58 protein-coding genes, 3 tRNA genes, 1 pseudogene and 2 riboswitches (2 of these 64 cut by a window edge) are annotated in these 56871 nt (G+C 49.0%); of the genes and pseudogenes, 52 read left to right on the top strand and 10 right to left on the bottom strand.

Annotated elements, in window-relative coordinates:
• The 6 genes from JZI27_RS03025 to JZI27_RS03050 all read left to right on the top strand — a co-directional run.
• Nucleotides 1-326, top strand: the final stretch of a protein-coding gene (locus JZI27_RS03025) for an efflux RND transporter permease subunit (protein ID WP_057133997.1). 2734 nt of this gene lie to the left of the window's left edge; only the last 326 of its 3060 coding nucleotides appear in the window; its start codon lies off the left edge, out of view; its stop codon occupies nt 324-326.
• A gap of 144 nt (nt 327-470) precedes the next feature.
• Complete coding sequence (locus JZI27_RS03030) at nt 471-1259, top strand: SDR family oxidoreductase (RefSeq protein WP_057134011.1); 789 nt, start codon at nt 471-473, stop codon at nt 1257-1259.
• A 33-nt stretch (nt 1260-1292) separates the two neighbouring features.
• Nucleotides 1293-1784 carry a YajQ family cyclic di-GMP-binding protein gene (locus tag JZI27_RS03035; protein WP_122908259.1) on the top strand — a complete coding sequence of 164 codons (492 nt, stop codon included), beginning with the start codon at nt 1293-1295 and terminating at the stop codon, nt 1782-1784.
• A gap of 91 nt (nt 1785-1875) precedes the next feature.
• Nucleotides 1876-2349, top strand: a complete 474-nt coding sequence (locus JZI27_RS03040) for a hypothetical protein (protein WP_122908258.1) — start codon at nt 1876-1878, stop codon at nt 2347-2349.
• A 117-nt stretch (nt 2350-2466) separates the two neighbouring features.
• Entirely contained in the window at nt 2467-4125 is a 1659-nt protein-coding gene (locus tag JZI27_RS03045; protein WP_280206752.1) for an AMP-binding protein, read from the top strand.
• Between the two features lie 72 nt (nt 4126-4197).
• Nucleotides 4198-4704 (top strand): GNAT family N-acetyltransferase, encoded by a 507-nt coding sequence (locus JZI27_RS03050; protein WP_057133989.1) that lies wholly within the window; start codon nt 4198-4200, stop codon nt 4702-4704.
• A gap of 73 nt (nt 4705-4777) precedes the next feature.
• Here the strand turns inward: JZI27_RS03050 and leuD are convergent, their stop codons facing one another.
• Entirely contained in the window at nt 4778-5362 is a 585-nt protein-coding gene (gene leuD / locus JZI27_RS03055) for a 3-isopropylmalate dehydratase small subunit (protein WP_057133987.1), read from the bottom strand.
• The gene (gene leuC / locus JZI27_RS03060; protein WP_057134010.1) at nt 5359-6789 is read right to left on the bottom strand and encodes a 3-isopropylmalate dehydratase large subunit; all 1431 of its coding nucleotides are present in this window, start codon (nt 6787-6789) and stop codon (nt 5359-5361) included. The genes leuD and leuC overlap by 4 nt, the downstream gene beginning before the upstream one ends.
• Nucleotides 6790-6906: 117 nt before the next feature.
• Here leuC and JZI27_RS03065 point away from each other — a divergent pair, with 117 nt between their 5' ends.
• The 6 genes from JZI27_RS03065 to JZI27_RS03090 all read left to right on the top strand — a co-directional run bounded on the left by JZI27_RS03065 (nt 6907) and on the right by JZI27_RS03090 (nt 12303).
• Nucleotides 6907-7794 carry a LysR family transcriptional regulator gene (locus JZI27_RS03065; protein ID WP_057133984.1) on the top strand — a complete coding sequence of 296 codons (888 nt, stop codon included), beginning with the start codon at nt 6907-6909 and terminating at the stop codon, nt 7792-7794.
• Between the two features lie 82 nt (nt 7795-7876).
• Complete coding sequence (locus JZI27_RS03070; protein ID WP_057133983.1) at nt 7877-8224, top strand: thioredoxin family protein; 348 nt, start codon at nt 7877-7879, stop codon at nt 8222-8224.
• Nucleotides 8225-8253: 29 nt separating this feature from the next.
• A complete protein-coding gene (locus tag JZI27_RS03075) occupies nt 8254-9174 on the top strand; it encodes an RluA family pseudouridine synthase (RefSeq protein ID WP_280206753.1) in 921 nt (306 codons plus the stop codon).
• A gap of 47 nt (nt 9175-9221) precedes the next feature.
• Nucleotides 9222-10346: a YheC/YheD family endospore coat-associated protein gene (locus JZI27_RS03080; RefSeq protein ID WP_251242830.1), complete on the top strand. Its 1125-nt coding sequence runs from the start codon at nt 9222-9224 to the stop codon at nt 10344-10346.
• 244 nt (nt 10347-10590) lie between these two features.
• A complete protein-coding gene (locus JZI27_RS03085; protein ID WP_280206754.1) occupies nt 10591-11634 on the top strand; it encodes an Ldh family oxidoreductase in 1044 nt (347 codons plus the stop codon).
• A 219-nt stretch (nt 11635-11853) separates the two neighbouring features.
• Nucleotides 11854-12303, top strand: a complete 450-nt coding sequence (locus tag JZI27_RS03090; RefSeq protein ID WP_057134008.1) for a hypothetical protein — start codon at nt 11854-11856, stop codon at nt 12301-12303.
• Between the two features lie 57 nt (nt 12304-12360).
• Here JZI27_RS03090 and JZI27_RS03095 read toward each other — a convergent pair whose 3' ends face one another.
• A complete protein-coding gene (locus JZI27_RS03095; protein ID WP_057133977.1) occupies nt 12361-13812 on the bottom strand; it encodes an amidase family protein in 1452 nt (483 codons plus the stop codon).
• A gap of 190 nt (nt 13813-14002) precedes the next feature.
• On the opposite strand from JZI27_RS03095, the gene JZI27_RS03100 reads away from it, so the two are divergent.
• Nucleotides 14003-15517, top strand: coding sequence for a serine hydrolase domain-containing protein (locus JZI27_RS03100; RefSeq protein ID WP_280206755.1), 1515 nt, complete (start codon nt 14003-14005; stop codon nt 15515-15517).
• Nucleotides 15518-15553: 36 nt separating this feature from the next.
• Here the strand turns inward: JZI27_RS03100 and trhO are convergent, their stop codons facing one another.
• Complete coding sequence (gene trhO, locus JZI27_RS03105; protein ID WP_057133973.1) at nt 15554-16498, bottom strand: oxygen-dependent tRNA uridine(34) hydroxylase TrhO; 945 nt, start codon at nt 16496-16498, stop codon at nt 15554-15556.
• A gap of 224 nt (nt 16499-16722) precedes the next feature.
• On the opposite strand from trhO, the gene dut reads away from it, so the two are divergent.
• The 7 genes from dut to JZI27_RS03140 all read left to right on the top strand — a co-directional run bounded on the left by dut (nt 16723) and on the right by JZI27_RS03140 (nt 23857).
• Nucleotides 16723-17259: a dUTP diphosphatase gene (gene dut / locus JZI27_RS03110; RefSeq protein ID WP_057134006.1), complete on the top strand. Its 537-nt coding sequence runs from the start codon at nt 16723-16725 to the stop codon at nt 17257-17259.
• A 165-nt stretch (nt 17260-17424) separates the two neighbouring features.
• Nucleotides 17425-17793 carry a cytochrome-c oxidase gene (locus tag JZI27_RS03115; RefSeq protein ID WP_057133971.1) on the top strand — a complete coding sequence of 123 codons (369 nt, stop codon included), beginning with the start codon at nt 17425-17427 and terminating at the stop codon, nt 17791-17793.
• A gap of 204 nt (nt 17794-17997) precedes the next feature.
• Nucleotides 17998-19053 (top strand): sulfate ABC transporter substrate-binding protein, encoded by a 1056-nt coding sequence (locus tag JZI27_RS03120; RefSeq protein WP_280206756.1) that lies wholly within the window; start codon nt 17998-18000, stop codon nt 19051-19053.
• 27 nt (nt 19054-19080) lie between these two features.
• Nucleotides 19081-19920: a sulfate ABC transporter permease subunit CysT gene (gene cysT / locus JZI27_RS03125; protein WP_280206757.1), complete on the top strand. Its 840-nt coding sequence runs from the start codon at nt 19081-19083 to the stop codon at nt 19918-19920.
• A gap of 12 nt (nt 19921-19932) precedes the next feature.
• A complete protein-coding gene (gene cysW, locus JZI27_RS03130; RefSeq protein WP_057133966.1) occupies nt 19933-20766 on the top strand; it encodes a sulfate ABC transporter permease subunit CysW in 834 nt (277 codons plus the stop codon).
• 26 nt (nt 20767-20792) lie between these two features.
• Nucleotides 20793-21905, top strand: a complete 1113-nt coding sequence (locus tag JZI27_RS03135) for a sulfate/molybdate ABC transporter ATP-binding protein (RefSeq protein WP_057133964.1) — start codon at nt 20793-20795, stop codon at nt 21903-21905.
• 338 nt (nt 21906-22243) lie between these two features.
• On the top strand, nt 22244-23857 hold the full coding sequence (locus tag JZI27_RS03140) for an ABC-F family ATP-binding cassette domain-containing protein (RefSeq protein WP_057134004.1): 1614 nt from the start codon (nt 22244-22246) through the stop codon (nt 23855-23857).
• 63 nt (nt 23858-23920) lie between these two features.
• On the opposite strand, the gene JZI27_RS03145 is transcribed toward JZI27_RS03140, so the two are convergent.
• Nucleotides 23921-24100 (bottom strand): hypothetical protein, encoded by a 180-nt coding sequence (locus JZI27_RS03145; protein WP_057133962.1) that lies wholly within the window; start codon nt 24098-24100, stop codon nt 23921-23923.
• Nucleotides 24101-24242: 142 nt separating this feature from the next.
• Between JZI27_RS03145 and JZI27_RS03150 the strand changes: the two genes are divergently transcribed.
• The 17 genes from JZI27_RS03150 (at nt 24243) to JZI27_RS03230 (ending at nt 40229) form a co-directional block, all read left to right on the top strand.
• Nucleotides 24243-25499 carry a M20 family metallo-hydrolase gene (locus tag JZI27_RS03150; RefSeq protein ID WP_280206758.1) on the top strand — a complete coding sequence of 419 codons (1257 nt, stop codon included), beginning with the start codon at nt 24243-24245 and terminating at the stop codon, nt 25497-25499.
• Between the two features lie 68 nt (nt 25500-25567).
• Nucleotides 25568-25715, top strand: a riboswitch (FMN riboswitch).
• A gap of 137 nt (nt 25716-25852) precedes the next feature.
• Nucleotides 25853-26003, top strand: a riboswitch (FMN riboswitch).
• A gap of 128 nt (nt 26004-26131) precedes the next feature.
• Nucleotides 26132-27244: a bifunctional diaminohydroxyphosphoribosylaminopyrimidine deaminase/5-amino-6-(5-phosphoribosylamino)uracil reductase RibD gene (gene ribD / locus JZI27_RS03155; protein ID WP_280206759.1), complete on the top strand. Its 1113-nt coding sequence runs from the start codon at nt 26132-26134 to the stop codon at nt 27242-27244.
• A gap of 1 nt (nt 27245) precedes the next feature.
• Nucleotides 27246-27920 (top strand): riboflavin synthase, encoded by a 675-nt coding sequence (locus JZI27_RS03160; RefSeq protein WP_122908245.1) that lies wholly within the window; start codon nt 27246-27248, stop codon nt 27918-27920.
• 18 nt (nt 27921-27938) lie between these two features.
• The gene (locus JZI27_RS03165; protein WP_057133955.1) at nt 27939-29132 is read left to right on the top strand and encodes a bifunctional 3,4-dihydroxy-2-butanone-4-phosphate synthase/GTP cyclohydrolase II; all 1194 of its coding nucleotides are present in this window, start codon (nt 27939-27941) and stop codon (nt 29130-29132) included.
• Nucleotides 29133-29152: 20 nt separating this feature from the next.
• Complete coding sequence (gene ribH, locus JZI27_RS03170; protein ID WP_280206760.1) at nt 29153-29614, top strand: 6,7-dimethyl-8-ribityllumazine synthase; 462 nt, start codon at nt 29153-29155, stop codon at nt 29612-29614.
• Between the two features lie 172 nt (nt 29615-29786).
• On the top strand, nt 29787-30644 hold the full coding sequence (locus JZI27_RS03175) for a carbon-nitrogen hydrolase family protein (protein ID WP_057133951.1): 858 nt from the start codon (nt 29787-29789) through the stop codon (nt 30642-30644).
• A gap of 24 nt (nt 30645-30668) precedes the next feature.
• Nucleotides 30669-31346 carry a GNAT family N-acetyltransferase gene (locus tag JZI27_RS03180; protein WP_057134002.1) on the top strand — a complete coding sequence of 226 codons (678 nt, stop codon included), beginning with the start codon at nt 30669-30671 and terminating at the stop codon, nt 31344-31346.
• 15 nt (nt 31347-31361) lie between these two features.
• Nucleotides 31362-32033, top strand: coding sequence for a GNAT family acetyltransferase (locus tag JZI27_RS03185; RefSeq protein WP_057133949.1), 672 nt, complete (start codon nt 31362-31364; stop codon nt 32031-32033).
• A 98-nt stretch (nt 32034-32131) separates the two neighbouring features.
• A complete protein-coding gene (locus JZI27_RS03190) occupies nt 32132-32374 on the top strand; it encodes a hypothetical protein (protein ID WP_251242820.1) in 243 nt (80 codons plus the stop codon).
• A 162-nt stretch (nt 32375-32536) separates the two neighbouring features.
• Complete coding sequence (locus tag JZI27_RS03195) at nt 32537-33406, top strand: energy-coupling factor transporter ATPase (protein WP_251242819.1); 870 nt, start codon at nt 32537-32539, stop codon at nt 33404-33406.
• The gene (locus tag JZI27_RS03200) at nt 33403-34263 is read left to right on the top strand and encodes an energy-coupling factor transporter ATPase (RefSeq protein WP_251242818.1); all 861 of its coding nucleotides are present in this window, start codon (nt 33403-33405) and stop codon (nt 34261-34263) included. The genes JZI27_RS03195 and JZI27_RS03200 overlap by 4 nt, the downstream gene beginning before the upstream one ends.
• A gap of 12 nt (nt 34264-34275) precedes the next feature.
• Nucleotides 34276-35112 (top strand): energy-coupling factor transporter transmembrane component T family protein, encoded by an 837-nt coding sequence (locus tag JZI27_RS03205; protein ID WP_057134073.1) that lies wholly within the window; start codon nt 34276-34278, stop codon nt 35110-35112.
• Between the two features lie 64 nt (nt 35113-35176).
• Nucleotides 35177-35728 (top strand): ECF transporter S component, encoded by a 552-nt coding sequence (locus JZI27_RS03210; protein WP_057134074.1) that lies wholly within the window; start codon nt 35177-35179, stop codon nt 35726-35728.
• A gap of 10 nt (nt 35729-35738) precedes the next feature.
• Nucleotides 35739-36698 carry a P1 family peptidase gene (locus JZI27_RS03215; RefSeq protein ID WP_251242817.1) on the top strand — a complete coding sequence of 320 codons (960 nt, stop codon included), beginning with the start codon at nt 35739-35741 and terminating at the stop codon, nt 36696-36698.
• Nucleotides 36699-36745: 47 nt separating this feature from the next.
• Nucleotides 36746-37963, top strand: coding sequence for a M20 family metallopeptidase (locus JZI27_RS03220; protein WP_057134081.1), 1218 nt, complete (start codon nt 36746-36748; stop codon nt 37961-37963).
• 147 nt (nt 37964-38110) lie between these two features.
• Entirely contained in the window at nt 38111-39889 is a 1779-nt protein-coding gene (locus JZI27_RS03225) for a M3 family oligoendopeptidase (protein ID WP_280206761.1), read from the top strand.
• A 148-nt stretch (nt 39890-40037) separates the two neighbouring features.
• On the top strand, nt 40038-40229 hold the full coding sequence (locus tag JZI27_RS03230) for a hypothetical protein (protein ID WP_122908542.1): 192 nt from the start codon (nt 40038-40040) through the stop codon (nt 40227-40229).
• 75 nt (nt 40230-40304) lie between these two features.
• On the opposite strand, the gene JZI27_RS03235 is transcribed toward JZI27_RS03230, so the two are convergent.
• The gene (locus tag JZI27_RS03235; protein WP_280206762.1) at nt 40305-41204 is read right to left on the bottom strand and encodes a C40 family peptidase; all 900 of its coding nucleotides are present in this window, start codon (nt 41202-41204) and stop codon (nt 40305-40307) included.
• A 187-nt stretch (nt 41205-41391) separates the two neighbouring features.
• On the opposite strand from JZI27_RS03235, the gene JZI27_RS03240 reads away from it, so the two are divergent.
• The 5 genes and pseudogenes from JZI27_RS03240 (at nt 41392) to JZI27_RS03260 (ending at nt 43463) form a co-directional block, all read left to right on the top strand.
• Nucleotides 41392-41468 (top strand) — tRNA-Asp (locus JZI27_RS03240).
• Nucleotides 41469-41494: 26 nt separating this feature from the next.
• Nucleotides 41495-41570, top strand: a tRNA-Thr gene (locus JZI27_RS03245).
• Between the two features lie 5 nt (nt 41571-41575).
• A tRNA-Leu gene (locus JZI27_RS03250) sits at nt 41576-41662 on the top strand.
• 291 nt (nt 41663-41953) lie between these two features.
• Nucleotides 41954-42736: pseudogene (locus JZI27_RS03255) on the top strand (NAD(P)/FAD-dependent oxidoreductase); the annotation flags it as partial.
• A gap of 100 nt (nt 42737-42836) precedes the next feature.
• The gene (locus JZI27_RS03260) at nt 42837-43463 is read left to right on the top strand and encodes a DsbA family oxidoreductase (protein ID WP_057134078.1); all 627 of its coding nucleotides are present in this window, start codon (nt 42837-42839) and stop codon (nt 43461-43463) included.
• 69 nt (nt 43464-43532) lie between these two features.
• Here the strand turns inward: JZI27_RS03260 and JZI27_RS03265 are convergent, their stop codons facing one another.
• Complete coding sequence (locus tag JZI27_RS03265) at nt 43533-43850, bottom strand: hypothetical protein (RefSeq protein WP_245996641.1); 318 nt, start codon at nt 43848-43850, stop codon at nt 43533-43535.
• Complete coding sequence (locus JZI27_RS03270) at nt 43805-43990, bottom strand: Rieske 2Fe-2S domain-containing protein (protein WP_280206763.1); 186 nt, start codon at nt 43988-43990, stop codon at nt 43805-43807. Before JZI27_RS03270 ends, JZI27_RS03265 begins: the two co-directional genes overlap by 46 nt.
• A 104-nt stretch (nt 43991-44094) precedes the next feature.
• Here JZI27_RS03270 and JZI27_RS03275 point away from each other — a divergent pair, with 104 nt between their 5' ends.
• The 7 genes from JZI27_RS03275 to JZI27_RS03305 all read left to right on the top strand — a co-directional run bounded on the left by JZI27_RS03275 (nt 44095) and on the right by JZI27_RS03305 (nt 50658).
• A complete protein-coding gene (locus tag JZI27_RS03275) occupies nt 44095-44631 on the top strand; it encodes a hypothetical protein (RefSeq protein ID WP_057134082.1) in 537 nt (178 codons plus the stop codon).
• Between the two features lie 79 nt (nt 44632-44710).
• Entirely contained in the window at nt 44711-45337 is a 627-nt protein-coding gene (locus JZI27_RS03280) for a fumarylacetoacetate hydrolase family protein (RefSeq protein WP_057134079.1), read from the top strand.
• A gap of 258 nt (nt 45338-45595) precedes the next feature.
• Nucleotides 45596-46210: a VanW family protein gene (locus JZI27_RS03285; RefSeq protein WP_057134080.1), complete on the top strand. Its 615-nt coding sequence runs from the start codon at nt 45596-45598 to the stop codon at nt 46208-46210.
• A 372-nt stretch (nt 46211-46582) separates the two neighbouring features.
• Nucleotides 46583-47485: a C40 family peptidase gene (locus tag JZI27_RS03290; protein ID WP_057133859.1), complete on the top strand. Its 903-nt coding sequence runs from the start codon at nt 46583-46585 to the stop codon at nt 47483-47485.
• Nucleotides 47486-47715: 230 nt separating this feature from the next.
• On the top strand, nt 47716-49299 hold the full coding sequence (locus JZI27_RS03295; protein ID WP_122908230.1) for an acetate--CoA ligase: 1584 nt from the start codon (nt 47716-47718) through the stop codon (nt 49297-49299).
• A gap of 152 nt (nt 49300-49451) precedes the next feature.
• Nucleotides 49452-49697: a YuzF family protein gene (locus JZI27_RS03300; protein ID WP_122908541.1), complete on the top strand. Its 246-nt coding sequence runs from the start codon at nt 49452-49454 to the stop codon at nt 49695-49697.
• A gap of 67 nt (nt 49698-49764) precedes the next feature.
• Nucleotides 49765-50658: a manganese catalase family protein gene (locus JZI27_RS03305; protein ID WP_122908229.1), complete on the top strand. Its 894-nt coding sequence runs from the start codon at nt 49765-49767 to the stop codon at nt 50656-50658.
• A gap of 135 nt (nt 50659-50793) precedes the next feature.
• On the opposite strand, the gene xerS is transcribed toward JZI27_RS03305, so the two are convergent.
• Entirely contained in the window at nt 50794-51906 is a 1113-nt protein-coding gene (gene xerS, locus JZI27_RS03310; RefSeq protein ID WP_122908228.1) for a tyrosine recombinase XerS, read from the bottom strand.
• Between the two features lie 371 nt (nt 51907-52277).
• On the opposite strand from xerS, the gene JZI27_RS03315 reads away from it, so the two are divergent.
• Together JZI27_RS03315 and JZI27_RS03320 are read left to right on the top strand one after the other, a co-directional pair.
• On the top strand, nt 52278-53471 hold the full coding sequence (locus JZI27_RS03315; protein WP_122908227.1) for a glycine C-acetyltransferase: 1194 nt from the start codon (nt 52278-52280) through the stop codon (nt 53469-53471).
• Nucleotides 53468-54430, top strand: a complete 963-nt coding sequence (locus JZI27_RS03320) for an L-threonine 3-dehydrogenase (RefSeq protein WP_280206764.1) — start codon at nt 53468-53470, stop codon at nt 54428-54430. The genes JZI27_RS03315 and JZI27_RS03320 overlap by 4 nt, the downstream gene beginning before the upstream one ends.
• A gap of 136 nt (nt 54431-54566) precedes the next feature.
• Here JZI27_RS03320 and JZI27_RS03325 read toward each other — a convergent pair whose 3' ends face one another.
• A complete protein-coding gene (locus JZI27_RS03325; RefSeq protein WP_280206765.1) occupies nt 54567-56168 on the bottom strand; it encodes an S-layer homology domain-containing protein in 1602 nt (533 codons plus the stop codon).
• 158 nt (nt 56169-56326) lie between these two features.
• Between JZI27_RS03325 and JZI27_RS03330 the strand changes: the two genes are divergently transcribed.
• A protein-coding gene (locus JZI27_RS03330; RefSeq protein WP_280206766.1) for a YpdA family putative bacillithiol disulfide reductase crosses the window boundary here: on the top strand, nt 56327-56871 show its 5' portion. The gene runs 433 nt beyond the window's last position; only the first 545 of its 978 coding nucleotides appear in the window; it begins with the start codon at nt 56327-56329; its stop codon lies off the right edge, out of view.

Raw genomic sequence — 56871 nt, forward strand, 5'->3', positions numbered from 1 at the left:
TTGATAGAATCAATTTGCTGCGTGAGCGTGGGATGAGTCTGTCAGAAGCGATTGTACAGGGAACCAAGGAGCGGGTTCGTCCGGTCATCATGACGAAACTGACGGCTATTCTCGGCATGCTGCCCATGGCTCTTGCGATGGCGGAAGGCTCCGACCTTGAAGCGCCACTCGCCACAGCGGTCATCTCAGGACTTGTGTTCCATACGATGGTAACTCTCATTCTCGTTCCGGTGTTGTACTCCTTGTTTGAAGGTGCCAAGGAAAAGCGAATCGCGCGAAGAGAAGCGAAAAGGGCAGCAAAAAAAGCAATCGTAGAGCCCGTTTAGGATCGTAATCGAAAAAAACAAAGTAAAAGGGGAGGGGAAGTGTGCGTGCACCTCCTCTTTTGCTTTTCGTTCATCTGAAAGTTCTGTAGAATAAAAGGTAAGAAGAATACATAATGATATTTTCAAATCGAGAGGGGTATGAAAATGGATTTGCAATTACAGGGAAGAACAGCAATCGTACTCGCTTCAAGTAAAGGATTGGGCAAAGCGACAGCAGTGTGCTTGGCTCATGAAGGCGCTAACGTGACCATCTGCGGCCGCGATGAAGCAGCACTGTCAAAAGTAAAAGCAGAGATCTTGCAAGCGACAGGAAGAGAGCCTCTGGCTGTAGTAGCCGATGTGACCCAAGCAGCAGATATTTCGCGCATCGTAGAGGAAACCGTTGCGCGTTTTGGCGGCGTTGACATTTTGATCAACAATTCCGGCGGACCGACGCCAGGCAGGTTTGATCAGCTTGAGGATGAGCATTGGATCAAAGCGTTTGAATTGAATCTGCTCAGCTACGTTCGCGCGATCCGCGCCGTCCTGCCCCATATGCGTGCCAAACAATTCGGACGGATTATCAATTTCACCTCGTCCTCCATCAAACAGCCTTTGGAAAATCTGATCCTTTCCAATACCTTCCGCACGGGTGTCGTGGGACTCGCAAAGACCTTATCCACAGAGCTTGGCCCGGATGGCATTTTGATCAATACGATCGGACCGGGAAGGATTGCGACAGACCGCGTGGCCCAACTGGATCAAAATCAAGCAGAGCGTACCAACATGACGATGGAAGAAGTGCGTATCCAGGAAGAGTCCTTTATTCCACTTGGCCGATATGGACAACCGGATGAATTTGCGCGGATGGTTACCTTCCTCGCCTCCCCTGCCAATAGCTACGTTACGGGACAGGCATTGCTGGTGGACGGAGGTCTGGTCAAAGCCATATAAGCTCAACAAATGAAATCGTAAAGGGGTCTTTACATGAGCAAAGAAAGTTCTTTTGACATTGTCTCCAAGGTAGATTTGTCGGAAGTGACCAACGCGATTCATACTGCGGTCAAGGAAATCGAAAACCGTTTTGATTTCAAGGGCAGCAAGAGCAGCATTTCATTGGATAAGGAAGAGCTCGTGCTCGTTTCGGATGATGAGTTTAAGTTGGGCCAGGTCAAGGATATTTTGATCAGCAAGCTGGTGAAGCGGGATGTCCCGATCAAGAACCTGGATTACGGAAAGATCGAGCCTGCAGCGGGTGGAACCGTACGGCAGCGCGTCAAGCTCGTGCAAGGGATCGATAAGGAAAATGCGAAAAAAATCACGAATATCATCAAGGATGCAGGTTTGAAAGTGAAGACACAGATCCAGGATGATCAAGTGCGCGTGACGGGAAAAAGCAAGGATGAGCTGCAGATGATCATTGCAGCGATCCGCAAATCAGACCTGCCTTTGGATGTGCAATTTATCAACTATCGGTAAAGACTAGAAAAGTTTTGCTTCTAATAGATCTTCTTTTCGCGTATGCATGTACAAATAAGTGACAAGCACTAGCGAAAGGGAGAGGCGAGCCATGAAGGTCTTTATTATCAGTATGCGTAATCTCATTTTGGGTGGAATCGTTTTCCTGATTGTTCTGGTGGCAGGGATCATGCTGTTGGTGAAGGATCCATTGAACGTCTCTGACTCCTACAGACCAGGTGGAGAAAGTGTTCCAGCCTCAACCGTACCGGTGAACAAGCCAGTCGGTTCAGAAAAGCCTTCGTTGAATTTGGACATCGCAGTAGATGGCACGACAGCGGAAGTTTCCTTGTTGACGCAGAACTTCCAGTTTGTGGATGAGAACGGGGACATGAGTCAAACTCCTGTTTTCGGAGAAGGTCACGCACATCTCTATCTCAATGGAGAGGCAAAAGGAATGATCTATCAACCCGAGTTTCTCTTGAAAAAGCTGCCCAAGGGCGAGCATGAACTGCGCGTGGAACTGAATTACAGCAACCATCTGCCGTACAAGGTGGAAGCCGTACAAAATTTCGTAGTGAAGTAAGGAAAAAGCGTTCCGATCGGGGGACGCTTTTTCTTTTTTTATTCGGGAAGGAATATATTAGGAGATACAGAAGTGTTATTTTGTGAACATTCAGTCTAATGATGCGGAGGTGGCGCGATGCTGCGCACGATCACCATTGGAGATCTGCTAGATGAGACAACAGAAAAATACGGGCAAAAGGAAGCGCTGGTCTATCAGGAAAGAGGGCTGCGCTATACGTATCAGGAATTTCAGGAAATCTGCAATCAAGTGGCAAAAGGATTCATGTCTCTCGGTATTCAAAAAGGAGAGAATATGGCGATTTGGGCGACCAATGTACCAGAGTGGGTCATTACCCAGTTTGCTTCCGCGAAAATGGGAGGAGTGCTGGTCACGGTAAATACCAGCTATCGAACCCACGAGCTGGAATACCTTTTGCGCCAGTCGGAATCCACCACGCTTTTGCTAATGGGTTCTTTTCGTGATGCCAATTATGTAGATATGGTTCGTGAGATCTGCCCGGAGCTCGAACATAGTGAGCCAGGCAAGCTTGAGTCAGCGCGTCTGCCACATTTGAAAAATGTCATTTATCTAGGAGAAGATCGTCAACCTGGTATGTTTACCTGGAGAGATCTGTTGGATCGAGCTGCTCTTCTGGATGAGCAGGAGCGTATAAAGAGACAGCGATCCCTCGATCCGGATGATGTGATTAATATGCAATATACATCAGGTACAACAGGCTTTCCAAAAGGCGTCATGCTTTCCCATTCCAATATCGTCAATAATGCGATCAAGGTCGCTGAATGCCAACGTCTCGGTGCGGAAGACAGAGTATGTATTCCCGTTCCTTTTTTCCACTGCTTTGGCTGTGTGATGGGGACTTTGGCTTGTGTAGCGACTGGTGCCACGATGGTGCCGGTAATCGCCTTCGAACCGGGTCTGGTGCTTTCTGTCGTGGAAAACGAGCACTGCACCGCTCTGTATGGCGTACCTACGATGTTCATTGCCGAACTGAATCATCCCAGTTTTGAGCAGCGTAATCTGAGTTCGTTGCGCACAGGGATCATGGCTGGCTCGCCTTGCCCGATCGAGGTGATGAAAAACGTAGTCGAAAAGATGGGGATTCGAGATATCACGATCGCCTACGGGCAGACGGAGTCTTCACCAGTCATTACCCAGACTAGACCGGAGGATTCAATCGAACGAAGAGTGGCGACGGTGGGGAGAGTTCACGACGGGGTAGAGGCAAAAGTGGTCGATCCTGTGACAGGCGAAACGCTGCCTGCAAATGTCCAGGGAGAATTATGCACCCGTGGCTATTTGGTGATGAAAGGCTATTACAATATGCCAGAACAGACGAAGATGGTCATCGACGCTGAGGGCTGGCTGCATACAGGCGATTTGGCGACCATCGATGAGGAGGGCTACTATCGGATCACGGGAAGACTAAAGGATATGATCATTCGCGGAGGGGAGAATATTTATCCCCGTGAGGTCGAAGAGTACCTCTATGCACATCCGAAAATTTTGGATGTGCAGGTCGTAGGAGTACCCGACAGCAAGTATGGAGAGCAGGTTCTTGCTTGCATTCGCGTCAAGCCGGGAGAAGACTTGAAGGTTGAAGAGGTGAAGGAGTTCTGTGACGGAAGAATCGCCCGGTTCAAGGTTCCTCACTATATTCAGTTTGTTGAAGAGTATCCGATGACAGCGTCAGGGAAAATACAGAAGTTCAAGCTACGGGAACAAGCGATGCAAGCCATTGGGTTAGAAACTAAGGGACAAAATGATACCGCATAAGTCTGATTCTCTTTACAATCAGGCCCTCGTCCACTATGATGGTGGGAAATGTAGGGAGAGGGGCAGCTTAGAATGGAAATACGCCTACTGGTACCGAACGATGCTCAAGCGTTGGCGGCCATAAGACTAGAAGCTTTGGAGCAGGAGCCGGAGGCGTTTGGCGCCAGCTTAGAGGAAGAAAAAAAGAAGAGCCTGGAGGATTGGCAAGCAAGATTAGCCTTGTCCAATCAAGGAGAGAGCGGCTATTTTGGCGCTTTTGAAGAAGGGGAAATCGTCGGGCTCATCGGCTATTTTCGCCATAAGGGTGCGAAGGTACGGCACAAGGCAGTCATCGTTTCGATGTATGTGAAGCAAGCACACAGGGGCACAGGTGTAGCGCGAGAGCTCATGCAGGCGACCCTGGCGCATTTGCAGGCTTTTGGGGATATCGATCAAGTGCAGCTTGCCGTCGTTACTTCGAATCAGGCAGCAGTCCGTTTTTACGAAAAAATGGGTTTTCAGCCATTCGGTCAAGAGAAAAGGGCATTGAAGATCGGAGATAAATACGTAGACGAGACCCATATGTATTTGCTTTTTTAGCATCTACATAAAAAGCGAAGGCATGAAAGCTAGTAGCTCCATGCCTTCGCCTTTTCACGTAGCTTCGGCCTGATTAGCGGCGAGCTTCGTAAGCAGCAATTTTATCTTCGTATTGAAGGGTAATGCCGATGTCATCCAAGCCGTTGAGCAAGCAGTAGCGGCGATAGGAATCTACCTCGAACGGGTAGGAGAGACCATCGTTGTCTTTGACTACCTGTTCCTGCAGATCAATAGTCAGCTGATAGTTCTTCTGTCCTTGAGCGCGTTTGAACAGTTCGTCGACTTGTTCTTCGCTCAGCTTGATTGGCAGAATGCCGTTTTTGAAGCAGTTGTTGTAGAAAATGTCAGCAAAAGATGGAGCGATGACTACACGGAAGCCGTAGTCAAGCAGGGCCCAAGGAGCATGCTCACGAGAAGAGCCGCATCCGAAGTTGTTGCGGGCGAGCAGGACCGTAGAATCCTTGTACTCAGGTGTGTTCAAAATGAACGAATCAATCGTGCTGCCATCTACTTCAAATCTCCATTCGTAGAACAGAAACTGTCCAAATCCGCTGCGTTCAATGCGCTTCAAAAACTGTTTGGGGATGATGGCGTCCGTATCTACGTTTACACGATCAAGTGGGGCAGCCACTCCTGTATGGATGACAAATGGGTTCATTGGAATACCTCCTTGCTAGCGTTCTCGCTTTTCCATTCACGCACATCTACGAAGTGTCCAGCGATCGCTGCGGCTGCTGCCATCTCTGGGCTTACCAGGTGTGTACGTCCACCGCGTCCTTGACGACCTTCGAAGTTACGGTTGGAAGTGGAAGCACAACGCTCGCCTTCACTCAGGATGTCTGGGTTCATCGCGAGGCACATGGAGCATCCAGATTCGCGCCAGTCGAAGCCAGCTTCTTGGAAAATCAGATGCAATCCTTCTTGCTCAGCAATTTGCTTAACCAGTTGGGAGCCAGGCACGACCATCGCATGTACGGAAGGGGAGACCTTGCGTCCTTTTGCCACCTCAGCAGCTTTGCGCAGGTCTTCGATACGGCCGTTGGTACAAGAGCCGATGAAGACACGGTCGATCTTGATTTCGCTCATTGGCGTTCCTGGAGTCAGACCCATGTAGGCGAGTGCATCCTGAGCCGCTTTGCGTTGGTTGGCTGTTTCGAAAGATTCTGGTGCTGGAACGGTTTTGGTGATGTCCGTACCCATTCCAGGGCTTGTTCCCCAGGTTACTTGTGGCGCAATCGTCGTAGCATCGATTTCGCATACGGTATCGTACTGCGCACCTTCGTCTGTAACCAGCTGCTTCCACGCTTCTACTGCTGCCAGGAAGTCTTCGCCTTGAGGAGCAAAGCGCTTGCCTTTCAAATAATCAAATGTCGTTTGGTCAGGTGCGATCAAACCAGCGCGTGCGCCACCTTCAATGGTCATGTTGCAAACCGTCATGCGCTCTTCCATGGTCAGCTTGCGAATTGCAGCTCCGGTATACTCGATGACATAGCCCGTTGCGAAGTCGGTTCCGTATTTTGCGATGATCGCCAAAATTAAGTCTTTTGCGCTAACACCGAATGGCAAATCACCATTTACGCGAACTTCCATTGTTTTTGGTTTCGATTGTTGCAGACATTGAGTAGCCAGTACGTGCTCAACTTCACTGGTACCAATACCAAAAGCAAGTGCACCGAAAGCGCCGTGAGTAGAGGTGTGGCTGTCTCCACAAACAATCGTTTTACCAGGAGAAGTCAAGCCCAGCTCAGGTCCGATAACGTGAACGATCCCTTGATCCGGGCTGTTCAGGTCAGCGAGTGTGATTCCGAATTCTTCACAGTTCTGGGTGAGGGTCTCCATTTGCTGACGGGAGATTGGATCTTTGACATTAAAGCGGTCAGCAGTCGGAACGTTATGATCCATGGTCGCGAAAGTCAGGTCTGGGCGGCGAACTTTGCGTCCAGCCAGACGGAGTCCTTCAAACGCTTGTGGTGAGGTTACTTCGTGCACCAGGTGCAGGTCGATATACAGCAGGCTCGGTTTCCCTGCTTCTTCGTGGATGACGTGGTTGTCCCAAATCTTTTCAAACATCGTGCGGGGTTTCATCATTCTTTTTCCTCCTTCGTGCGAAAAACTCTTATCAAGGTTGTATCATGGCAATGAAAATAGATCAAAGATATAATAATTATGAGAAGGATAGTTTTTGCCTATCGGGAGGTTTTTATGGAGTTACGACAAGTCCGTTATGTGCTGGCAGTTGCGGAAGAACGCAGTTTTTCCCGCGCAGCGAATCGATTACATCTAGCCCAGCCATCACTCAGCCAACAGATTGCCAAGCTGGAAAAGCTCTTGGGTGTTACGTTATTTCACCGCTTGCCCCAGCATGTTGAGCTGACAGATGCGGGGCAACGCTTTGTACAAGTTGCCCAAACCCTTGTGGACATGTCGGACGGTTTGGAACGCGAGATGCGCTCGTATGCAGTAGGAGAGAGCGGCAAGCTGATGGTAGGGAGTCTGCCAATCACCGGAGCTTATGTATTGCCTCATGTCATTTCTGCATTTACAAAGCGCTTTCCAGGAGTCGAGCTTCAACTGGTGGAGGATACCTCTAGCCACTTGGAACAACTGCTGGTGAGAGGCAAAATAGATGTCAGCTTACTGACAATGCCGATCGGAGACCTATCCATTGAGACAATCCCTGCGATCAACGAGGAAATTTTTCTTGCCGTACCGCCTCAGCATCCGTTGGCCGAACGCGAGGAAATCGATCTGGCAGAGTTGTCGGATCAACCCTTCATTCTGTTGAAGGAAGGTCAAGGCTTCCGGACGATTTCCTTGCGCTTGTGCGAACTGGCTGGTTTTCGCCCTCGCATCGTGTTTGAAAGCAGCAATATCCAGACGGTACAATCACTTGTATCCGCTGGCATGGGATTTTCCTTTGCTCCGAAAATGATTACTCTTGCACCAGGGTCCATTGAGCCGCCGGTTTATGTGCGATTGACCTCCAAGCCAAGTCGCACCCTGGTTGTGGCGTATCGCAAGGATCGACCGTTGTCAAAGCCTGCAGAGGCTTTTGTCCAGATTCTCGTAGATCAGGGCGGACAAATCTAAAACCTTTAAGTGCACACACAAAGCGACAAAAGAAATGGCCTGTGATACACTATTGCCAAATCATTCAAGGGAGGAAACGGAAATGAGAGAAATCAAGACAGAAGCAGAGTTTGAGCAAGCTACAAATGGCCAAAAGCCTGTAATCGTAAAGTTTTACACTGACTGGTGCCCGGATTGCCACCGGATTGATCCCTTCATGCCAGAAGTCGAGAAAGCATATGCAGATAAATTGGACATGGTCGCCATTAATCGCGACACCTTGCCAGAGCTGTCTCAAAAGCTGGATGTATTCGGAATTCCTAGCTTTATCGCCTTCCACGAAGGCAAGGAGCTCATCCGCTTCGTCAGCAAACTGGGCAAAAGCCGTGAAGAGATCGAGCATTTCCTCGACCGTGCCATTCAAGTAAGCCAGGGATTGGCACAAGAGTAACGTCGATTCAGCAAGGGGACTTGAGAAAAATGCTTGATATGCATAAAGAAGGAGAATGGCTGATAGCGCATTTGCGTGAAGCAGACACAGCCATGCCATTAGGGAACCTGCTGCGGGAAGAATGGAAACTGCCTCGCAAGCAGGTCCATCTTTTGTTTCAGCATAAAGAGGTATGGCTGGACGGAACACCTGTCGCCCAGCATGTGCGCGGTGAAGTGGGCCAGGAGCTTAGAATGCGTCTATGCCAGCAGGAGCCATATGGTGTAGAGCCTGCTGTTTTTGCGCTTGATGTTCTGTACGAGGACGATCATTTGTTGATCGTAAACAAACCCGCAGGTGTATTGCTTCATCCGACTGAGCCCGAGCATCGCGGCACCCTGGATCATTGGGTGGCTGGCCATTTCGCTCGCACGGGAGTTTTCAGCAAAGTGCGCCACGTACACAGACTGGACCAGGAAACATCGGGAGTTGTGCTGTACGCCAAACACGCGTGGGCAGCTGCATTGCTAGACGAGCTGCTGCGAGAACGTCAGATCAAGCGCACCTATCAGGCCTTTGTTCAGGGACGTGTGAAAGCTGATCGAGGGAAGATAGACGAGCCGATCGGCAGGGATCGCAATCATGCCACGCGCAGGAGGGTCACACCAAATGGCGACAAGGCGGTAACACACTATCAGGTCATGAAGCGCTATCAAGATGTCACTCTGCTTCAATGCTCCCTGGAGACCGGACGTACGCATCAAATTCGCGTTCATATGAGTCACATCGGTCATCCGCTCTTGGGAGATACCTTGTACGGTGGAAAAGTCGGTCTTATAAACCGGCAAGCGTTGCATGCCGCACAGCTTCAGTTTCGCCATCCGTTTGGCGGGCAAGTCGTTCGGGTACAGGCACCGTTGCCTGTTGAGCTGCAGGCTTTGCAAAACGCCTTGAGAGAAGTGCCAAAATAGGTGTAGGTGAATAAACTGCCAGGAAGGAAACGAGGGAGGATGGTCGGATGAAACGACCCACAATCGGAATTCTAACCTGGCGGGAAGGTAAAAAGTTCGCGGAACCAGCCTACTTTCGCAAGCTGTTGAAAGCGGGGCGAGAATTGGGTTGTCGCGTCTTTTTATTTTCACCGAAAGATGTGAAGGCACATGAAAAACAGGTGAAAGGTTACGTGCTAAACGAGCAAGGTAAATGGCATGGCCAACTCTTTGATCGCCCAGATGCAGTCTTTGACCGCTACCGGTATACGCCGACGCAAGCCTTCAAGGATTACGTTGCTTTTCGGAGCAAAAGCTCCTTCTTGTATGTAAACAACAGACTAGCGAACAAATGGCGGGTTCATGATGTGTTGGTTCGGGACAGCCGCATGCATCGCTGGTTGCCAGAGACCTGGCTGTACACGAGAAGTAAACTCGCAACGATGCTGGAGCGTCACAAGATTTTGTACGTGAAGCCTATTAATGGCACGGGTGGGCGAAATATTTTACGCGTAGAAAAGATTGGCGGCGGTTATCGTTTACTCGGGCGGGATAAGCAACGCTTGAAAGTTTCGGCCATGCTAACCCAGCTCTCGGCTGTACAAAACTGGGTAGACAAATGGACGAAGGGGCAAAAATATATCGTCCAGCAAGGTCTTCACCTCGATCTCATTCCCAAGCGAACCATCGATATGCGCCTTTTAATTCAAAAGGATGGACATGGAGAATGGAGTATCACCGGTCACGGAATACGAATCGGTGGGGAACGCAGTGCAACCTCCAATTTGCACGGGGGTGGGAAAGCAGTACCAGCAGCAACGTTCCTGCGTCCCCATTTCGGTGAAGACGACACTGCGCGTATCGTGAGAGATTGCGAGGCGCTCGCGCAGCAGACAGCCGAATCCCTGGAAGCCCATTTTGGTCGGATGGTTGAATTCGGTCTCGATATCGGGATTGACGTGTCGGGGCGAGCCTGGCTGATTGAAGTGAACCCAAAGCCTGGGAGGGAAATTTTTTCGCAAATGGGCGATAAGGAGAGGTACCAGAAAGCGATACGCCGTCCTCTCGAATACGCCTTGTTTTTAGCGAGAACAAACGGGCAAAGTCAGTTAAGGATTCATCCGATACAAGCTAGGAATAAAGCAAATGGTTGATTGGGAACCGGACCTCTAACAGGTCTGGTTCTTTTTGCTGTGAATAACGATCATGATGATTTTGTCTTATAAGACAATGAAGCATCATATGGGGGCACCATTGCGTCACTCCTGCTTAAAATACCAGTGGAAGCAGCAGCGGTCATGGAATGTCGCAACATTCACCCGTGGGTGAGGAAAGGGAGGGCAAGAGTTGCTTTTGGCAGGGTCTCACTCTCAATGTAGGAGATAAAGGAGAGAACACATGGATATACAGGCGACGAAGCTATTGCTATTTTCTATCTCATGTTTGACGAAGATCGGGGTACCAAAGGATGAAGCCGACCTGATATCGAAAACCATGCTGAATGCGGACGCGCGTGGGATTCACAGTCACGGATTTATGCGGCTTCCCGTCTATGTGAGAAGGATACAAAAGGGCTTGGTGCGCAGTGAAGCTTTGATCACGACCCTTCGTGATGAAAAGGCTATTGCATTAATGGACGGGAATGGATCTATGGGACAGATCGTAGGGAAGAAAGCGATGGAGCTGGCGATGGAAAAAGCCAAAAAATACGGAGTGGGCATGGTATCCGTCCAAAACAGCAATCATTTTGGAATTGCTGCAGGGTACGCAATGATGGCTAGCATGCAAGGAATGATAGGGATTGTGATGAGCAACACCACGCCTTTGATGCCACCTACGGGCGGGGCAGAAAAAGTGCTAGGCAATAATCCACTGGCAATAGCTGCGCCAACCGATGGGAGATTTCCTCTTCTTCTCGATATGGCACTCAGTAATGTCGCATTTGGAAAAATCGTTTACGCCAAAACAATGGGAGAATCGATTCCAGAAGGATGGGGTGCAGACCGGGAAGGTAAGCCCACTAGGGACCCAGCCGCTGTCGTAGAAGGGGGCTTCGTTTTACCTTTGGGTGGACCAAAAGGCTTTGGATTGGCTCTTATGATCGAACTCCTGACAGGCGTATTGTCGGGTGGAGTGTTCTCGAAAATGATTCCCTCTTTCTATGACTTTTCGCAAAAGCAGGAAATCGCGCATTTCATGATAGCCATCCAAATCTCGTCATTCATGGAAGTGCAGCGTTTCAGAGAGCAGGCATCGACTCTCGGTGCCTACGTGAAGAGTGCTGTTCGTGCGAGCGGTGTGGAGGAGCTGTATCTGCCTGGAGAGATTGAATTTCTCCAAGAAGAAGAAAGAATGAAAAACGGAATCGTGATCAGTGAGCATGTGCTGGCAGAGCTTAATCAACTTGCGGACTCTCTCGGTGTACCAGCTCTATATGAATAATTCGATTTTTCTACAAAACCCTCCAAGATTTGCTAACGTTTTTTACAGAGTGGCAGGGGAATGTCAATGTTGGTCGAATATCATGATGAATCGAGTAACGGAAAGGATCCGTCTGCATTGTGCGACGGTTTTTTTCTTCTGTTTACACGTATATCTGCGCTCTGCGATGGTTAAACCCCGGCCACTTTTGGCGAGAATGGAAACAAAGGAGTGATAACCGTGGAGCAATTGCTTCAATTGGTGAAAGATTACTGGCCTGTTGCGTTGTGCATCATCCTTGTCATTTTGGCAGCGCAATGGCTCGTCAAAGGATTAATTCGAATCCTTTCTATGTTTGTCCTGATCGGGGTCGTCCTCGTTCTCTTTTTTCAATTTTCACCCGAGCAAGTCATTCAGATGGGGCGGACAGCCGTACAAGCAACCCAAGAGATTGTGGACAAGACCATCACTCCCATTCTGGATGCAGAGCTGAAGGATGCTGATATTACGTTTCAACCGGACGGTAGCTATGAAGTGAAGACAGCCAGCATCCGCATCGTCGGGGTCAAAGGAGAGACCAAGGCAACAGTTTTCTACAAGGACGAAAAATGGGAAGTGGATATTGGGCAATTGGGCTCGTTGTTTCAAGAACGCCTCGGCAAGGCGGAAGCAGAGAAAACGACTTTATAGCGGTAGAGAAAAAACGCAGGGCGCCAAGTGGACGCTCTGCGTTTTTTACGTTGGTTCTTAATGGTTGAGCAAAGGTGGGGCGATGCGCTTGTGACTCTTTTGTTCGTAGGCATAGGCGTAGCGGATGAGAGCAGACTCCTGGAAGGCTAGACCTGTAAACATGATGCCAAATGGCTTGCCTGCCTGTGTATAGCCGGCAGGTACGGTGACGGAAGGATACCCAGCACGCGCTGCGATCGAAGCTCCTTCACTCATCGGGAAGACCAAACAGTCCAGGTTGTGCTCGTTACAGACGGCATCGATCCCTTGATGCTGAGACATCTCCAAATCATAAAGGCGAGTAGTGATATATTCCGGCTCCGTCAGCGCACCGCTTGTTTTCTCTGCTTTTTCGAAGAGAATCTGTCCATAGCGCAATGCTTGCTCCTCATGCTGCTGGTTCCAGAGCATGATGTCCTTTAACGTTCGCAATGGAAAAGATGCCGGAAGGGTTTTTAAGTACGCATTCAAGCCGGATTTGAACTCATGGATCAGAACGAGATTTTGCCAGTTGGCTTCTTCGGATGGAATCGTGATCGAATCGATGACGGTAGCCCCTGCTTCCTTCAGCACGGTGATTGCATCTTCATACAATGCCTGCTCATCTTGAGCGAATTTCGCGATGTAACGGGAGCGTACAATCCCGATCCTTGCCCCACGCAACCCGTCGAGGTCGAGACTGGACCGGTAGTCGGCTGGGACGAGACCTTTGCTTTTGCCCGTAGCGGGGTCTTGTGCGTCGATTCCAGCCATGACGCCTAGCAAAATGGCTGCATCTTCTACCGTACGAGCCATCGGACCTGCCGTATCCTGACTCGTGGCGATCGGAATGATTCCCGTGCGGCTGATCAGACCAACAGTTGGTTTGATGCCGACCAATGAATTGCGGGCGGCAGGATTCAGAATAGAGCCGGACGTTTCCGTACCTACTGCTGCCACGGCAAAGCCCGCTGCAATTGCGGCTCCCGACCCTGCACTGGAGCCACCGACATCCAAGCTTCCTGGTCCGTACGGATTGAGTACTTGTCCGCCACGGGAGCTGTATCCGTTTGGCATGTGATCCGAGATGAAATTCGCCCATTCCGTCAGATTTGTTTTACCAAGCAACACAGCTCCGGCATCTCGAAGGCGGGACACGAGAAAAGCATCTGCAGAGGCATAAGAGTCTGCCATGGCGAGTGATCCAGCCGTCGTGTGCATGCTGTCATGTGTCGCTATATTATCCTTGATCAGGATCGGAATACCATGCAGCGGGCCGCGACTTCCGGTCAAAGCGCGTTCCCGGTCCATGGCATCAGCGATATGTAGGGCATCCGGATTGATTTCGCTGATTGCGTTTATAAGCAGTCCTTGTTTGTCATTATCGGCAATCCTTTTCAAAAAAGCTTGAGTTAGCTCGCGCGATGTCGTTTTACCCTCTTCCATCGCTTGTTGCCATTCCAGAATTGTGGATTCATGGTTAAGTGTCATCTATCTCACCTATTTTCATTCAATTTGGACTTCTTCTTATCTTACTTCAATTTATGATAAATGGAAGGGGGGACCAGTGAGCTTGCGAATAATCTCCTCCCAAACTCCGTCTTAAGTCGGGGAACTGGTTCCACCTCCTGCCCGGTTAATCGCTTGGCGGATTTTGCTAAAGTGGGAAGGGGAGGTCAAGATGAGAGACTTATTTTACACAGGAATCATACATAATTGGAAGCGAGTTCTGGTAGTTTGCAGCTTGCTTGGTATCCTCTCACTGCTTATCTTTCCCCCTAAAAATGCACAGGGAGGGAAGGCGGAGCCTGGGCAGAGCAGTCAATTGCAAGCGGTAGACCACTATTTGGATGAGGCAATTCGCAAACTGGGTGTCCCAGGTGGTTCTGCGGCACTGGTGTATCAAGGAGAGCAAGTGTACTCCCGTTCATGGGGGATAACAGGAGAGAGTGAACAGACTGTCACGAACGAGACGCCTTTTCTTATCGGTTCTCTCAGCAAAACGCTTACGGCATATGGGATCATGCGACTCGTCGATGAAGGGAAAGTACGGCTCGATGTCCCCGTCCAACAATATCTTCCGTGGTTTTCTTTACCTGACGCCAAAGCAGCTTCACAGATCACGATTCATCAGGTGCTGACACAAACAAGCGGAATGAGCGAAAGCGCCGGATTGAACATAGCAGATCAAGGTGCTAGCGACCAGTTAGCCATCCAGCGTACGGTAAGAGCGCTTGCAAAAGAACCGCTTGAGGCAGCTTCAGGTAACCGGCATATTTACAGCAACGCCAATTATGCCGTGCTAGGTGCAGTGATCGAGGAAGTAAGCGGTATGACCTATGCTGAGTTTATGGAATCCTCTATCTTTTCTTCATTGGAAATGAAGCATTCAGCGGCAACGGTACGCCAGGCAGAAGCTATAGGCTGGGAGCCCGGATTTCGATCCTGGCTGGGGCTGTCTATCCCGAGCCCCATTCCGTATGACAATGGCGGTGCTCCTTATGGCTATGTGGTATCCAGCTCCTCCGATCTGGCGAAGTTCTTGATTGCAATGCAAGAACCGGGAAAGGTGATCTCAGCCGATCGGACAAAGGAAATGATTCAGCCAGCCGTATCGGTCCGTGCGAACCATTATTACGGATACGGCTGGAGAATCACACAAACGGACACGGGGGAGACTCGCATCTGGCACGCTGGATCTACGCCTGATGCTCGGTCAGAAATGGTTTGGCTGCCGGAATCAGGCTGGGGGATTGTGCTCCTGACCAATCAAAACAATCGTTTGGAGGAGGCCCGTCTGTCCATCGTGGCAACAGGCATTCAGGGTATCCTGCTCGGATCGGAGGCTACACCCATTTCGTTTCCACCGATCATGGAAAGATGGCTGGCTGTAGGGGGAGTGCTTGTATTAATGGCGATCACGGTCTGGCTATTGACTTCCTTTCGTCGCGGGATGGAGACCAAGCTGCGTAGATGGGTGTGGTTCACCCTAGGAGGCGTATTTTTCTCATTGGCTGGCCTTGTCATTCCTGTTCTGCTCTACTTGACGCAAGTGAGCTGGCACACCGTTTCCTTGTTTGTTCCCGATCTGGCTGAGATGGTATTGCTCATGGTCATCTTCTTGTCGATGAATGGGGTTCTTTCTTTAATCAAAGCAAGTACGATACCGTCAATAAAGGACATACAAAAAAGCTGACTCCCCGAAGGAATCAGCTTTTTATCTTTTCGGCGTTTACGCTTTTGCGCCAGCTGCTTGCAGTTTTGCTTTTTCTTCTGCTTCTACAAAACGATTGCGTGGATGCTCACGGCATTCGTCCGAGCAGGAGCGCTTATAGGTTTGTTCACATTCTGGGCAGCAGAAGTGCTGCTTGTTGCAGAATGGATTTGCGCAGTTGAGGTAGCGGTCTTCTACCTTGCCGCAATAGTAGCAGCGGCCAATGACAACATCTTCTTCCGTGTGATTGATCGGAATGGAGATGCGCTCGTCGAACACATAGCATTTGCCATCCCAAAGGCGTCCCTGTACTTCAGGATCTTTACCATACGTGACGATTCCGCCATGTAGCTGATAGACATTTTCAAAGCCTTGGTTCAAGAGGACACCTGTCAGCTTTTCACAACGAATACCGCCTGTGCAGTAGGTGAGGACCTTTTTATCTTTGAACTGACTCATATTTTCACGAATCCATTCCGGGAACTCGCGGGAAGAATCTACTTCAGGGCGAATCGCTCCACGGAAGTGACCCAGATCGTATTCATAGTAATTGCGCCCATCCAAAATCACGACGTCATCTTGCTGCATCATTTCGTAAAACTCTTTTGGATTCAGGTAGTGGCCAGTCTTTTGGTTCGGATCGACATCGTCTTCCAAACGCCATGTAACCAGCTCTTTTTTCGCGCGGACAAACATCTTTTTAAAGGCATGCTCATCCGACTCGTCTATTTTGAACCACATGTCAGCGAAGCGCGAGTCGCTCCGTACGTAATCCATGTAGGCTTGGGTTTGCTCGATCGTGCCGGATACCGTACCGTTGATCCCTTCCGGAGCGACGATAATGCGCCCGAGAAGTCCGTTTTCTTTGCAGAACTTGAGGTGTTCGGCCGCATACTCCTCGTAATTGTCGATTGGCGTATACTTGTAGTAAAGCAAAATGCGATATGGTTTTTGTACTTGCAAGGTACAATCCCATCCTTTCTTTATTCGATTATGTTTTGTGATGCAACGGTGATTATATCATACTGAAGCTGATAAAGCGCAGAAAAAGAAAGGGAAATGTGAGCTTTCTATGAAAAATTAGCATGGCTTCCTCGAAAAGAAGAAACGGTCTTTGCCTTGCTGGTGGTTATCTCATCCTGTACACTAAGAGACGAATGCTAGGTAAAGTAGAGGAGAGACTAAGGATGAATAACAACAGCCAGCGTCTGACCACGCACGTAAAAATTAAAAAGCTCCACGAGGATGCCGTGATTCCAAAATACGCTCGCGAGTTGGATGCGGGTTTTGATTTGGTTGCCATAGAAGATACGTTGATCGCACCTGGAGAGTCAGCTAAAATTCCAACTGGACTGGCTTTCGCATTGCCGGAAGGATACGAGCTTCAGGTTCGCCCTCGTTCCGGTATCGGCGCGAAAACGAAGCTGAGACTCTCCAATGCACCGGGCACAGTGGATGCCGGATATCGCGGAGAGGTTTGTGTCCTTATCGATAATATTCGTTTTGTGTCAAATGAGCGGGGAACAGAATGCTTCGATGCCAGTGAAAAAACAATTACAGTAGAACAAGAGGTAGACAAGCATAGCTACCTGATCAGAAAAGGCGATCGAATCGCTCAAGGCGTGATCGCGCAAGTCCCGATGGCGCTCTTTGAAGTCGTAGACGAGCTCGATGAGACAGAGCGGGGCAGCGGGGGTTTTGGCAGCAGCGGCATTCAGGGATAAGTTTTCGGCTTTAATCCAACCATGATTTACAGACAAATAACAGAAGTAAGGGTTGTTTTCACGCAACCCTTACTTTTTTTTGTTCAAGCTGATGATTGGGAAATTAGTCGTGATCCTTTGGCGCTGGAATATATATGTAACACATGGACGGAAGGAGGTGAAAAAATGGCTGCTCGTTTCATCAAGATTGCCGCTTTTTACTTCGTCATCGCCATTATTTTAGGAATTGTCATGGGAATTACCAAAGCTTTTTCGTATTCTTCCGTACACGCGCATTTGAATCTGGTGGGCTGGGTATCCCTGGCCATCATCGGACTCGTGTATTATGCCTATCCTGCTGCTGGCAAGACTGCTTTGGCAACCTGGCACTTTTGGCTGCACAATATCGGTTTGCCTGTCATGCAGGGTTCGCTGTTTCTGATGCTCTATACGCAATCGGAGGGATATGTGGTAGGTACCATCATCGGTTCATTGGTATTGGGAGTGGGTATTTTGCTGTTCGCCATCAATGTATGGCAACATGTTCGGGATTAACCGAATTCTTGGCTACCCCAAAAGGTTGAGGAATACGAAGAAGTTCTCCTTTCGAGGGAGAGCTTTTTTGTATATTCCCGACTTGATTCGTGTGCCTATTTTTGTCTAGAGCGGATCGACCTCCGCACTTCGCCTACCTCTTGGGCATAGGGTAGATGAGAATATTTGCCAGAGGAACGTTTAGAAGGAGTGAATAGAAGCCGCATGAAATCTATAAAAGACCTGAACGCTGCATTATTTCGCAAGGTAGGAGTCACGCTGCTCACTTTGAGCTTAGTCGGGTGCGCATCGTCCAGTGGATCAGGAGGAGCGTCAGGCGAGGCTGGTCCCGAACTGGATTTGCTCAACGTGTCCTACGATCCTACGCGGGAGTTTTATCAGGATGTTAACAAAATGTTCATGGAAGAGTGGAATGAAAAAACGGGCCAGTCATTGACGATCAAACAATCACATGGCGGGTCAGGCAAACAGTCGCGTTCGGTGATTGACGGGTTGGAGGCAGATGTGGTGACGCTCGCACTGGCCTACGATATTGATGCGATGGCAGAGCGAGGACTTATTGCAGCAGATTGGCAAAAGAAACTTCCAGACAACAGCTCACCCTACACTTCCACGATCGTCTTCCTCACGAGAAAAGGAAACCCCAAGCAGATCAAAGACTGGGATGACCTGATCAAACCGGGTATCGCCGTCATTACCCCCAATCCCAAGACTTCTGGAGGAGCTCGTTGGAACTACCTGGCCGCATGGGGATATGCATTGAAGAAGCATCAAGGAGATGAAGCCAAAGCAAAGGAGTTCGTCACCAGCTTGTTCAAAAATGTTCCTGTTCTGGATTCGGGCGCGCGCGGCGCGACCACGACGTTTGTCGAACGCGGAATCGGAGACGTCTTGATCGCGTGGGAAAACGAGGCGTATCTTGCTGTCAACCAGCTTGGGCAAGACAAATTTGAAATTGTCAATCCGTCTATGAGTATTTTAGCCGAACCACCTGTCACCGTAGTGGACAAAAACGTGGTTAAACACGGAACGCGTCCTGTCGCTGAAGCATATTTGCAGTTCCTCTACAGTAAGGAAGGTCAGGAAATCGCCGCCAAGCATTATTATCGACCGCGCTCGGAAGAGGTTTTGAAAGCACATACGCCAGCATTTCCAGAGATCGAAATGTTTACGATCGACGAAGTATTTGGCGGATGGACAAAAGCACAAAAGCAGCATTTTGCCGATCAGGGAGTTTTTGACCAGATCTATAAACCATAAACACATGTATACAAGAGGAGCAACTTCATGAAAAGTAAATCATCGCGAAACAGAGGATTTCTGCCAGGCTTTGGTTTGACGATGGGTTATACCGTCATCTATCTTAGCCTCCTGGTGCTCATCCCGCTGTCAGTCCTGTTCTTGAAGGCTTCTACCATGAGCTGGGGTGAGTTCGTCGGCACCATTCTCGATGATCGTGTCTTGGCTTCCATTCGGGTTAGCGTCGTTACCTCTTTTTTGGCTGCATGCATGAATGCCGTTTTTGGTGTGTTGGTTGCGTGGGTGCTGGCTAGGTACCAGTTTGTGGGGAAAAGGTTTATCGATGGCATTGTGGATCTTCCGTTCGCTCTGCCCACGGCAGTGGGGGGAATCGCCCTGACATCGATCTATGCGGAAAATGGGTGGATCGGCCAGTATGCTGCGGAGTGGGGAATCGAGATTGCTTACACACCATTGGGTATCTGGGTTGCTCTTACGTTTATTGGGCTGCCATTCGTTGTGCGTACCGTCCAACCGGTACTGCAGGATTGGGATTTGCAAATGGAGGAAGCGGCTGCGACCTTGGGAGCAACACGTTGGAATACCTTTATCCGGGTGATATTACCCCATCTCTTGCCCGCAGTAATCACAGGGTTTGCTCTCGCTTTTGCCCGTGCTCTTGGAGAGTATGGTTCCGTCGTCTTCATCTCAGGGAACATGCCGCTCAAGACAGAAATCGTGCCATTACTGATCATGACCAAGTTGGAGCAGTTCGACTACGCTGGTGCAACTGCCATCGCGACCGTGATGCTGGTGGCTTCCTTCATCATGCTGTTGATCATTAACTATTTGCAGTGGCGAATTAATAAATTCGATGCTGCACGCTAGGAGGTGTAACCGCTGAAGCACATTACAGAATCTGCCGCGATTCGTTGGCTGCTGATCAGTGTTGCTCTGCTTTTTCTTGTGCTGTTTTTGATTTTGCCCTTGATCGCGGTGTTTATGGAGGCGTTCAAGCAAGGAACGGCTGTCTTCCTTTCAGCGATTATGGAGGAAGAGACGTTTTCTGCGGTGAAGCTGACTCTGCTGGTAGCAGCTATTACCGTCCCGCTTAACGTCACCTTTGGTGTGGCTGCAGCTTGGGCGATCGCCAAATTTTCCTTTCGAGGCAAAAACGTGCTCTTGACCCTGATTGATCTGCCATTTGCCGTTTCCCCCGTGATCGCGGGTCTGATTTTTGTGTTGCTATTCGGGAGTCAGGGGATCGCATATCCTTGGTTGGAGGCAAATGACATTAAGATCATCTTTGCTGTTCCGGGGATCATCTTGGCGACTACCTTTGTGACCTTTCCGTTTGTTGCAAGAGAGCTGATCCCAATCATGGAGGCGCAAGGAAAGGATGAGGAAGAGGCAGCTGTCTCGTTGGGAGCGAGTGGCTGGAAGACATTTTTACGCGTGACGCTTCCCAATGTCAAATGGGGGTTGCTGTATGGTGTGATTCTTTGCAATGCCCGAGCGATGGGCGAATTCGGGGCTGTTTCCGTCGTATCCGGGCATATTCGCGGCATGACCAATACCTTGCCCCTGCACGTCGAAATCCTCTACAACGAATATCAATTCGCGGCTGCGTTTGCTGTCGCCACGCTACTGGCAGCACTTGCCCTTGTCACCTTGATCATCAAGAGCCTGATTGAGTGGAAAACGCAGAGAGAGTCGGGAGGAGAACACGTTTAACTAACTGGTGTGAGGAGAGAGAACGGATGAGTATAGAGGTTGTGAATATCACAAAATCCTACAAGAACTTCACGGCTCTGAAGGAAGTAAGCCTGCACATTCCGGAAGGTGAACTGGTTGCGCTCCTGGGCCCATCCGGTTCTGGAAAAACAACCTTGCTTCGCTTGATCGCCGGACTGGAACAGCCTGATACCGGGGCTATCCTGTTTCATGGCGAGGACAACACCAATCGAGATGTGCGTGAACGTCAGGTAGGCTTTGTGTTCCAACATTATGCCTTGTTTCGGCATATGACGATTTTTGACAATATCGCATTTGGCCTCTCTGTTCGCAGCCGCAAGACAAGACCGAGCAAGCAGGAGATTAAGGAAAGAGTTCATTTGCTCCTTCGCTTGGTCCAACTGGACGGCTTGGCTCATCGTTATCCGTCCCAGCTCTCGGGAGGGCAAAGACAGCGTGTGGCATTGGCTCGCGCGTTGGCGGTGGAACCCAAATTTCTCTTGTTAGATGAACCGTTTGGTGCATTGGATACCAAAGTGAGGCAGGAGTTGCGGCGTTGGCTCCGTCATTTGCATGAGAAGCTTGGCTTGACCATCTTGTTCGTCACGCACGATCAGGAGGAAGCAATGGAGCTGGCTGACCAAGTTGTGGTCATGAATGAAGGGCGGGTGGAGCAAGTCGGCTCACCAGAGGAAATTTACCACTTGCCAGCCAATCCATTCGTCTACAGTTTTCTCGGCAGGGTCAATCTGTTTCGGGGGCGGATTCGCGATGGAAAAGTAAGACTGGGCGAAGCGGAATTTGAGACAGAGTGGGAGCATAATTCGGGTGAACTGCCGGCTGTAGGCTACATGCGGCCACACGATGTAGAAATCGCTCTAGCGCCAGGCGATGGTCACTTTGTTCAAGCGAGAATTCAACATATTTCACCGTTGGGTCCAATCGTCCGTCTGGATCTGAGAAGATTGGATACGGATGAGCTGTTTGAAGCTGAGATGAGCCGTCAGCGCTTTAGCGAGCTGCAAATCGAAGAAAAAAGCACCGTCTTCGTCAAGCTGAACAACCTTTCCTTTTATGTGGAGTCTCCCGCAGCGACCACTCCCCGTCCCACGTTTTTACCTATCCAAGCCAGCTTTTGAGTCATGAATATACAAAAAACCGGCCAACTCTCATGCTGTTGACCGGTTTTTTGCCTTTCGAAATAGGAGCTATTCGCCGCGCTGCTTGGAACGTGTCTCTTCTTTGCCAACTGTTGTGGAAGATCTGGTTTGCGACGGGTTTTCCTTGTTGCCCATCTCATTTTTTACACCGTTTTGCTTGGACATCGTGCTCCCTCCTTTCTGTCATGAGGTACAATTCCCAGCTAGGATGCCCTGATCCTGTCCATTCTATAGCGAGATGGGGCATCTCTTTTTGCCAAAATCACGTTTTTCTGATAAGATAAGTGTTTGAACGATTCGAAAAGGTAGGTATAGAGATGATAAGCACTCAGAACGTGACGCTTCGCTACGGCAAACGCGCCTTGTTTGAAGATGTATCCATCAAGTTTACTCCCGGTAACTGCTATGGTTTGATCGGTGCCAATGGTGCCGGTAAGTCTACATTCGTCAAAATTCTCTCCGGAGAGATCGAGCCTACCAGTGGTCACGTCTCTGTCACACCAGGAGAGCGCATTGCTGTTCTCAAGCAGAACCACTACGAGTTCGATGAATTCGAAGTGTTGAAGACGGTCATCATGGGTCATAAAAGACTTTATGAGATCATGGAACAAAAAAATGCACTATACATGAAGGAAGACTTCTCTGAAGCTGACGGCATCCTGGCCTCGCAGCTCGAAGGGGAGTTTGAAGAATTAAATGGTTGGATGGCAGAAGCGGATGCAGCGGGATTACTGATTGGCTTGGGAATCCCAACTGATCTGCACGACAAGAAGATGGAGGACCTGGCCGGTAATGAGAAGGTACGTGTCCTTTTGGCACAGGCCTTGTTTGGCAATCCACACATCTTGCTGCTGGATGAGCCAACCAACCACCTGGACATCGAGTCGATCCGTTGGTTGGAGAACTTCCTGATGGACTATGAGAATACCGTCATCGTGGTATCCCATGACCGTCACTTCTTGAACAAGGTATGTACGCACATCGCGGATATTGACTTCGGCAAAATCCAGATGTACGTGGGGAACTATGACTTCTGGTACGAATCCAGCCAATTGGCGCTGAAGATGGTTCGCGACCAGAACAAGAAGAAAGAAGAAAAAATGAAAGAGCTGCAGGAGTTCATTGCGCGCTTCTCGGCGAATGCCTCCAAATCCAAGCAAGCGACCTCGCGTAAAAAGCTGTTGGAGAAAATCAGCTTAGAAGATATTCGTCCATCGAGCCGCAAATATCCCTTCATCAACTTCAAGCCAGAACGTGAAGCGGGCAAAAACCTGTTGGCTATTGAAGGCTTGAGCAAAACGATTGAGGGAGAGAAGCTGTTTGAAAATCTTCATCTCGCCATTAACAAAGGAGATAAAGTGGCATTCGTCGGGCCGAATGAGCTGGCAAAAACCACGTTTTTCCGTATTGTGATGGGCGAAGTCGAGGCAGATAGCGGTACGTACGAGTGGGGCGTTACGACGTCTCAAGCGTACTTCCCGAAAGACAACTCGGAATACTTCGAGACGGACCTTAATCTGGTGGATTGGCTGCGCCAGTATTCGAAGGAGCAAGACGAAACCTTTATCCGCGGCTTCCTGGGACGTATGCTGTTCTCCGGGGATGAAGCCCTGAAGAAGGCCAATGTATTGTCCGGGGGAGAAAAAGTGCGTTGCATGCTTTCCAAGATGATGCTGGCAAGTGCCAACGTGCTGATCCTGGATGAGCCGACCAACCACTTGGACTTGGAATCGATCACGGCACTCAATAACGGTCTTATCGATTTTGATGGCACCATGCTGTTCGTATCGCATGACCACCAGTTCGTGCAAACGATCGCCAACCGGATCATCGAATTTACGCCAAAAGGTGTCATTGACAAGATGATGACCTACGATGAGTATCTCGAGAGCGACGAGATCAAACGTCTTCGTGACGAGCATTACGCGTAAGTAGAAAAAAGTAGCCCTTGATTACTGCCATAAAAAGGTAGTCAAGGGCTTTTTTTGCGTGGATCACGCTTCTTCGATAAACTCCACCTTATTCAGAAAGGCTTCCTTGCTTGGGTAAATGACCCGCTCCTTGCGAGGAAAAGTAAAATAGACCACGATGTACTGCTCATCTATGTATTCGACAATCCCACGCTTTTTCGGTCCTTCTTTCATCTTCACACGCTTGTTTAGCCATTTGTCCATTCGTCAAAACCTCCCGAAACTGTCCGATTCATTATAGCAGATTCTTGGACGTGTATTCATTCGGTAAGGCGTCTTGACCGGGAAAAGGAGACTAGTTGCTGGACGAGCGGAATACGATGTCAGTAAGGAGGCGAAGTCCAAGATGAACCAGATAGACGGGGCTTTTACCATTCAGCAAGACCGGTTGAAAAGACGAATTGAGGAATTGGCCGAGGTCGGAAAACTTGGAGAAACGGGTGTATGTCGGCAGGCCTTGTCGGCAGAAGACCGGGCCGGTGTGGAACTGGTGCGCGGGTGGATGGAGGAAGCGGGATTGCAGACACGGATCGATCACTTCGGCAATCTGATCGGGCGGTTGGACGGTCGTAATCCGGATGCCCCAATCCTGATGATCGGCTCCCATATTGATTCTCAGCCATACGGAGGACGATTTGACGGAACCATTGGGGTACTCGGAGGATTGGAAGTCCTGCAAACCATGAATGAGCGGGGAATTGTGCCTGATCAGCCCATCGAGGTCGTTGCCTTTTGCGATGAGGAGGGATGTCGGTTCCAGAAAGGTTTGTTCGGTTCTCGGGGAATCCTTGGTAAGCTGGAGCCAGACGAGCTGGAGCGCACGGACAAAAACGGGATCACACGCAGGCAAGCGCTACTTGATTTTGGATGTGATCCAGATAGATTTGAGGAATCTCTCTATGCACAGGGAAGGATCGGGGCTTACTTGGAGCTGCATATTGAGCAGGGCCCGATTCTCGATTTAATGGAGGAGCCAGTAGGAATCGTCTCGGCGATCTCAGGACCGCTCTGGTGGACAGTAGAAATGACAGGATTCGCTGGCCACGCCGGTTCGGTACCGATGCTTATGAGGCAGGATGCCTTGCTTGGCGCTGCAAAAGTGATCGTAGCTCTCAACGATTTGGCCAAACTCGATCCGGCAGCACCGACGGTCGGTACTGTAGGACATCTGCAGGTGTTTCCTGATTCGCGCAACATAATCCCTGAAAAAGTGAGCTTCACCGTTGATTTGCGTGATATTGATTTGCATAGGCGAGATCAGCGGGAGCAGGAATTGCGGCAGGAAATCGAACAGATCGCAATGCAGCATGGTTTACGCTATACCATTACGGAAGATACCAATAGTAAACCTCGCTATTGCGCCCCCTGGATCAAAGACATCATTCGCGAAGAAAGCACCAAACTAAATCTTCGTGCTCCAGAACTGATGAGTGGACCTTTTCATGATGCGCTAGCCCTTTCGTATGTATGTGATTACGCGATGATTTTTGTGCGCTGCCGTGATGGGATCAGCCACAATCCGAAAGAATATGCCAGTTACGAAGATATCGCCTGCGGTACAGAGCTGTTGTACAAAACCGTGCAGCGTATGTGCGCAACCTGACGAATTCTGGGAAAAATATACAAAGCGTGACGTGTTGAAAAAGTATGTTATAATGGCAACAACTGAATACCAGCCTTCAGGGTAGGGTGTAATTCCCGACCGGCGGTAATGACGAACGCACGTCTGAGCCCGCGACTCGCCGCTTGTTGTTTGGGCGGCGACTGACTTGGTGCAATTCCAAGGCCGACGGTAAAGTCCGGATGGGAGAAGGTATTTGGATTAGTCTTTTGGAGCTGTTTTTTTGAAAAACGGCTTGAAAAAGGCTTGATTTTCGATGCCCTGAGTAGATCTTGCTCAAGGGCTTTTTATTTTTTCAGAGAGGAGGGGCAAGGGTAAAGTCTGAATTTCATAGGCACAATCTTCAGGGCAAGGTGAAATTCCTGACCGGCGGTAATGGCGCAATGCGTCTGAGCCCGCGACTCGTCATCCAAGCGTGATCGGTTTGACGACTGATCTGGTGAAATTCCAGAGCCGACGGTAAAGTCCGGATGGGAGAAGATGAGTTGTGCTTTCTCTAGTCTTCGTTTTTGAAAAACGGCTAGAGCAAGGCTTCTTTCCCTATGCCCTGATACCTGAATGGTGTCGGGGTTTTCTTATTTCTTGCGACCGTGCCTAGAAAGGGAGAGGAATGGATGAAAACAGATATTGACTATATGAGCATGGCGATCGATTTGGCGAAATCTGCAAAAGGACAAACAAGCCCCAATCCACTCGTAGGAGCGATCGTTGTCAAAAATGGAACCATTGTAGGCATGGGTGCTCATCTGAGAGCAGGAGAGCCGCATGCGGAGATCCATGCGTTGAAGATGGCAGGAAATCAAGCAGTGGGCTCGACCCTGTACGTTTCCCTGGAGCCTTGCAGCCACCATGGAAAAACGCCCCCTTGTACCGATGCGATTCTATCTTCTGGCGTTCGAAAAGTCGTAGTGGCTACGAAGGACCCCAACCCTCTGGTAGCTGGTTCTGGTGTGGATAAGCTGAAAGAGGCTGGATTGGAAGTAGTCGTTGGAATCCAGGAGCAGGAAGCGATACAGCTGAACGAAGTTTTTTTCCATTACGTACAGACCAGCCGTCCTTTTGTCACGCTGAAGACAGCCAGTACACTGGATGGAAAAATTGCGACATGTACGGGGCATAGTCGGTGGATAACGGGTGTGGCATCGCGTGAAGAGGTGCATGATCTGCGAAGAATGCACGATGCCATTCTGGTTGGCGTCGGAACGGTATTGTCGGATGATCCGGAACTGACGGCTCGACATGCTGGATCCATAGCTGGAAAACAGCCGATCCGTATCATTCTGGATCGCCAGCTACGTACACCACTGAATGCCCGTGTCACGCAGTGTGAAGATGCGAAGACCTGGATCATAACCACTTCAGCATCAAGCCAGAAGAAGACAGAAGAACTTACCGCAAAAGGGGTAACGGTGATTACGCTTGATGGAGAACTTCAGATCGATCATGTTCTAGCCGTGCTTGGGGAGAGAGGGATTACCTCCCTGCTAGTAGAGGGTGGGGCAGAAATCAACGCCGCTTTTTTGCAAGCTAAGGCAATCCAAAAAATCATCAGCTATGTATCACTCAAGCTAGTGGGCGGCAAAGCAGCGCCCTCTATATTTGGCGGCATTGGATATGCCAGCATGGACGATGCTGTCAGATTGGTGCATACCGAGATTAAACCTATAGACGAACAAGACATCCGCATAGTCGGGTACCCGCAGTGGATGGTAGGAAGGGGGCAGTAACATGTTTACAGGCTTGGTAGAGGAGATCGGAATCGTAGAATCCATCACCGGAAATCAGGAGGCATGCCGTTTGCGAATTCGTGCTCAAAAGGTGCTGGAAGGAGTCAGTATTGGCGACAGCATCTCGGTCAACGGTATTTGCCTGACAGTGACCTCCTTTTCTTTGCGTCATTTTGAAGTGGATGTCATGCCTGAAACGCTTCGCCATACCAGTTTGCGACAGCTCCAGCGCGGCCAAAAGGTCAATCTGGAACGGGCCATGAAGCTCGGTGATCGTTTTGGCGGCCATCTTGTATCTGGACACGTGGATGGTACGGGAACCATTTTGTCTCTGCAGTTGCATGCCAATGCTGTACGGTTTCGAATTGAAGCGACAGCCGAACTGCTTAGGTACATCATTCCACGCGGCTCAATATGCATCGATGGCATTAGTCTGACGGTGGTGGATGTGAATGAATCGAGCTTTTCAGTCTCCATCATCCCGCATACGTTGGCTTCGACCAGTCTTCAGGACCGCAAACCAGGAGATCGGGTGAATCTGGAGGCAGACATGATCGGGAAATACGTGGAACGACTTTTGCTTCATCCGAGGAATGAACAAAAAGCGGACAAGCCACAAATGGCAAGCCAAAGCCGGCTGAATCTGTCTTTCTTGCAGGAAAACGGATTCGCCTAAAAGGAGGGAACCAGCAAAATGTTTCATCACATAGAGGAAGTGTTGAAAGATTTGCGTCAGGGCAAAGCAGTCATCGTGGTGGATGATGAGGATCGTGAAAATGAAGGTGATTTTGTCTGCATGGCAGAGTATGCGACACCTGAGATGATCAATTTTATGGTGACGCACGGACGGGGCCTGGTTTGTGTCCCTGTGACAGAGGAACACGCGGGGAGACTTCAGCTGAAACCGATGGTCGAAACCAATACGGACAAGCAGGGAACCGCATTCACCATCTCCATCGATGAAAGGAGTACGCATACCGGAATCTCTGCCCAGGAGCGTTCCGCCACCGTCCTCGCGATGCTGGATGAGTCCAAGCATGCTGATGACTTTCGGCGACCTGGTCATATTTTTCCGTTAGTAGCCAAGCGAGGTGGTGTTCTCCGAAGAGCTGGACATACAGAAGCAGCAGTTGATTTGGCACAGCTGGCAGGAGGTGTACCTGCTGGAGTCATCTGCGAAATCATGAATGAAGATGGCTCGATGGCGCGCCTGCCGCAGCTGGAAGAGATCGCACAACGCTTTGACCTCAAACTGATCAGCATAGCGGAACTGATCCGCTATCGGATGCAGACCGAGTCGTTGATAAAAAGGGAGGTAGTCGCCAAGCTGCCTAGCGCGTACGGAGATTTTCGCATCGCTGCCTACACGAATCAACTGGATGGCAAGGAGCATGTCGCCTTGATCAAGGGTGAGATTTCACCTGATGAGCCCATCCTGGTACGCGTCCATTCCGAGTGTCTGACAGGAGATGTATTCGGCTCATTGCGTTGCGATTGTGGACCACAGCTGCATGCGGCACTGGAGCAGATCGAGGCAGAGGGACGTGGCGTGCTTTTATACATGCGACAAGAAGGACGTGGGATCGGCTTGATCAACAAGCTCCGCGCCTATACCCTGCAAGAGCAAGGCATGGATACTGTTGAAGCCAATCAAAAGCTCGGGTTCGGTGCTGATTTGCGCGAGTATGGCATCGGTGCGCAAATATTGCGCGACTTGGGTGTGAACCGCATGCGTTTATTGACGAACAACCCGAGAAAAATTCGCGGGCTGGAAGGGTATGGATTGCATGTCTTAGAGCGTGTTCCGATTCAAATGCCTGAACATCCTCATAACAAGAAATACTTGACGACCAAGCAGGAAAAACTGGGTCATCTTCTACACTATTAATCACGAGGAGTGTGCAATAAATGAGAACATTTGAAGGAAATCTGGTAGGAACAGGATTGCGAATTGGCATAGTGGCTGGAAGATTTAATGAATTGATCGTCCAAAAGCTGGTAGGTGGCGCTTTGGATGCTCTCAAACGTCACGGGATTGAAGAGAAGCAGATCGATGTCGCCTGGGTACCGGGTGCCTTTGAAATCTCCTTGATTGCCAAAAAAATGGCAGAATCCGGCCGCTACGATGCCGTGGTGACCCTGGGCGCGGTGATTCGAGGTGCTACACCTCATTTTGATTACGTCTGCAGCGAATGCGCCAAAGGGGTTGCTGCTGCCTCCATGCAAACAGGCATACCGGTCATTTTCGGGGTGCTTACGACGGACTCCATCGAACAAGCGATCGAGCGAGCAGGTACCAAAGCGGGGAACAAAGGCTGGGATGCCGCTGTATCGGCGATTGAGATGGCGAATCTTTCCAAACAATTTTAATAATCTGAGCTGGAGTAATCGGGAATGATGGTAGAGGAGCGCCTCCTCCGTGTGTGGGGGTGCGCTCCTCCTGATTTCTTCGCGGCAACAAGTGTTGAAAGGAGAGACATTATAATCTGTTTTTGATATATTAAATCTGATGTACATATAGAGGATGCAAGGAGGAGCAGACATGAAAATGCGCGTATCTGCTGTGCAGTACCATTTGCACACCATACATACTTTTGAAGAATTTGCCCATCAGGTTGAACACTACGTCAAAAACGCTGACGAGTACGATACAGAGTTTCTGCTCTTTCCTGAACTCTTCACGACACAGTTGATGTCCATTGGAGATGAACAAGGCAATGCTTTGCCTATTACTGCCTTGCCGAACTTCACCGAGCAGTACGTCGAGTTGTTTCGTTCCCTAGCTGCCAAGTACCAGATGCATTTGATCGGCGGTACCCACATCATCGAAGAAAATGGCAAGCTGTACAATACGGCCTTTTTGTTTTATCCCGACGGACGTATCGGCCAGCAGAAAAAAATCCATATCACGCCTTGGGAAGTCAAGGGCTGGAATATGGGGGCGGGAGATTCGCTGCAAATCTTTGATACTGACAAAGGGAAAGTAGCCATGATCATCTGCTATGATATCGAATTTCCGGAATGGGTGCGGATCGCGAAAGCACGGGGTGCAGATGTCATTTTTTGCCCGTCCTGCACCGACGATCGCCATGCTTTCCATCGTGTGCGCTACACCTCCCATGCACGTACGATAGAAAATCAGGTCTATGTGGTACTGACCGGTACAGTTGGTTCTCTGCCTACCGTAGACTTTATGCGTGCGAACTTTGGACAAGCCGCAATCCTGACCCCGAATGATGTTCCCTTCCCGCCACGCGGCATCTTAGCAGAAGGTGAGCTCAACCATGACATGCTCGTCACGGCGGATCTGGATATTCAACTGCTGTATGATGTGCGTGAGAAGGGTTCGGTAACCACCTGGCGCGACAGAAGAACAGATCTCTACCCCGACTGGAATTGATTCCTTTTCCACTGGAGGATGATTATGTACCGGAAAGAGTTGTATGTTTTTGACGGTGACCAGCCTCGCCATGCGGTGATCCGTAACTATAGGAAGGCTGATTTTACCGAACTGATACGCATTCAGGCAGAAAGCTTTCCGCCGCCGTTTCCATCAGAGCTGTGGTGGAATGAAGAGCAATTGACGAACCATGTGACTCTGTTTCCGGAAGGCGCGATCTGTGTCGAAGTCGAAGGAGTTCTGGCTGGCTCTATGACGGCCTTGCTCGTTGCTTTTGACCCAGCGAATCCCGATCACAAGTGGGAAGAAATCACCGACAATGGATATATCCGCAATCATCTTCCAGAAGGGGATACCCTGTATATCGTGGACATTTGTATTCGTCCGAGCTACCGCAAGCTGAGATTGGGACAATGCATGATGCAGGCGATGTACGAGCTGGTGATTGAAAAAGGGCTCCAACGCCTCTTGGGTGGAGGTCGGATGCCGGGATACGGACGCTTTGCGGATCAAATGACACCGGAAGAGTATTTGGAACGTGTGGTCAAAGGGGAAGTAAAGGACCCGGTCATCACCTTTCTGATGCGCTGTGGTCGAACGCCCGTCAAGGTCGTAGCGGACTATCTGGAGGACGAGGAATCATGCAATTACGCGACATTGATGGAATGGAAAAACCCATTTATCCAAAATACAATCCCTTAGGGAGGACAAGAAACTATGGAATACATCCGCATTCAACACATCGATAACCCATTGTTTGCCAAAATGCACCGACTGATGCAAGAGGTATTTCCACCGGAAGAGGTACTGGATTACGATCTGTGGAAAGAGCCGCTCGAAGATCCAAGCATCCGCGTGTTTGTCGCCGTGCATGAAGGCGAAGTCGTAGGAGCGACGGAGTATCGGTACTACCCGGATATGAATGTAGCGATGACGGACTTTACCATTATTGGACGCGAAGGACTGGGCGTGGGTCGTTTTCTCGCCAAGAAGCGCGAGAAGGATTTGCTGGCTTTGGCTGCCGAGAATGGCAAAAGCCTGTACGGAATGTTTGCCGAGATATACGATCCGTACCGTGTAGAAGAGCATGCGTTTGGCGGCATTAAGCCGATGGATCCGTACGTTCGTCGGGAAGTGCTATCTCACTTGGGGTATAAACGTACGAACTTCGCGTATGTACATCCTTCCTGGCAAAATGATGGCGAGGCAGTATCTGGACTTGATTTGGGCTTTATGCCGATGGATGAGAATCAGGATTTCCTGGAGGCAGACTTGATTGTCACCTTCCTCAAGCGCTATTACGCAGTACTGCCGGAAAAACCGCAAGCTTGGCTGGATATGGTAGAAGCACTGTCATCCCAGGAAAAAGTGGAGCTTTTGCCGCTCTAATCACAGGCATGGTCGAAGAGGATGAACTCCTGATGGGTTGCGCGTTGTAAATCAGCAGCCTTTCAGGAGTTTTCTTCTCTGTGTCAAAGGAGGCTCTCGTGAAATCACAAAATCTTGCCGTTATTCTGATCTACATGGCTGTTCTATTTCATTTGCTCGCAATAAGCGGTTGGGTCAAAACCGAATTGCTTCAGCCGATGCAATTGGCTACGCTTGCCTTCATGCTGACAGCCCTGTTTGTATTGCGAAAAAAGAAGCGCAAGACCAAACGTCGTCCAAGAAAGCCTCCGGCAGAAGTGGGTGTTTTGTTGGAACGTGCTGACGAGGGCAAAGACCCTTAAGATCAGATTTTTTTGCTAGCTCAGAAGGACTTTTCATTTAGGGAAAGAAGTGCTTTTGAAAGAAGCAGAAACACCGGAACTCCACAGGTAGGGATATACCTGCGGTGTTTCTGAATATAATTTACAGAATATTAAAAACATATTGTTTGAGAGGGGGAGCCCATGACCAACAATCCCATTATTCGTGTTGAAGACATTTCATTTTCCTACAAGGTAAATCAGGATCAACAAATTCCTGTCCTGAAAAATGTTTCATTAGACGTGTATCCAGGTGAGTATCTGGCGATTATCGGTCATAACGGTTCCGGAAAATCCACTTTATCCAAACACCTGAATGGCATTCTGACACCGTCGGAGGGAGGTGTCTATGTAAACGGAATCGACACGCGCGACAGAATGCGCCTGCACGAGGTGAGAAGCAAGGTCGGCATGGTCTTCCAACATCCGGACAATCAGATCGTGGCGACGATTGTAGAGGATGATGTCGCATTTGGTCTGGAAAACATCGGGGTGGCTCCACAGGAAATGAAGGAACGCATCGATGCTTCTCTAGCTGCTGTTGGGATGAGCGAATTTCGCCATCGCCCGCCACATCATTTGTCTGGCGGACAAAAACAGCGGATTGCCATCGCGGGAATATTGGCAATGAGACCGCAGTGTGTCGTATTGGATGAGGCAACGAGCATGCTTGACAGCTACGGGCGCCAGGAAATATTGACTGTCATACGCAAGCTGCATGAAGAAGGAATGACGATCGTAACCGTGACGCACCACATGTCGGAAGTTACACAGGCAGATCGGGTCGTGGTGATGGAAGCAGGTCAGATCGTATTGCAGGGAACACCCCGTGAAGTATTTTCCCATCAAGCGCGGTTGCAGGAGCTGCATTTGGACGTTCCGGATGCGAGCCGTATCGCCGCTTATGTCCATGCTCAGTGTCCGTCATTTTCGGCCGACCTGATCGAAAACGACGAGGTGGTAGAGGAAGTTAATAGACATTCCATCCCGCAAGCGGAGGCGAGTGGCACATGAACCGACCCATCGTAGAAGTATCCGATCTCTCCCATACCTATATGCAGGGAACGCCGCTCGCGCATCGGGCTTTGAATCGTGTGAGTATGCAGGCTGCACAGGGTGAGTGTATCGCCATCATCGGACACACGGGTTCTGGGAAATCCACGCTGATCCAACACTTGAACGGATTGATTCGGCCCCAGGCGGGAAAAGTGATTGTCAATGGACTGGATGTCTCAGACCCCAAGGTAGACATCAAATTGCTGCGTCGTCAAGTGGGCCTCGTCTTTCAAAATCCGGAAGATCAGTTGTTTGAAAAGCTGGTCGGCGACGATATTGCCTATGGACCATTCAAGATGGGCTTGCCACTCGCAGAAGTGAAGGAGCGCGTCGAATGGGCGATGGAGCTGGTCGGTCTGTCCTTTGAGGAGATGAAGGATCGTCCTACCTTTGCCTTGAGTGGTGGGCAAAAACGCAAAGTAGCCTTGGCTGGCATGCTGGCTCTTCGTCCGAAAGTGCTGGTTTTGGACGAACCGACAGCCGGTTTGGACCCCAGGTCTAGGCAAGAGCTGTTGCAGCGGATTCGTAGACTCAATCAGGAAGAGCGGCTGACGGTGATTTTCGTATCGCACAATATGGAGGAGGTCGCGCAGCTCGCTGAGCGGGTTTATGTGATGGCGCTCGGGCAGATTGCCTGCGAGGGGACGCCGCGCCAGATTTTTGGCAATCAGGAGATCTTGCGTGAGCACCATATCGGAACCCCTGAAGCAGTCGACATCCTGTATAAGCTGCGCGAACAAGGCTACGGGGTTGATCCGGGAGCTTTTTTACCGGGGGAAGCGGCTGCGGAAATCCTGAAGCTGATCAACCGTTAGGGAGGGAGTACGATGTCAGCGGAATTTGAGTTGTCTCGCAATATTACGATTGGTCAATATTTACCCACCGATTCAGCGGTTCATCGTCTCGATCCCCGATTCAAGCTGGCAGCCTTTGTCATCCTGATACTGGCAATCGCAATCTGCAATACGTATGTAGGAAATCTGTTTGCTCTTGTTATATGTATCTCGATGTTTGCGGTCGCCAAAATTCCTCTCCACTACGGCATCTCCGGAATCAAACCAGCCATTCCTTTTATCATCATTCTCGCAACACTGCAGCTGCTGTTCTATGGAGAGATTGCCAATGGTGGAACGGTGTACGTTCAATACGGCTTTATTACGATTTCCTCAGAAAGTATACGACTTGTGCTGGTATCGGCAATGCGCTTCGTTGAGGTCATTTTTCTGTCGAGTGTCTTGACGCTGAGTACTTCCACGACAGAACTGACACACGGCATGGAGAGGCTGCTCGGACCTTTGCAAAAAGTGAAATTTCCGGTGCATGCGTTTGCCTTGATCATTACGATTGCCATCCGTTTTGTGCCCACGTTTGCGATGGAAATGGAAAAAATGATGAAAGCACAGGCGTCTCGTGGCGCTGAATTCGGGACGGGCGAATGGTGGCGCATTATACGGAGAACCAAAGATATGCTGCCGATTATCATCCCGCTCTTTAATGTAGCGCTTGCTCGGGCAGAAGATTTGATCTTGGCGATGGAAGCGAGATGCTATACGCCAGGCGCTTCCCGTACACAATATACGCACTATAAAGCCCAAGGGAAAGACTACGTCGCACTCCTCACAAGCATCGTGATTTCTGTCATAATGCTCGCCATCCCTTGGTAGACCTTGGGAATTCTCCCTGAACGGGGATTCCAAATAGATGTGAAGAAAAGAGGAGGAGTAGGGCATGGAGAAAGGCTTGACGGTACGAAGAATCGTAATCGCGGGTGTCTTGGGGGCAATTGCCATCCTGCTGGGTGTCACGCGGCTCGGCTACATCCCGGTACCTACGGCAGCAGGAAATGCAACGATTATGCACATTCCTGCAGTCATCGGCGGCATCATGGAAGGCTGGGGCGTCGGCATGATCATTGGTCTTATTTTTGGTGTATCCTCATTTTTAAATGCCACGGTCCCATTGTTCAAAGATCCGTTGGTAGCCATTCTTCCACGCTTATTTATTGGGGTGACTGCGTATTTTACTTATGTAGGGCTAAAAAGAACCAATGAGTATTTCGCGATTGGCGCAGCGGGCTTTGTCGGTGCCATGACGAACACGCTCTTGGTTTTGGGTATGGCTGTCATTCGCGGTTACATGACATTTGGGGTCGCGGCTACTGTAGCGCTGACCAGCGGCTTGCCTGAGGCGATCGTCTCGGTAATCGTGACGCTGGCTGTCGTCGCAACCTGGAAAAATCTCGTGAAGTCTGGAAAGCAAAAATCAAAAATCTCGGGGTGAATGTGTCAACATGACGGGAACGATTGTGGATGTGCCTGGCGTAATGGTCGGCCACGCACAGGAGCAGGAGGCATTGACGGGTTGCAGTGTCATTCTAGTGGATCAACCTTCCGTATGCGGCGTAGATGTCCGGGGTTCTGCCCCGGGCACACGCGAAACAGACCTATTGGACCCGTTAAATCTCGTCAGTGTGGTTCATGGCATCTGCTTGTCAGGTGGGAGCGCTTACGGTCTGGATGCGGCATCAGGCGTGATGCAGTGGTTGGAGGAAAAAAACAGAGGACTGGATGTCGGGTTTGGAATTGTTCCGATTGTACCTGCTGCTGTGCTATTTGATTTATCCGTAGGTGATCCGCGTATTCGCCCGGATCGAAGCATGGGGTATGAGGCTTGCTGTCAGGCTAATCGGAATGCAGTGCAGCAAGGAAATGTAGGAGCGGGTACAGGAGCCACAGTTGGCAAGCTGAACGGCTTTGAACGTGCCATGAAAGGTGGTCTTGGCTCCGCTTCTTTGCGCTTGGAAAATGGTCTGGTCGTAGGAGCAATCGTTGCTGTCAATGCTGTGGGGCATGTCATCGATCCGCGTACGAGTGAAATCCTCGCCGGTCCGCGCGATGAACAAGACCAAATCCTCGACAGTGTAGAACTGATGAAGGAGCATACCGTCTCTTTGATCCCGCCTGGCACCAATACGACGATTGCGGTCGTAGCGAGCAATGCCAGATTGAGCAAAGCAGAGGTGAAAAAAGTGGCCCAGATGGCGCACGACGGTCTCGCAAGAACGATCCGTCCCATCCACACGATGCACGATGGTGATACAGTTTTTGCTCTGGCGACTGGTGATTTGCCTGCACCGGTAGATTTGGTTGGAGCCCTTTCAGCAGACGTTTTGGCTGAAGCAGTCATTTCGGCAGTCAAGCACGCTACGCAAGCCGGAGGTCTGCCAGCACATCGGGATCTGAAGCGCTAATCCTGGATCAAGCATTGCAAACAGTGTGGCGAGAGGAGAGGATGAGTGTGAAGCAGGTCATTTCTTTTGTCGACGAGCAAGAGGTGGTCCGGCTAACCCAGGAGCTCGTGCGTATCCCGAGTGTATATCGCCCGGAGCAGCCGGGAGGAAACGAGGAGCGCGTTGCCTTGTTTGTAGCTGACTATCTTCGAAATATGGGATTGCAGGTGTATTACGAGGAAGTGGTACCCGGGCGTCCCAACGTGATTGCGATCTACGATTCCGGCAAACCAGGCAAGACCCTCCTCTTTGAAGCCCACACCGATGTCGTCACAGAGGGAGATCGGGATGCCTGGAGCTACGACCCGTTTGGCGCTGAAATGTTCGGTGGACGGATTTACGGACGGGGTGCGTGTGATACAAAAGGTAATCTGGCTGCTGCGATTTGCGCCGTCAAAGCCATTCAGCGTTCCAATCAGCCTTTTGCGGGCAAAATTCTATTGTGCATTCCTTGTGATGAAGAGGGGATGATGATCGGGATCAAGGATTTTATCCGGAGAGGCTGGGCGAAGAATGTGGATGCGGCAATTATCTGCGAACCGGAAGAAAACCAGCTATGCATCACACAAAAAGGGGCCATGCGTGCGATTTTACGAACCTTTGGAAAAATGGCGCATGGTGCGATGCCACTGACTGGAATCAATCCGAATACGAGGATGGCCAGAGCGATCGTCGGTCTGGAGGAGCTGGAGCGCAAAGAAATGGCGCGACTGGGGGAACATCCGATGCTGGGCTGGCCGAGTATTACGCCAACCATTCTGCAAGCTCCCGTAAAAGGAGAGCCACAAATAAATGTGGTTCCTGACCAGTGTATGACTACTCTGGATATTCGCACTGTACCTGGACAGAATCATGACGTGCTGCACGAAGAAATGCTGGGGATCCTGCGTCAATTAGGGCAAGAGGATGAGAAATTCAGAGCGACGCTGGAGATTATCGAGGAGCGACCTTGGACATTGACGGCGATGGAGGAGGAAGTGGTACAGGCTGTGGCCAACTCCTATCGTGAAATCACAGGAAAAGAACCGATCTACAACGGAGTGCCAGGAGCCACGGACGGGACTTTTTTGCATCAGGCTGGTATCCCGATTCTGACTACTGGAGCAGGAGACAGACATATCCCTCACCATGCAGACGAATATGTGGACATCTCTCAGCTCGTAGAATCGACTCAGCTTTTCGCCCTGTCAGCCATGCATTTTTTGACTCAGCCAGTCAAAGTTTAAGATACTAGAAGACAAGAATCCTTACTCGGATGATGGGTAAGGATCTTTTTCTGTAAAAAAAGTCTAGAAAGTTTCTCTAGAAAACTTGCTCAATCCATCCAAATTTTTTTACAATAAGGTGACGGTATTAATGAAGGGGGAAAGGCAATGAATATGCGCTGGGATTTGGATGTACTTTATACATCCTTCGATTCACCTGAATGTAAACAGGATTGGGAAGAACTATGTGACAAGATAGAGGCTCTAAAGCAATGGGCTGTTGAGAATTTGCAGAATACAGATGATGCAGTTGAGAAGATGGAGCAGTACATAACACAGTTGACCGCAATTTTACAGAAAGAATACCGTCTATTCAGCTATGCTGAGCTGACGGCGAGCGTGGATGCCAAGAATGAAAAAGCATTGCAGCTTTCTGAGCGCATCCAGGATCAGGCTGTAGAAAAAGTAGAGCCAGAAGTCCTGTTTCAAAAATGGCTGGGAACACTCTCGAATCTGGATGAGCTGATCAGCCAGTCTGGCCTCTTGGAGGAGCATCGATACTTCCTGCAAGAAATTGCGGAGGAAAGCAAGTACATGCTCAGCGAGAAAGAGGAAATCATTCTCGCTAAAATGAAAAATACCGGTTCCAATGCATGGACCAAGCTGCAAGAAATGCTCACGTCCACCTTATTAGTGGATATCACCATCGATGGCGAGCAAAAACAATTGCCGCTGCCAGTCGTGCGCAACATGGCGTTTGAAAAAGATGCAGATGTCCGGAAACAAGCGTACGAGGCAGAGCTTGCTTCTTACAAAAAAATCGAGGAATCCTCGGCAGCAGCCCTGAACGGAATCAAAGGTGAGGTTATCACCATTTCCAAGCTGCGAGGATATGAGTCCGCCCTGGACAAAACGCTGAAAGACTCGCGAATGGATCAAGAGACGCTGGATGCCATGCTGACAGCAATGCGTGAAAGCCTGCCCGCATTCCAGCGTTATTTCCGCAAAAAAGCAGAGCTGCTGGGCCATCAAAGCGGACTTCCATTCTATGATTTGTTTGCTCCTGTAGGCGACGCTGACATGCGTTTTACTTACCAAGAGGCGCGTGACTTTATTGTGAAGCATTTTTCCAGCTTTAGCCAAAAGCTTTCCGATTATGCTGCAAAAGCGTTCGACAACCGCTGGATCGACGCAGAAATTCGGGAAGGCAAGCGTGGCGGAGCTTTTTGCGAGAACCTGCATGTCGTAAAAGAAAGCCGGATCATGGCTAATTTCACAGGCAGCTACAGCGACGTGAGTACGCTGGGTCATGAGCTGGGGCATGGCTATCATGGCGATTGCTTGGTGGATGAAGCATTTTTGAATAGCGATTATCCGATGCCAATTGCCGAGACGGCTTCGATATTGTGTGAAACCATTATTGCCAACGCTGCTTTGAAAGAAGCTTCTTCCGAAGAGGCATTTTCCATTCTGGAAAACGATATATCCGGCGCTGCTCAAGTCATCGTCGATATTTACAGCCGATTCCTGTTTGAATCTGAATTGTTTGCTCGTAGGGAAAACGGTTCGCTTTCCGTAAAAGAATTGAATGAAATCATGCTGCAGGCTCAAAAGGATGCCTATGGGGACGGCCTGGATCAGTCTGTGCTTCATCCGTATATGTGGGTTTGCAAACCGCACTACTACAGCGCGGATTATAACTACTACAACTTCCCGTACGCATTCGGTCTATTATTTGCAAAAGGTTTGTATGCGGAGTACTTAAAAAAGGGCGAGGCATTCGTCCAGCAGTACGATGAACTGTTGTCCGTAACAGGCAAGAAAAGCGTGGCTGACGTGGCAGCCATCATGGAAGTCGATGTGCGCTCAATTGATTTCTGGCGCAACTCGCTGTCTCTTATTGAAAAAGATATCGATACCTTTATCTCGCTGGCTGACGCCAGATAAGGGAAGCATGGTTGAAAAACGTCCGATACCGATTCGGGCGTTTTTCGCATAGCGAAAGGGAATCGAGGAGAAAGTAAGAAAAACAAGCGAGGTGATCGAAGTGAACGGATTGCAATTATTAGATCGGCTCAGAGAAACAGAAAATAAGATGATGCATTTACATAGAGCCATTGACAAAGTGAGCAATGAACCTGATTTTAAAGAATCAGTCAGTGTGCTCACAGTAGTTGTGCGCGATTACCAGCAGCAATTGGACAAAATGAAGGAAGCGCTTGGAAGTATGGAGATCCCGCTCAATCATAACAACCAACACCAGGGCCAATCCCAGCAAAGCCATTAGCCCTGCTCGCTCCAGCGAAGATAAACAAAAAGCCCACTCTCTCTTTCCGAACCGTAAGAGAGTGGGCTTATGCCTTTATTCGAAGTCTAGATAGCGCTTGACTCCGTAAAACGGATAGAGCTTGTTCATGTATTCCATTTTTCCATAGCGAACATCGTCGCCATTGGCATGTACGATCATGTCGTCGCCCAGATAAATGGCTACATGGGAAACACGACCCTTGTTCAATGCATCGTAGAAAAGGAGGTCACCTGGTTTGGCATCTTCCAAATCTACGACTTCTCCACCGAGGAATTGTTCATCTGACGTTCGAGGCAGCGTTACGCCCATTTGTGCAAAAACATAGGAGGTAAAGCCACTACAGTCAAAACCATTCGTCGTAGTGCCGCCAAGGACGTAAGGTACTTTCAGTAATGGCTGTACGATTTCTTCCAGCTCATCGAGTTTTTTGACGGAAAGGTCATCGTCCTTGGAATCGTTCGATCTGCGCTCCATTCCTTTTAGAAACTCACTGGCTACGTAAGACTCTTCCTGTTCGTAGCGGATTTTTGTCCACTCAGCTCCAGGTTCGATCAGCTCCACTCGGGAACCATAATACAGTTTTCCGACGATTTCACCTTCCAGAGAGGGCGTATTGCGAACATGTAATACATCCGCAACGACTCTGGCTTTTTTACTTTTTTTGGACTCTTCCAAAAGCTCTGGATTCTCGTTTACCTGATACGGATTTGCTGTTGTCAAATCAACAATTGGCAGGCTTGTCCCAGTCAAAGCCAGTGTTTGGCCAATAGACAATCGATCCGAATCGAGCTGATTGTGTTGCATGATTTCATAGACCGTTGTCTGATGTTCCCTCGCAATTTTACTTAATGTGTCACCTGCATTGACTACATAGGTATAGGACGAAGCGTGTGCGGCAGATGGCAACAAAGTAAAGAGGGTAAGGAAGGTGATAATTCGCGAAGTATGTCTCATCGATCAACTCCACCAATCTACTAAATTCTGCATATCTAGCTAAAATTCTATCCGATTTATTCCTGTAAATCTATGAGAAAAAAGAACGATTAATATTTTGTAAAAAACTATTGCTTTCAGAATTCGAATCATGCTATATTACAGAAGTCGCCAGCGCAATTGACGATCTGGCAACGCGAAAAAGCATGGAGCTGTGGTGAAGTTGGAGTTCACGCCGGTCTGTCACACCGGAGGTCGCGGGTTCGAGTCCCGTCAGCTCCGCCATTCTTTTTCTCAACGTAAAGCATCTTGCCGGTGTAGCTCAATTGGTAGAGCACCTGACTTGTAATCAGGGGGTTGTGGGTTCAAGTCCTATCGCCGGCACCATTTTTGCGGTCGTGGCGGAATTGGCAGACGCGCTAGATTCAGGTTCTAGTGGTGGCAACACCGTGGAGGTTCAAGTCCTCTCGACCGCACCATTCTAAAAATCATCAAGCCCTTGAAATTGTCTCTCTGACAATTCAGGGGCTTTTTTATACTATCGGAAAGGTTAAGTGCGCTAAAGCGCTAAAAAGATTAGCGGAAGATAGTATAAGTGCAACTAAGGCTCCGCCAAAAGCTTGGCCGTAGCCAAGTTTTCTAATATTGTATTTCATATAGAGATTTAGGGATATTGCTTCAATTTCAATATGGATTGCTCAAATTCTGTATTTATGGACGTTTCTATTCAATCCATTGGCTGATACACTGACTTCATCATACGTCAATACTCAAGATTTCTTACCCGCGACGGAATAAGCCCTGGTGAATTTCGGCGGATTGCGCAGGAAGAGATCAGCGCCTACCCTTCCGTGTCGTTTGTGGAGGACACGGCGGTATCGATCTCGGGAGCAGACGGACAGTTTCATATTGCGACTTCGCAAGGTAAAACGTTTGGTAGTAAAAAACTTCTCTTCGCGGTTGGAATGAAGGATCGGCCGCTAAACATCCCGGGGCTGGCGGAGGTTTATGGAAATAGTGCTTTCGTCTGTCCGTATTGCGATGGCTGGGAATTAAGAGACGAACCGCTTGTGATTATTCAAAAGGGTGCTGAGCTCATGCATTTTGCTCCGTTAATAGCAGGGTGGACGAAGAATTTTACCATTTGCACGAACGGCGCTGATGAGCTGACGGATACGCAGCGCGAAGAGCTCCAGCAGCATCAAGTGCCAATGTTTGAGTCGCCAATCAGACACATCGACTCTCAGGAAGGAATTGTGCGTCAGGTTGTTCTGGAGGACGGGAATATCATTCCGTGCAGGGGAATCTTCTTTAAACCGGAGCTGGTGACGGGATCGGACTTGCCGAGAGCCATCGGCTGCGAGATCTCAGAAGTAGGAATGGTTGTAGTAGATGCCTTCGGGAAAACGAGCGTACCCGGCGTTTATAGTGCTGGGGATTCGGCATCCCGTATGCATCAGGCTATTGCTGCCGCGTCTATGGGTGCATTTGTCGCAGCGGCCTTAAACAATACATTGAATTTGGAGGATTGGCAGAGTAAGCAACTCTCTTGAGGAGCTGGGTCGCAAAGTGCCGTTCGACCAGGAAAGAACATGCGCAACGACAATGGTTCATGTACAATGACAAGAGAGATTGCGAAGGGAGTTATGCCTCATGAATATTGACGTTTTCTCGGACTCTGTTTGTCCTTGGTGCCGAATCGGCAAGAAAAATTTGTTTGATGCTATCGAGCAGTGGACAGGGGAGCCGATTCAGGTCCATTTCCGTACCTATTTATTGTCGCCTGAATTACCCAAGGAAGGTAAACCATTTTTCGAAGCGATGGCTTCCAAGGGCAGTCCTGACATGATTATGCAAATGCTGACTCAAGTCACGCGTGCAGGTGAAGCGGTCAATATCCCGTTTCGTTTTGACAAGGTCGAGCGTATGCCCAACACCTTAGCCTCCCATCAATTCATTAAAAGTGTGTCAGAAGAAGATACGACACGCGTCGTGGATGCGATCTTCAAAGCTTACTTCGAGGATGGAAAAGACATCGGAGACGTAGAGGTGCTGCTCGGTCTGGCAGATGATTTGGGGCTAGATGTGGAGCACGTGCGTGAGGCGATTGAAAACGAACGGAAGATGGATGAGATTCAGGCTGACATCGCATTTGCAAGGGAAAACCAGATCACAGGCGTACCGTTCTTTGTCATAAACGGAAAGCTGGCTCTGTCTGGTGCTCATCCAGTAGAGAATTTCCTGAAGGCATTTAAACAAGTGACCGAGATGGAAGGCTAATGTAAATTGCAGAGGGTAGTATGCTAGCAAAAAGACCGTCTTTTATGAAAAGGACGGTCTTTCATTGTTTCAAACCTCCAGCTTGGGTTCATCATCTGTTAAAAAACGAAACCAGCGTTGACGCAAATGAATTTGCGGCGAGTCGCCCATGACATGTGCTTCCAAGCGAAGCGCTTCAGGAATCGGACGAGGATGCTGGCTTTCTACAATCGCTTGATCTTCTTTTAGAACTTTGCTGCTGTACCTGGAAAAAATGCTATCCATGAAAGGCAGTGATTTCAGAAAGGTTCGCCCTGCTAATCCGAAGATCATGGTACGATTTTGATGGATCGGGGTAAAAGTCACATAGTTGAGAATGCCTCTAGCTTCATTGTCTGTCGTGCGCATCTGCTATTTCCCTCAAACTTCCATCCGTGATAGGGGCACATGACCTGATTGCCTGAGCAAGTGCCCAAGGACAAGTCTGCACCGCTATGCGAGCAATACGCGTTTATCGTATATGTGCGTCCATCTTCACCGCGATACACGATGCATCGTTTCCGCTCCCTTCCAAATAACGAAACGGAATTTTGGTTTCCTTGTTTTTAGCCAAGTCAATCCGACCATACTGTTGAACATGGAGGTGCCAATCATGTACGTAACCGTAACGACAGTAGGGGAGAATGATCAACCGCAAGTAACTGTGATGGGAGAGGTGCTCGTTTGCCAGAATGAGGGACACTATCTATTGCCTGGCAGATATGTACATGCTTTGAAAACCGATGATTTGCCAGTTGGTATCGGATTTGCTTTGTCTGGAGCACTTCCCTCCGGATACGGATTTTATCAGGAAGATCAGGTCATTTTCTCACGCAAGGACGGATCGTCCACGCTGCAAGTTGAAGTGACTTCTACATACAAAAAACAAGAATGGGACGGATTGTTTCCTCTCGATGCTACACTCTTGTCTCGCAAGGAGATGCTGGAGAAACACGAGCATTTTTCGGCGATCCGTTACGATATAGATGATGAGAAAGCAGAGATCGGCTTCGCGTTTACCTATCCAGCAGCGCCAAACTCCGATTTGGAACAAGTGATGGAATCAGTCTGCGACACTGTGTTCGAGGTGGAAGCGCAAGGAAATCTTCAGCTCTGGAGATTGAACTCTGGACACATTCAGGAATGGTAAAACCTGTCGCATGCAAGCATGCCATGATATAGTAAAAAATGATACGGACATGGACAGAGACAGAAAAGGAGAGGATCTCATGAAACGAATTCAAAACATTTTTTGTGTCGGACGAAATTATCGATTGCATGCTGCCGAGCTGGGGAATGATGTGCCGACATCCCCGATGCTTTTTGACAAACCGACACATTCCCTCGTGGCAACGAATGGACAAGAGATCGATTTGCCTGGAAATCGCGGGGAAATTCACTACGAGGCTGAACTGGTGATTCACATCGCGCGTGGTTACGAGCCAGGTTTGACACTTGATCAAATGGTCGACAAAATCGCGTTGGGTGTGGATTTGACGCTGCGTGATGTACAATCGGTGCTAAAGAAAAATGGACATCCTTGGCTTCTGGCGAAAGGCTTCAAGAATTCCGCCATTCTCACACCCTTTCACCCGTTTCCTGGGCAACAGCTCTTGGAGAAAACCCATTTTTCCATGCTGAAAAATGAAGAACAGGTTCAGCTCGGCAATGTTCAGGACATGATTTTTGATTTGATGACGATTATTCAATTTACGACAGAGCATTTCGGTTTGGATGCTGGCGATATTATTTATACCGGAACACCTGCAGGGGTTGGACCAGTTCTGGATGGGGATCACTTTGCCCTATTCTTTGGCGAAGAAAAATGGGGAGAATTTACGGCTCGCCTTCGCTAGTAACTAAAGTTCTAGATAAACACCGGAAAAGGTAGTTTAAGATGCATCTCTTGGAATGGAAATGGGAGAACCTTTGGTTTATCCGATTGAAAATTCAAGGGGTGCATTTTTTTAACGTGAACGGGATTATAACGGTTACATCGATGTCCAAGATTTACAGATTGTGTATGATTCAGTCGCTTGTTACAGTGGTATTGGGATTATGCTGAATCGTTATGTAGCTATAGTCCTAAAATATAGAAATACGAGGGAGAAACTATGTTAAATCGATCTCGTCAATGGATATTGACTTCTATGGCAGGACTCTTGCTGACTGTGTTCAACGTACCGGTTGCAAGCGCTGCTGAACTTGAAGCCCCCCCGGCAGCAGTACCAAGCTTTGATCGGCAGGAGCTGATCGACAAACTGGACGTAAAGGATAAAGACGTCATCGGGCTCTATTACACCTCTATGGAGGGAAGTCCCGAGAATCGTGTTCATAACATCAAAAAAGCGGTTAAAAAGATCAATGGTGAGAAACTAAAGCCGGGTGAATATTTTTCCTTTAATCAGGAAGTAGGCAACTCCAATCTGGCTGAAGATGGTTGGAAGGAAGCGAATGTCATTGTGGATGGCCAGTTGACAGAGGGCTACGGCGGCGGAATATGCCAGGTGTCTTCCACTTTGTTCAATGCGGTTCAGGAAGCGCAGTTGCCTATTCAAGAGCGTCACAGTCACAGCAAGTCAGTGGGGTACGTACCCGTAGGGCAGGATGCGACGATTGCCTATGGTTTGCTTGATTTTCGATTTTCCAACCCTTTTGCTCATACGTTAAAAATCAAGGCCAAGACGTATAATGATTCTGATGTCGTGATTGCCATTCTAAAGAAATAACGGTAAGAAAAGACGTGCTAAGCGCGTCTTTTTTGTACTATCGGAAAGTTTAAGTGCGCTAAAGCGCTAAAAAGATTAGCGGAAGATAGTATAAGTGCAACTAAGGCTCCGCCAAAAGCTTGGCCGTAGCCAAGTTTTCTAATATTCAAAATGAAAGGGGATAGCCATTTTATTCCGAAATAGTTCTTTTGGTCTAAAAGACTGATATGCCATACTTTTTAGGTCGATTGCACTCTAGTTCCATCCTCCCAAATCCATTATTGGTAAATTTTACGGTCTTATCCTCCTGTTTCCTGATGCGGTAACCTGTCCATGTACCCCACTACGGGTTGCACAACAAGAGTTCCACAACATGACAAGGAGGAAAAGAAAGTGACGAAACGAGATTGGGTGATGAAATCAACAGTAGCAGTCATGCTGAGTACGTCCCTGTTAATGGGTGGTCATATTGAACAAGCGGCCGCTAATACGCAAGTAGCAGTAAGCACGGTAGACATTGCAAGTACAGCGAAAAAACTGGTAGGAAAGCCGTACAAGTATCAGGCTAACGGACCAAGTTCTTTTGGATCAGCCAATTTCGCTACCTACGTCTACAAACAGGCAGGGATCAAGATCGGTAGTACGATTTCTGCGCTGTACAAGACAGGTAGCAGTGTCAGTCAAAAAAATGTAAAGGCTGGGGACCTCGTATTCTTTTCATCGAATGGAAAAGGCAGCCCGTCCTTTATGGGAATCTACATAGGCAATGATCAGTTCGTCTACTCTTCACAAGGTGAAGGGAAGGTAGTTCTCAAGAAATTCTCCGATTATGACAAAAAATTCGTAGGTGCCCGTCGAGTTGCGGATTCTAATTCTAATGAAAAACCGAATAACTCCGAATCTTCGACCAGTTCCATTGCCGATAAAGTGATTGCAAATGGAGAAAAGTATCTGGGGACAAAGTACAAATACGGTTCCAGTAAGGATACGACCAAAACGTTCGACTGCTCGTCCTTTACACAACGCGTCTTTAAAGAGGCAGGAATCACGTTGCCGCGTGATTCCCGCCAGCAATCGACCGTAGGAAAAACCGTTTCCAAGAAAGATTTGAAAAAAGGTGATCTGATTTTCATGAAGTCTTCTGCCAAGGGTGCTTCTGATCGGATCACGCACGTGGCCATCTATGCAGGTAATGGAAAAATACTGCACACCTACGGAAGCCCAGGTGTTACCTATTCGAAATTCGACGGAACCAACTGGGAAAAACGAGTGGTGAAGATCAAGCGCGTCATCTAATCAAGGGAGACTCTCATGCATACTGCATGGGGGTCTTTTTTCTGCTTTTCTGTGACGTGCTTCTATAGCATTATGACGCAGATATGCCCATATAGTTTCGCTAGGATGGTCTGCCAATTGTTGCTATGAAGAACAAAATCAAAGCAATCATTCTAGCTGGATAAGAGGATTCTTCAGAATAGTGTCGAATATTATTTATTGTACAATTGAAAAAAATGGAGGTGTGTCGTTTGGAATTGAACATGCCAGAATATTACAACTTCGCTGCGCAAGTCGATGAATACGCATGTAGCCATCCTGACAAACGTGCGGTATGGGAACTGGATGAAAGCGGAGCCGAGCAAATTCTGAGTTATGACCAATTGCGGCGTTTTTCCAATCGGATCGCCAATGGATTGCAATCTATTGGCATCGGCCAGGGAGATAAAGTGGTTGTTCTAGTAAAGCGGGGGATTGAAGCCTACGGGATCTATCTTGCTTTATTAAAAGTGGGAGCAGTCATCATGCCAGGTTCAGAAATGCTCCGTCAAAAGGATATTGAATACCGCGTCGACCATGCACAAGCTTGCGGGGTCATTTGCTTTGAAGGAATTTTGGAAGAAGTGGAGCCTCTTCGTGAAAGTTCGGCTACATTGAAGCATTTTATTACGCTGGGTGATAGCAGAGAGGGCTGGCTTCCTCTGGATGTATTGATCGGAGGACAATCCGATGAATTTTCCTGTGCGAAGACGCGTTCAGACGAGCTTGCTTTCTTGTCGTACACTTCTGGGACGACTGGCGGGCCAAAAGGCGTGATGCATGTGAGCGGCTGGCCACTTGCACATCTATCTATCGCTGCGTCTCAATGGCTGGATGTGCGTGAGAACGATCTGGTATGGGCAACGGCGGGACCAGGCTGGGCCAAATGGATTTGGAGCCCATTCGTCTCTACATTGGGTATGGGGGCTACAGCCTTTGTGTACAAAGGACGTTTCAGCGCAGAAGCTTATTTGTCGATTTTGGAAAAGTACCCTGTATCGGTTCTATGTGCAACTCCGACTGAATATCGGATCATGGCAAAGGCAAACGATCTGGAACAGTATCGATTGCAGGCGCTTCGTTCCCCTTGCTCGGCTGGGGAGCCTTTAAACCGGGAAGTGATCGATACCTTCCGTCGCGTGTTTGGCTTGACCGTACGGGATGGCTATGGGCAAACCGAAAGTACGTTGCTCGTTGGTACGTTTGTTGGCATGGAACCCAAACCAGGGTCAATGGGTCGCCCATCTCCTGTTGTCAGAGTCGCGATTGTGGATGAAGAAGGAATGGAATTGCCTGTAGGCAAAGTAGGCGATATTGCGATTAATCGTGACATGATCGCATTGTTTCAAGGTTATTTGAACGATCCTGAGAGAACCGCCAAGGCCTACCGTGGAGAGTGGTACGTGACCGGGGATCAGGGAAGAATGGACGAGGACGGCTACATATGGTTTGAAGGACGCTCTGACGACATCATTATTTCCGGAGGCTATACCATCGGCCCATTTGAAGTCGAGGATGCGCTCGTCAAGCACCCATCTGTCGCAGAGTGTGCGGCTGTAGCCAGTCCAGATGATGATCGTGGAAGCGTAGTAAAAGCCTTCGTCATTCTGAAAAAAGGGCACTCTCCGTCGGATGAGCTGGTTGAAGAACTGAAGGAGCATGTGAAGCATTTGACTGCACCTTACAAATATCCGCGAAAAATTGAGTTTGTTGAAGAGCTGCCTAAGACGAATTCCGGAAAAATCAGAAGAGTGGAATTGCGCCAGCAAGAGAAAGAGAACTTGAACCTCTCATAAACGAGCAGGAATTAGGAAGAAGCCTTGATGCGAATCATTCGTGTCATGGCTTCTTTTACATTCACCAGTTCCCGTCTCTGTGTGTTCACCCGGCCAAGGCTCTGCGCATAAGGTAATGTGAGCATCTACAGGAAGGAGCACGAAGAGTCATGATGAGTGGATTACCGTATACAACCACACAGACTGCGTCCAATACCCCACAAATGGTAACAATCGTGGATCCCTACGTCTATCAAGCCTTGCAAAGTGTGATTTCGCGTGAGGTTGTGATTCAGACTGTTCAGGGGAACATTCGAGGAGTTGTCACCAATGTATTGCCTGATCACGTGGTCTTGGAGGCTGGCAATGCATCGTTTTTTATTCGAATTCAGCAGATCGTATGGATTATGCCCTCTTAAAGCGGTATGAAACAAACCTCCCCTGACATAGAACTATATAGGCAGAAGCGTAAGGGGAGGGAATGGAATGTTTACACGGATCAACCGACTGGCGATTGAGCTCCCGGAACCGGCGTATGGAGACGCCAATGCAGCCGCCGCCGTTCAAGAGCTATTGGGCGGTCGTTTTGGCGAGATGTCTACATTGAATAACTATCTATTTCAATCTTTCAATTTTCGCGGGAAAAGCAAACTGAAGCCGTTTTATGATTTGGTGGCCAGTATTACGGCAGAAGAAGTGGGCCATGTAGAATTGGTTTCCAACGCAATCAATCTATGTATGAAGGGAATCACACATCCGGGAGATCCGGATACGACTCCACTCAGCAACGGGTTGAACAAGCGAAACACGTATTCATTCATCGCTACGGCACAAACGGCTATGCCCGGCGACTCAATGGGGAAGTCATGGACGGGGGATTATGTATTTTCCAGTGGTAACCTTGTGCTCGACCTGTTGCACAACTTCTTTCTCGAATGTGGTGCCCGAACCCACAAAATGCGTGTGTATCAAATGACAGATCATCCGACTGCCAGAGCCATGATTGGCTATTTGCTGGTTCGCGGTGGCGTTCATATCATCGCGTATGCAAAAGCCTTGGAAATAGCAACAGGCGTCGATATGACGAAGATGCTGCCCGTACCGGATTTAAATAATGAACAGTTCGATGCCACCCATCCTTACATTGCGATGGGGTTGAATCAAAAGCTGTTTACATTTAGCTATGAGGACTATCAGGACATCGCGAAGATTTGGAAGGGACCATTGCCGGACGGAGGAACCGCTGAGGTGATCCAGGGAGTGCCAGATGGTGGATCTGTTCCTGACCTTGACGAACTCCCGGAAGAATTTGCTCCTGGGGTGTCACGCGAGGATTTCTTGCTCATCGCCAAACGCTTGCAGCAATCAGCTGGAATGTAAGCAGACAGAGGTTTTACCTAATAATAAAGATACCCGGTTGCACGAGGCAGACCGGGTATTTTTTGATTCAATAGGAAAGGATATTTTTACAACGTCATGCAGCTTTTTTCATGGGCTAGGTCAATTCACTTCCATTTATGTAGTTCGATTGACAGCTTTGCTCAGCGCGTCCTCCAAAACATGGGCGTACTGCATCGTGGTTTCAATTTTGGAGTGGCCAAGCTGAGCTTGCAGCTGATGTGGATCTGGATTGAGCCGAAGAAATTGTGTGGCAAAGCTATGGCGCAATTTATGAACGGATAGATCCGGTATTCCAAAAGCCTTGGCGTACTTTTTCACCAGTTTTTGCACGGAGCGGACCTCGATGCGATGTCCATTCGCATTTCCTGGGGAGACGGCGAGAAAGACAGCATCCTCTTGTGCAGGCGGGTTGTACTTCTCGCGAACGAGCAAGTACCTTGCGAGATAGTCTTTTCCCCAATCACTAAAGAAAGGTGCGTCCTCCTTTTTCCCTTTGCGTACAAGCTTCAACTGATTTTTCTCCATGACGAGATCAGATAGGTCTAGACTGACGATCTCTGACACGCGAAAGCCACCAGAGAGAATCATCGCGATCAGAGCGGTATCACGTTCCCGATTCTGCAGGTGATAGTTTTGTTTTTTTACAGTGTCGCAATGTGCAAGATATCCTTCATAGACATAATCGACGAACTGATAGATTTCATCATCAATTAAAATCTTGGCTCGAATCGCATGTGCACGAGCAAGAGGTGTCAATTCCGTCATTTCCAGCTCGATTTTGGCGAGCACGTTGCGAGTCAGATAAGATTCTCCGTTCTCATCTTCTGCCAGGGCAGCGAGGTAGTGAAACAATGACTTGAGGCTGGAAATTTTTCTGCTGATTGTTCGGTCGCTGTATTCCTTTCGTGAGCTGCGCGTAGGCTTCGTGAGGAGAGCTGCGCGTTCGTACAAGTGCGATTCTTGCAAGTAGAGGATGTAGCTCTCCACCGTTTCCTTTTTCAATACGTTTAGTTCAGACAACGAAACATGCTTCATTTCCGTAGCAGAGGTAAGCCCCTCCGTCATCATCCAACGGAAGAAAAAGGAAAAGTCGCGCAAATAACCGAGCAGCGTAGAGGGGGAATTCTTCTTCGTTTTTTTATGTTCAATGAACTTTTCCACGTACCAGGGATATTCATGGATCGATTGTAATAGCTTGAGGGCATCACGTTGTTTGGTAATGGACATGCATACACCACCATTCTTGAAGGTAATCGATACGAACATATATTCTATCAAACGAAACAGCGGATGGGAATACCGTTCACATATTTACCCATAAATCGGACCATTGGGTGGAAGAGATCGTCTGAATACGGTTTTACACAGTATGCACAAAGGGCATATTCATCGAAATAAAAATTTGAAAATCATGTCTTTCTCATATGGACATTCAGAGATAAAGATGATAATTTATTATCAAATATCCTTGAAATTATACGATTCATACTACATTTCAAATGTCTTTACCACGCGCACATTTGTTTTTGTGGAAGTGACTTCCACCTGGCTTGTTCGAGTGTGTGCGGGATCAGGACATACAGTCGGAGGGATTGGCGATGTCAAGCAGAACGTTGGATCAATTTTTGAGCGAAAACTTGGACGATCTGAAGAGCAAAGGGCTCTACAACGTAATTGATCCTTTGCAGAGCCCAAATGGACCCATGATTACCATCTCTGGAAAAGAACTGATCAATTTATCCTCCAACAACTATTTGGGATTGGCAACGGATCAGCGCTTGATTGATGCCGCTGTAGCAGCTGCACAGAAATACGGGGTCGGTGCTGGGGCTGTTCGCACCATTAACGGAACGCTGGAGCTGCATGTGAGGCTCGAAGAAAAAATTGCTTCCTTCAAACAGACTGAGGCTGCGATTGCCTATCAGTCCGGTTTTAACTGCAACATGGCTGCGATTTCAGCGGTGATGGACAAAGAGGACGCCATCTTGTCCGACGAACTGAATCACGCATCGATTATTGACGGCTGCCGGCTTTCCAGAGCCCAAATCATCCGATTCAATCATTCTGATATCGACGATTTACGTCAAAAGGCCAAGGAAGCAAAGGAATCTGGAAAATATAAAAAACTAATGGTCATTACGGACGGCGTATTCTCCATGGACGGGGATATAGCCAAGCTACCTGAAATCGTAGAGGTAGCGGAAGAATTCGACCTGATGACGTATGTAGACGATGCACACGGATCTGGTGTTCTGGGAAAAGGTGCCGGTACCGTCAAGCATTTCGGACTGTCAGATAAAGTAGATTTTCAGATTGGTACGCTCTCAAAAGCCATCGGCGTGGTTGGGGGATACGTTGCGGGCAGACAGCAGCTGATTGATTGGCTGAAAGTGCGCAGCCGTCCATTCTTGTTCTCGACTGCCCTGACTCCTGCTGATGTGGCAGCTTGCATCACGGCGATCGATATTTTACAGAACAGCACCGAATTGCACGACAAGCTGTGGGCGAATGGAGATTATCTGAAAAAAGGCCTCAAGGCGCTGGGCTTCAATATCGGGGAAAGCGAAACACCTATTACTCCTTGCATCATCGGCGATGAGCAACAGACGCAGCAGTTTAGCAAAAGGCTGTACGAAGAGGGCGTTTATGCCAAAGCAATTGTTTTCCCCACTGTTGCAAAGGGTACTGGACGCGTACGCAACATGCCCACCGCAGCACACACGACGGAAATGCTGGATCGTGCGCTGTCGATTTACGAAAAAGTGGGGAAAGAAATGGGGCTTCTGAAATGAAAAAGATACTGGTAACCGGTGCGCTGGGCCAAATCGGCTCCGAATTGGTTATGAAATTGCGAGATCTTTATGGCAGCGACCAGATCATTGCCTCTGACATCCGAAAAGTCGAAGACAGCAAGGTTGTAGATTCGGGTCCCTTTGAAATTCTGGATGTGACGGACGGAAAGAGCATGTTCGAATTGGCGAAGACCCATCAAGTCGATACGATCATGCATCTGGCAGCGCTGCTATCGGCGACCGCAGAAGCCAAGCCGCTGTTGGCCTGGAATTTGAACATGGGCGGACTGGTGAATGCGCTGGAAACAGCTCGCGAGCTTCAATGCCAATTTTTTACCCCTAGCTCGATTGGCGCATTTGGCCCTACGACTCCAAAGGTAAACACGCCACAGGAGACGATTCAACGACCAACGACCATGTATGGCGTCAACAAGGTAGCAGGGGAGCTGCTGTGCGATTACTACTTCCAGAAATTCGGCTTGGATACGAGGGGTGTTCGTTTTCCAGGTTTGATCTCCTACGTTACCCCCCCAGGCGGAGGGACGACGGACTACGCGGTGGATATTTATTACAAAGCTATACTTGATGGCTCCTATACGTCTTACATTGCCAAAGGGACGTATATGGACATGATGTATATGCCGGATGCCTTGCAAGCGATTATCGACCTCATGGAAGCAGATGCTAGCAAGCTGCAGCATCGCAACGCATTTAACATCACTGCCATGAGTATTGAACCGGAGGAAGTAGCAGCGGAAATTCGCAAGCACATTCCTTCCTTTACCCTTTCCTACCAGGTAGACCCGGTTCGTCAAGCCATCGCTGAAAGCTGGCCTGACTCCATAGATCCGACAGCCGCCCAAGCAGAGTGGGGTTTTCAAGCACAGTATGATTTGGCGAAAATGACCGAAGACATGCTTACGAAGCTGCGTGGAAAGCTTCTTCAAAAAGTGAGTTAAAACAACAAGGCCACTTCACGCAGTTTAGCTGCAAAGTGGCCTTTTGGTCTATTGGGGAGGAACTTACAACAAAAAGAGGAGGGCGAGCATCCCTGATTTCAAACATAGGGGAAGCTCAACCATCCTCTTTTTTCCTTTACAGTCGTTGACGTGTTTGTTGTAACATGATCGAATTATTGATGGCGGTCCAAACATCTGACGATTCCGAACCGATGTACCAATAGGCAAACCCACCAATTTGCCATTTCAGACTAGCTTGTGCTTTCAAACCCAGTGAGCGGCTTTCCTCCAGCCAGATCGTATGTGTCACCCCTTGCTTTTGGTAGCTGGAGATATATTGTCCGATACTATCCTGCCATCTGGTATTTGCACGGTACTTGGCAATCAGCTCGTAGGAGCTAGGGATGCTCAAGTCGCTAGATTGCATACTGCCGTTTGCGGAGAACCAATCGCGGGTATAGAGCGGCAAACCGACGATCAAACGTTCAGATGGTATATCGTCGAGCAGATCTTGAATCTTTTTTTCCAACCAGGGAAGGGAGGCCACAGACCCTGCTTTTGGACTTCCAACCCAGTGCTCTTCATAGGCCATCAAGACGATATAGTCTGCGTATTTTGCCAGTTTTTCATAGTCAAACGGGTCACTCCAATCAGAGTTCGTATCCGGCGGTACGTCCACGGAAACGACGGCACCCTGTTTGTGCAAGGCAGTCGACAATTCTTGGATGAAGAGGGTAAAGACATCACGATCAGCAGGTGAGAAGGCTTCGAAATCCACGTTGATTCCATCCAACTGATACTTGGTTACATACCACGACAAGGTTTGTACAATCGCGGTGCGTTTCGCTGGAACGGACAGGGCAGCGTGCGTGGCTGCGGAGTCAAACCGGTTTCCAAAGAGGGGCCAGACCTCCTTGCCGTTCTGATGTGCCCATTTCACCAATGCGGCATCGCTCTGATCGCTCACCGTTCCGTCCTTTTGCAGGAAGTACCAGCGTGGAGACACCGTGTTCACGTTTGTCTTTTTCACCTGGTTGATAAATTCCTCTGTTGTGGACTGATATTGCCACCCGAGAGAAATCAAAGGCTTTGAGGAAACAGTCTGCGCCTTTAAAAGCGTCAGAATTCGCTCGAGAATGACAGCAGTCTCCTGTCGGGAAAGTGCGTCAGCCGGACGGAAGAAACCGTTGTAGCCAGACATCCATCCACGATGTACAGCATCTCGAATGGAAGGCAATGCCCAAGTAGATATCTCCTGCACATCCTTAAAGGACAAAGAAGCGGATGTAGAACCTTTTTGCTTCAAAGCGCGGACGAGGATGCTCGCTGCTTCTTCACGTGTGATGGTACGTTTCGGTGAAAAGGTATTGTTGCTCGTACCATTTACCAGCTCCAGAGAAGCTGCTGCCTGGATGTCACCGTATGCCCAGTTATTCTTGGTCACATCCGAGTAGGACGCTACTTGGCTGGCGACAGGTTTGACACCAATGGTGCGATTCAGCATCGCGACAAATTCAGCCCGAGTGACAGGACGAGTTGGGTGAAAATATCCTTTTTCGTCCCCGGAAATAATACCTGCATCATGCAAGGTGCGTATTTGTTTGCTCGCATAGCTGTTGGTTATGTCACGCAGCGTAAGTGTGGATGCCGTGGAGGCCGGTACCCCGATGGCAAGGGTAAAGGCATACGTCATCATTACAAGGGAGAGAAACCACATATGTAGACTTTGTTTTTTCATCATACTACCAATTATAAGGAGTGCCGCAGAGGCTTTCATTGGTGATTTATTGGTAAATCATAGACTGGGGTACAGTTAGAACTCTTCATTGATCGCGGAGCTATGATAAGATGGGAAGAGAGATCAAAGAGATTGGATAGAAGTGAGGCGGAAGAGAAATGAATGAAGTACTGATTGTAGGGGCAGGTCCTTGTGGGCTGGCAGCAGCGATTGCCTGCAAGAGAGCGGGGCTTGACCCACTGGTGATTGAAAAAGGGTCCTTGGTCCATTCTATTTATCGGTACCCGACCTACATGATTTTTCATAGCACGGCTGAACGGCTGGAAATCGGTGATATTCCGTTTTCGACTGCCAACGAAAAGCCGACCCGGCAAGAAGCTTTGAATTACTATCGTCTGGTTGCTGGCCGTGAACAGTTGCGTGTACATGTCTATGAAACAGTCACATCAGCCAAGCAGATTGAGGGTGGCTACCAAGTAGTGACCAGAGATCGATTGGACCAGGAGCATCGTTATACGTGCAAAAATTTGGTGATCGCGACGGGATATTTTGACCATCCCAATACATTGAAGGTTCCCGGTGAAGAGCTTTCGAAAGTATCCTCTTTTTACAGGGAGGCTCACCCTTACAGCGGGTTGAAGGTAGCGGTTGTAGGCGGGAACAATTCGGCTGTCGATGCGGCGATGGAGCTGGAACGAGCAGG

The organism is Brevibacillus sp. AY1 (assembly GCF_029870785.1).
In the GTDB taxonomy this organism is placed as follows: domain Bacteria; phylum Bacillota; class Bacilli; order Brevibacillales; family Brevibacillaceae; genus Brevibacillus; species Brevibacillus invocatus.

Excerpts from the sequence above, each read along its gene's own strand:
- JZI27_RS03030 (WP_057134011.1), top strand. The coding sequence starts at position 471 with ATGGATTTGCAATTACAGGGAAGAACAGCAATCGTACTCGCTTCAAGT.
- JZI27_RS03035 (WP_122908259.1), top strand. The coding sequence starts at position 1,293 with ATGAGCAAAGAAAGTTCTTTTGACATTGTCTCCAAGGTAGATTTGTCG.
- JZI27_RS03040 (WP_122908258.1), top strand. The coding sequence starts at position 1,876 with ATGAAGGTCTTTATTATCAGTATGCGTAATCTCATTTTGGGTGGAATC.
- JZI27_RS03045 (WP_280206752.1), top strand. The coding sequence starts at position 2,467 with ATGCTGCGCACGATCACCATTGGAGATCTGCTAGATGAGACAACAGAA.
- JZI27_RS03050 (WP_057133989.1), top strand. The coding sequence starts at position 4,198 with ATGGAAATACGCCTACTGGTACCGAACGATGCTCAAGCGTTGGCGGCC.
- leuD (WP_057133987.1), bottom strand. The coding sequence starts at position 5,362 with ATGAACCCATTTGTCATCCATACAGGAGTGGCTGCCCCACTTGATCGT.
- leuC (WP_057134010.1), bottom strand. The coding sequence starts at position 6,789 with ATGAAACCCCGCACGATGTTTGAAAAGATTTGGGACAACCACGTCATC.
- JZI27_RS03065 (WP_057133984.1), top strand. The coding sequence starts at position 6,907 with ATGGAGTTACGACAAGTCCGTTATGTGCTGGCAGTTGCGGAAGAACGC.
- JZI27_RS03070 (WP_057133983.1), top strand. The coding sequence starts at position 7,877 with ATGAGAGAAATCAAGACAGAAGCAGAGTTTGAGCAAGCTACAAATGGC.
- JZI27_RS03075 (WP_280206753.1), top strand. The coding sequence starts at position 8,254 with ATGCTTGATATGCATAAAGAAGGAGAATGGCTGATAGCGCATTTGCGT.
- JZI27_RS03080 (WP_251242830.1), top strand. The coding sequence starts at position 9,222 with ATGAAACGACCCACAATCGGAATTCTAACCTGGCGGGAAGGTAAAAAG.
- JZI27_RS03085 (WP_280206754.1), top strand. The coding sequence starts at position 10,591 with ATGGATATACAGGCGACGAAGCTATTGCTATTTTCTATCTCATGTTTG.
- JZI27_RS03095 (WP_057133977.1), bottom strand. The coding sequence starts at position 13,812 with ATGACACTTAACCATGAATCCACAATTCTGGAATGGCAACAAGCGATG.
- JZI27_RS03100 (WP_280206755.1), top strand. The coding sequence starts at position 14,003 with ATGAGAGACTTATTTTACACAGGAATCATACATAATTGGAAGCGAGTT.
- dut (WP_057134006.1), top strand. The coding sequence starts at position 16,723 with ATGAATAACAACAGCCAGCGTCTGACCACGCACGTAAAAATTAAAAAG.
- JZI27_RS03115 (WP_057133971.1), top strand. The coding sequence starts at position 17,425 with ATGGCTGCTCGTTTCATCAAGATTGCCGCTTTTTACTTCGTCATCGCC.
- JZI27_RS03120 (WP_280206756.1), top strand. The coding sequence starts at position 17,998 with ATGAAATCTATAAAAGACCTGAACGCTGCATTATTTCGCAAGGTAGGA.
- cysT (WP_280206757.1), top strand. The coding sequence starts at position 19,081 with ATGAAAAGTAAATCATCGCGAAACAGAGGATTTCTGCCAGGCTTTGGT.
- JZI27_RS03135 (WP_057133964.1), top strand. The coding sequence starts at position 20,793 with ATGAGTATAGAGGTTGTGAATATCACAAAATCCTACAAGAACTTCACG.
- JZI27_RS03140 (WP_057134004.1), top strand. The coding sequence starts at position 22,244 with ATGATAAGCACTCAGAACGTGACGCTTCGCTACGGCAAACGCGCCTTG.
- JZI27_RS03145 (WP_057133962.1), bottom strand. The coding sequence starts at position 24,100 with ATGGACAAATGGCTAAACAAGCGTGTGAAGATGAAAGAAGGACCGAAA.
- JZI27_RS03150 (WP_280206758.1), top strand. The coding sequence starts at position 24,243 with ATGAACCAGATAGACGGGGCTTTTACCATTCAGCAAGACCGGTTGAAA.
- ribD (WP_280206759.1), top strand. The coding sequence starts at position 26,132 with ATGAAAACAGATATTGACTATATGAGCATGGCGATCGATTTGGCGAAA.
- JZI27_RS03160 (WP_122908245.1), top strand. The coding sequence starts at position 27,246 with ATGTTTACAGGCTTGGTAGAGGAGATCGGAATCGTAGAATCCATCACC.
- JZI27_RS03165 (WP_057133955.1), top strand. The coding sequence starts at position 27,939 with ATGTTTCATCACATAGAGGAAGTGTTGAAAGATTTGCGTCAGGGCAAA.
- ribH (WP_280206760.1), top strand. The coding sequence starts at position 29,153 with ATGAGAACATTTGAAGGAAATCTGGTAGGAACAGGATTGCGAATTGGC.
- JZI27_RS03175 (WP_057133951.1), top strand. The coding sequence starts at position 29,787 with ATGAAAATGCGCGTATCTGCTGTGCAGTACCATTTGCACACCATACAT.
- JZI27_RS03180 (WP_057134002.1), top strand. The coding sequence starts at position 30,669 with ATGTACCGGAAAGAGTTGTATGTTTTTGACGGTGACCAGCCTCGCCAT.
- JZI27_RS03185 (WP_057133949.1), top strand. The coding sequence starts at position 31,362 with ATGGAATACATCCGCATTCAACACATCGATAACCCATTGTTTGCCAAA.
- JZI27_RS03195 (WP_251242819.1), top strand. The coding sequence starts at position 32,537 with ATGACCAACAATCCCATTATTCGTGTTGAAGACATTTCATTTTCCTAC.
- JZI27_RS03200 (WP_251242818.1), top strand. The coding sequence starts at position 33,403 with ATGAACCGACCCATCGTAGAAGTATCCGATCTCTCCCATACCTATATG.
- JZI27_RS03205 (WP_057134073.1), top strand. The coding sequence starts at position 34,276 with ATGTCAGCGGAATTTGAGTTGTCTCGCAATATTACGATTGGTCAATAT.
- JZI27_RS03210 (WP_057134074.1), top strand. The coding sequence starts at position 35,177 with ATGGAGAAAGGCTTGACGGTACGAAGAATCGTAATCGCGGGTGTCTTG.
- JZI27_RS03215 (WP_251242817.1), top strand. The coding sequence starts at position 35,739 with ATGACGGGAACGATTGTGGATGTGCCTGGCGTAATGGTCGGCCACGCA.
- JZI27_RS03225 (WP_280206761.1), top strand. The coding sequence starts at position 38,111 with ATGAATATGCGCTGGGATTTGGATGTACTTTATACATCCTTCGATTCA.
- JZI27_RS03230 (WP_122908542.1), top strand. The coding sequence starts at position 40,038 with ATGATGCATTTACATAGAGCCATTGACAAAGTGAGCAATGAACCTGAT.
- JZI27_RS03235 (WP_280206762.1), bottom strand. The coding sequence starts at position 41,204 with ATGAGACATACTTCGCGAATTATCACCTTCCTTACCCTCTTTACTTTG.
- JZI27_RS03260 (WP_057134078.1), top strand. The coding sequence starts at position 42,837 with ATGAATATTGACGTTTTCTCGGACTCTGTTTGTCCTTGGTGCCGAATC.
- JZI27_RS03265 (WP_245996641.1), bottom strand. The coding sequence starts at position 43,850 with ATGCGCACGACAGACAATGAAGCTAGAGGCATTCTCAACTATGTGACT.
- JZI27_RS03275 (WP_057134082.1), top strand. The coding sequence starts at position 44,095 with ATGTACGTAACCGTAACGACAGTAGGGGAGAATGATCAACCGCAAGTA.
- JZI27_RS03280 (WP_057134079.1), top strand. The coding sequence starts at position 44,711 with ATGAAACGAATTCAAAACATTTTTTGTGTCGGACGAAATTATCGATTG.
- JZI27_RS03285 (WP_057134080.1), top strand. The coding sequence starts at position 45,596 with ATGTTAAATCGATCTCGTCAATGGATATTGACTTCTATGGCAGGACTC.
- JZI27_RS03300 (WP_122908541.1), top strand. The coding sequence starts at position 49,452 with ATGAGTGGATTACCGTATACAACCACACAGACTGCGTCCAATACCCCA.
- JZI27_RS03305 (WP_122908229.1), top strand. The coding sequence starts at position 49,765 with ATGTTTACACGGATCAACCGACTGGCGATTGAGCTCCCGGAACCGGCG.
- xerS (WP_122908228.1), bottom strand. The coding sequence starts at position 51,906 with ATGTCCATTACCAAACAACGTGATGCCCTCAAGCTATTACAATCGATC.
- JZI27_RS03315 (WP_122908227.1), top strand. The coding sequence starts at position 52,278 with ATGTCAAGCAGAACGTTGGATCAATTTTTGAGCGAAAACTTGGACGAT.
- JZI27_RS03320 (WP_280206764.1), top strand. The coding sequence starts at position 53,468 with ATGAAAAAGATACTGGTAACCGGTGCGCTGGGCCAAATCGGCTCCGAA.
- JZI27_RS03325 (WP_280206765.1), bottom strand. The coding sequence starts at position 56,168 with ATGAAAAAACAAAGTCTACATATGTGGTTTCTCTCCCTTGTAATGATG.